At 55.3% G+C, this 57671-nt stretch carries 49 protein-coding genes (2 of these 49 cut by a window edge); 19 read left to right on the top strand and 30 right to left on the bottom strand.

Annotated elements, in window-relative coordinates:
- Positions 1-571 carry the 5' portion of an N-acetyltransferase gene (locus tag CUZ56_RS12980; RefSeq protein ID WP_126980828.1) on the bottom strand. It extends 179 nt beyond the left edge of the window, so the window shows 571 of its 750 coding nt (coding positions 1-571); its start codon is at positions 569-571; its stop codon lies beyond the left edge, outside the window.
- Between the two features lie 723 nt (positions 572-1294).
- Here CUZ56_RS12980 and CUZ56_RS12975 point away from each other — a divergent pair.
- Both CUZ56_RS12975 and CUZ56_RS12970 read left to right on the top strand, forming a co-directional pair.
- The gene (locus CUZ56_RS12975; protein WP_126980827.1) at positions 1295-2140 is read left to right on the top strand and encodes a ferritin-like domain-containing protein; all 846 of its coding nucleotides are present in this window, start codon (positions 1295-1297) and stop codon (positions 2138-2140) included.
- 237 nt (positions 2141-2377) lie between these two features.
- Entirely contained in the window at positions 2378-3004 is a 627-nt protein-coding gene (locus CUZ56_RS12970; RefSeq protein WP_126980826.1) for a DUF1287 domain-containing protein, read from the top strand.
- A 76-nt stretch (positions 3005-3080) separates the two neighbouring features.
- Here CUZ56_RS12970 and CUZ56_RS12965 read toward each other — a convergent pair whose 3' ends face one another.
- The 20 genes from CUZ56_RS12965 to CUZ56_RS12870 form a co-directional block, all read right to left on the bottom strand.
- Positions 3081-4601, bottom strand: a complete 1521-nt coding sequence (locus tag CUZ56_RS12965; RefSeq protein ID WP_126980825.1) for a DUF945 family protein — start codon at positions 4599-4601, stop codon at positions 3081-3083.
- 109 nt (positions 4602-4710) lie between these two features.
- Positions 4711-6222 (bottom strand): DUF945 family protein, encoded by a 1512-nt coding sequence (locus tag CUZ56_RS12960; protein WP_126980824.1) that lies wholly within the window; start codon positions 6220-6222, stop codon positions 4711-4713.
- Between the two features lie 176 nt (positions 6223-6398).
- The gene (gene ccmB / locus CUZ56_RS12955; protein WP_204250907.1) at positions 6399-7067 is read right to left on the bottom strand and encodes a heme exporter protein CcmB; all 669 of its coding nucleotides are present in this window, start codon (positions 7065-7067) and stop codon (positions 6399-6401) included.
- On the bottom strand, positions 7064-7741 hold the full coding sequence (ccmA, locus tag CUZ56_RS12950; RefSeq protein ID WP_204250906.1) for a cytochrome c biogenesis heme-transporting ATPase CcmA: 678 nt from the start codon (positions 7739-7741) through the stop codon (positions 7064-7066). The genes ccmB and ccmA overlap by 4 nt, the downstream gene beginning before the upstream one ends.
- Positions 7719-8849 carry a cytochrome c-type biogenesis protein CcmH gene (locus CUZ56_RS12945; RefSeq protein WP_126980823.1) on the bottom strand — a complete coding sequence of 377 codons (1131 nt, stop codon included), beginning with the start codon at positions 8847-8849 and terminating at the stop codon, positions 7719-7721. Before CUZ56_RS12945 ends, ccmA begins: the two co-directional genes overlap by 23 nt.
- A 1-nt stretch (position 8850) precedes the next feature.
- Positions 8851-9399 (bottom strand): DsbE family thiol:disulfide interchange protein, encoded by a 549-nt coding sequence (locus CUZ56_RS12940; protein WP_126980822.1) that lies wholly within the window; start codon positions 9397-9399, stop codon positions 8851-8853.
- On the bottom strand, positions 9396-11348 hold the full coding sequence (locus tag CUZ56_RS12935) for a heme lyase CcmF/NrfE family subunit (RefSeq protein WP_126980821.1): 1953 nt from the start codon (positions 11346-11348) through the stop codon (positions 9396-9398). The genes CUZ56_RS12940 and CUZ56_RS12935 overlap by 4 nt, the downstream gene beginning before the upstream one ends.
- Positions 11345-11872: a cytochrome c maturation protein CcmE gene (gene ccmE, locus CUZ56_RS12930; protein WP_126980820.1), complete on the bottom strand. Its 528-nt coding sequence runs from the start codon at positions 11870-11872 to the stop codon at positions 11345-11347. Before ccmE ends, CUZ56_RS12935 begins: the two co-directional genes overlap by 4 nt.
- Positions 11869-12069, bottom strand: coding sequence for a heme exporter protein CcmD (ccmD, locus tag CUZ56_RS12925; RefSeq protein ID WP_126980819.1), 201 nt, complete (start codon positions 12067-12069; stop codon positions 11869-11871). The genes ccmE and ccmD overlap by 4 nt, the downstream gene beginning before the upstream one ends.
- The gene (ccmC, locus tag CUZ56_RS12920; protein WP_126980818.1) at positions 12066-12806 is read right to left on the bottom strand and encodes a heme ABC transporter permease CcmC; all 741 of its coding nucleotides are present in this window, start codon (positions 12804-12806) and stop codon (positions 12066-12068) included. The genes ccmD and ccmC overlap by 4 nt, the downstream gene beginning before the upstream one ends.
- A gap of 146 nt (positions 12807-12952) precedes the next feature.
- Entirely contained in the window at positions 12953-13732 is a 780-nt protein-coding gene (locus CUZ56_RS12915) for a cytochrome c biogenesis protein (protein ID WP_126980817.1), read from the bottom strand.
- A complete protein-coding gene (locus CUZ56_RS12910; RefSeq protein ID WP_204250905.1) occupies positions 13729-15003 on the bottom strand; it encodes a cytochrome c biogenesis protein ResB in 1275 nt (424 codons plus the stop codon). The genes CUZ56_RS12915 and CUZ56_RS12910 overlap by 4 nt, the downstream gene beginning before the upstream one ends.
- A 73-nt stretch (positions 15004-15076) precedes the next feature.
- Entirely contained in the window at positions 15077-16561 is a 1485-nt protein-coding gene (gene nrfA, locus CUZ56_RS12905) for an ammonia-forming cytochrome c nitrite reductase (protein ID WP_126980816.1), read from the bottom strand.
- A gap of 28 nt (positions 16562-16589) precedes the next feature.
- The gene (nrfH, locus tag CUZ56_RS12900) at positions 16590-17165 is read right to left on the bottom strand and encodes a cytochrome c nitrite reductase small subunit (RefSeq protein ID WP_126980815.1); all 576 of its coding nucleotides are present in this window, start codon (positions 17163-17165) and stop codon (positions 16590-16592) included.
- A gap of 309 nt (positions 17166-17474) precedes the next feature.
- On the bottom strand, positions 17475-18095 hold the full coding sequence (locus tag CUZ56_RS12895; protein WP_126980814.1) for a NapC/NirT family cytochrome c: 621 nt from the start codon (positions 18093-18095) through the stop codon (positions 17475-17477).
- A 33-nt stretch (positions 18096-18128) separates the two neighbouring features.
- Positions 18129-18590, bottom strand: a complete 462-nt coding sequence (locus CUZ56_RS12890) for a nitrate reductase cytochrome c-type subunit (protein WP_126980813.1) — start codon at positions 18588-18590, stop codon at positions 18129-18131.
- Positions 18587-19504, bottom strand: coding sequence for a quinol dehydrogenase ferredoxin subunit NapH (gene napH / locus CUZ56_RS12885; protein WP_126980812.1), 918 nt, complete (start codon positions 19502-19504; stop codon positions 18587-18589). Before napH ends, CUZ56_RS12890 begins: the two co-directional genes overlap by 4 nt.
- The gene (gene napG / locus CUZ56_RS12880; protein WP_126980811.1) at positions 19505-20254 is read right to left on the bottom strand and encodes a ferredoxin-type protein NapG; all 750 of its coding nucleotides are present in this window, start codon (positions 20252-20254) and stop codon (positions 19505-19507) included. It lies immediately after the preceding gene.
- 25 nt (positions 20255-20279) lie between these two features.
- Positions 20280-22757 (bottom strand): nitrate reductase catalytic subunit NapA, encoded by a 2478-nt coding sequence (napA, locus tag CUZ56_RS12875; RefSeq protein WP_126980810.1) that lies wholly within the window; start codon positions 22755-22757, stop codon positions 20280-20282.
- Positions 22754-23023: a chaperone NapD gene (locus tag CUZ56_RS12870; protein ID WP_126980809.1), complete on the bottom strand. Its 270-nt coding sequence runs from the start codon at positions 23021-23023 to the stop codon at positions 22754-22756. The genes napA and CUZ56_RS12870 overlap by 4 nt, the downstream gene beginning before the upstream one ends.
- Positions 23024-23428: 405 nt before the next feature.
- On the opposite strand from CUZ56_RS12870, the gene CUZ56_RS12865 reads away from it, so the two are divergent.
- The 4 genes from CUZ56_RS12865 (at position 23429) to CUZ56_RS12850 (ending at position 27825) form a co-directional block, all read left to right on the top strand.
- Positions 23429-24013: a MarR family winged helix-turn-helix transcriptional regulator gene (locus CUZ56_RS12865; RefSeq protein ID WP_204250904.1), complete on the top strand. Its 585-nt coding sequence runs from the start codon at positions 23429-23431 to the stop codon at positions 24011-24013.
- 55 nt (positions 24014-24068) lie between these two features.
- Complete coding sequence (locus tag CUZ56_RS12860; RefSeq protein ID WP_126980808.1) at positions 24069-25304, top strand: HlyD family efflux transporter periplasmic adaptor subunit; 1236 nt, start codon at positions 24069-24071, stop codon at positions 25302-25304.
- The gene (locus CUZ56_RS12855; RefSeq protein ID WP_126980807.1) at positions 25301-26809 is read left to right on the top strand and encodes a DHA2 family efflux MFS transporter permease subunit; all 1509 of its coding nucleotides are present in this window, start codon (positions 25301-25303) and stop codon (positions 26807-26809) included. The genes CUZ56_RS12860 and CUZ56_RS12855 overlap by 4 nt, the downstream gene beginning before the upstream one ends.
- 98 nt (positions 26810-26907) lie before the next feature.
- The gene (locus CUZ56_RS12850) at positions 26908-27825 is read left to right on the top strand and encodes a pirin family protein (protein WP_204250903.1); all 918 of its coding nucleotides are present in this window, start codon (positions 26908-26910) and stop codon (positions 27823-27825) included.
- Between the two features lie 37 nt (positions 27826-27862).
- On the opposite strand, the gene CUZ56_RS12845 is transcribed toward CUZ56_RS12850, so the two are convergent.
- A complete protein-coding gene (locus tag CUZ56_RS12845) occupies positions 27863-28177 on the bottom strand; it encodes a hypothetical protein (protein WP_126980805.1) in 315 nt (104 codons plus the stop codon).
- A 480-nt stretch (positions 28178-28657) separates the two neighbouring features.
- Here CUZ56_RS12845 and CUZ56_RS12840 point away from each other — a divergent pair, with 480 nt between their 5' ends.
- The 4 genes from CUZ56_RS12840 to grxB are packed head-to-tail and all read left to right on the top strand — an operon-like array spanning position 28658 to position 32202.
- On the top strand, positions 28658-30226 hold the full coding sequence (locus CUZ56_RS12840; RefSeq protein ID WP_126980804.1) for a phospholipase D family protein: 1569 nt from the start codon (positions 28658-28660) through the stop codon (positions 30224-30226).
- Positions 30227-30260: 34 nt separating this feature from the next.
- On the top strand, positions 30261-31151 hold the full coding sequence (locus tag CUZ56_RS12835) for an alpha/beta hydrolase (RefSeq protein ID WP_126980803.1): 891 nt from the start codon (positions 30261-30263) through the stop codon (positions 31149-31151).
- Positions 31148-31513 (top strand): DUF488 domain-containing protein, encoded by a 366-nt coding sequence (locus tag CUZ56_RS12830; RefSeq protein WP_126980802.1) that lies wholly within the window; start codon positions 31148-31150, stop codon positions 31511-31513. Before CUZ56_RS12835 ends, CUZ56_RS12830 begins: the two co-directional genes overlap by 4 nt.
- Positions 31514-31548: 35 nt before the next feature.
- Positions 31549-32202: a glutaredoxin 2 gene (grxB, locus tag CUZ56_RS12825; protein WP_126980801.1), complete on the top strand. Its 654-nt coding sequence runs from the start codon at positions 31549-31551 to the stop codon at positions 32200-32202.
- 170 nt (positions 32203-32372) lie between these two features.
- On the opposite strand, the gene CUZ56_RS12820 is transcribed toward grxB, so the two are convergent.
- On the bottom strand, positions 32373-35387 hold the full coding sequence (locus tag CUZ56_RS12820) for an ankyrin repeat domain-containing protein (RefSeq protein WP_126980800.1): 3015 nt from the start codon (positions 35385-35387) through the stop codon (positions 32373-32375).
- Positions 35388-35703: 316 nt separating this feature from the next.
- On the opposite strand from CUZ56_RS12820, the gene CUZ56_RS12815 reads away from it, so the two are divergent.
- From CUZ56_RS12815 to CUZ56_RS12775, 9 genes are all read left to right on the top strand, one after another.
- Positions 35704-36525: a VanW family protein gene (locus CUZ56_RS12815; RefSeq protein ID WP_126980799.1), complete on the top strand. Its 822-nt coding sequence runs from the start codon at positions 35704-35706 to the stop codon at positions 36523-36525.
- A 94-nt stretch (positions 36526-36619) separates the two neighbouring features.
- Positions 36620-37054: a hypothetical protein gene (locus tag CUZ56_RS12810; RefSeq protein WP_126980798.1), complete on the top strand. Its 435-nt coding sequence runs from the start codon at positions 36620-36622 to the stop codon at positions 37052-37054.
- A 65-nt stretch (positions 37055-37119) separates the two neighbouring features.
- Positions 37120-38445, top strand: a complete 1326-nt coding sequence (gene trhP, locus CUZ56_RS12805; protein ID WP_369126764.1) for a prephenate-dependent tRNA uridine(34) hydroxylase TrhP — start codon at positions 37120-37122, stop codon at positions 38443-38445.
- A 188-nt stretch (positions 38446-38633) separates the two neighbouring features.
- Positions 38634-39077, top strand: a complete 444-nt coding sequence (locus CUZ56_RS12800) for a VOC family protein (protein ID WP_126980797.1) — start codon at positions 38634-38636, stop codon at positions 39075-39077.
- Positions 39078-39178: 101 nt separating this feature from the next.
- Positions 39179-40966 carry an ABC transporter ATP-binding protein gene (locus tag CUZ56_RS12795; protein WP_126980796.1) on the top strand — a complete coding sequence of 596 codons (1788 nt, stop codon included), beginning with the start codon at positions 39179-39181 and terminating at the stop codon, positions 40964-40966.
- A gap of 100 nt (positions 40967-41066) precedes the next feature.
- On the top strand, positions 41067-42176 hold the full coding sequence (locus CUZ56_RS12790; protein ID WP_126980795.1) for a hypothetical protein: 1110 nt from the start codon (positions 41067-41069) through the stop codon (positions 42174-42176).
- A gap of 277 nt (positions 42177-42453) precedes the next feature.
- Positions 42454-43572, top strand: a complete 1119-nt coding sequence (locus CUZ56_RS12785; RefSeq protein WP_126980794.1) for a toxic anion resistance protein — start codon at positions 42454-42456, stop codon at positions 43570-43572.
- A gap of 180 nt (positions 43573-43752) precedes the next feature.
- On the top strand, positions 43753-44784 hold the full coding sequence (locus CUZ56_RS12780; protein ID WP_126980793.1) for a 5-bromo-4-chloroindolyl phosphate hydrolysis family protein: 1032 nt from the start codon (positions 43753-43755) through the stop codon (positions 44782-44784).
- A 51-nt stretch (positions 44785-44835) separates the two neighbouring features.
- Positions 44836-45615 (top strand): aminoglycoside adenylyltransferase family protein, encoded by a 780-nt coding sequence (locus tag CUZ56_RS12775; RefSeq protein WP_126980792.1) that lies wholly within the window; start codon positions 44836-44838, stop codon positions 45613-45615.
- 32 nt (positions 45616-45647) lie between these two features.
- Here CUZ56_RS12775 and CUZ56_RS12770 read toward each other — a convergent pair whose 3' ends face one another.
- From CUZ56_RS12770 to CUZ56_RS12740, 7 genes are all read right to left on the bottom strand, one after another.
- A complete protein-coding gene (locus CUZ56_RS12770; protein WP_239442511.1) occupies positions 45648-46775 on the bottom strand; it encodes an MGDG synthase family glycosyltransferase in 1128 nt (375 codons plus the stop codon).
- Between the two features lie 185 nt (positions 46776-46960).
- Entirely contained in the window at positions 46961-49891 is a 2931-nt protein-coding gene (locus CUZ56_RS12765) for an autotransporter family protein (protein WP_162615353.1), read from the bottom strand.
- A gap of 668 nt (positions 49892-50559) precedes the next feature.
- Positions 50560-51693: an ABC transporter ATP-binding protein gene (locus tag CUZ56_RS12760; protein WP_204250902.1), complete on the bottom strand. Its 1134-nt coding sequence runs from the start codon at positions 51691-51693 to the stop codon at positions 50560-50562.
- Positions 51680-53431 carry an ABC transporter permease gene (locus tag CUZ56_RS12755; RefSeq protein ID WP_126980790.1) on the bottom strand — a complete coding sequence of 584 codons (1752 nt, stop codon included), beginning with the start codon at positions 53429-53431 and terminating at the stop codon, positions 51680-51682. The genes CUZ56_RS12760 and CUZ56_RS12755 overlap by 14 nt, the downstream gene beginning before the upstream one ends.
- A gap of 102 nt (positions 53432-53533) precedes the next feature.
- On the bottom strand, positions 53534-54532 hold the full coding sequence (locus CUZ56_RS12750) for an extracellular solute-binding protein (RefSeq protein ID WP_162615354.1): 999 nt from the start codon (positions 54530-54532) through the stop codon (positions 53534-53536).
- Positions 54533-54740: 208 nt separating this feature from the next.
- A complete protein-coding gene (gene creD, locus CUZ56_RS12745; RefSeq protein ID WP_126980788.1) occupies positions 54741-56126 on the bottom strand; it encodes a cell envelope integrity protein CreD in 1386 nt (461 codons plus the stop codon).
- 162 nt (positions 56127-56288) lie between these two features.
- A protein-coding gene (locus CUZ56_RS12740) for an autotransporter outer membrane beta-barrel domain-containing protein (protein WP_126980787.1) crosses the window boundary here: on the bottom strand, positions 56289-57671 show its 3' portion. It continues 1179 nt past the right edge of the window; 1383 of the gene's 2562 nt are visible here — the last part of the coding sequence; the start codon falls outside the window, past its right edge; its stop codon occupies positions 56289-56291.

The raw sequence follows: 57671 nt of genomic DNA, 5'->3' as shown, positions 1-57671 counted from the left end.
TCTCAACGCTTTGGCAGACATAAGGGCATTGCATACCGTAATAAATGGTCAGCGCTTTGTTTTCAATTTTGGGGGTTTTCACATTGGGTGCAAACCTTGGCGTGGTTCCATCAAAAGAAAGCGCAAGCAGCTCATAACCATGATCGGTCGTATCCACCACCTCAAAGCCAAACCTCTTGGCAAATGCCTGGTCAGAAAGCCAGGCTTTTTGTTTTTGGGCTCCAAGCATGCAAACGCCGGATTTACCCTTTTCTTTGGCATCCGCCAGACAATACGCCATCAGCGATTTGGCATACCCCTTGCCTTTGTCACTCCCCAAAACCCATAAGCAATACAGATAAACATAGTTGTCACCCATGATGGGAACCCAGGCGGTCTCCAGAGGGGCATACTCAATAAAAACGGTTGCCTTCGCATTCAGCTTTCTGAAAACATGCCCTTCACCAATGCGCTCAGAAAGCCATTGCCGTTTTGCCTCAACACCCGGATGCGGCTTTTTACTGCGGATAATGCAGCATAAATGCTCATCTGCAAGGTTTTCTGCTGTCAGGTTGATGAAGTCAGTATTCATGTGCACCTTTGCTTCAAAGGGATACCGTTACTTATGATGCTGCAAAACCATCTTTAACACATCGGATTCTGCCTACTCTACTACACGGCGTTCCCTCAAGGTTCGATACGCGTCAACTTCTTTTCAGGTAGAACAGTTGGAACCTGATTAACCAGCTCCAGCCACCCATAACATATTCAAAATTAAATACTTTTAGCGAAATTTAAGTAAAAATAAATTAATTTTGATTAAAAATAACAGAAGTTAATAGAAAATTGCATCGCTATACCGGCAACCCAAGAATAACGCAGCAATCTACTACATCTAAAATGCCTATTTCTTGAGTTAGATCATACATTCACCGATTAATCAGGGTAGGATACAGCCAGTTTGCTCTGCTTGTTGGTGCTGGTTCGCTCTCGTACCGGTTCTGCTTGCTGTCATCTGATGAGTTTTGATGGTTGTGCCGGGCCAATCTGCCACCATGATTCTACGGGCTGTATAAAACGCAGCGTTGTGGGAGCATTTTGAGATCCTGCTGCTCTGTGCCCCCAAGCCCATGGCAGCAACGGGCTTGTTAAGCTGCCAGCCAGAGTGTTCGAATGCGCCAGATTACACTGCCCTATTTGCCCTATTGTCTGCAGTCAATGGCCGTTCAAGCGTTCACTTTCTGCTTGGGGATGCAACCTGCATGGTATAGAATCTATATCACACTTTTATCAACGACTTACTGGTTAAACGCGTATGGAAACAACAAACGAAACCAAAGACGGTTTGCCCTGGCACATGAGCGAAATTGCTTATGACAAAATTGACACAGAGCAGTTACTCAAAGATGAGCCGCTGATGTTCACACTGGCTGCTGCCTCTTTTGTGGAGCGTGCTTCCGACAAATACACCAGTGAACTGATCGTTCACTTCCAGGACCACAAGGAAGTGGCCGGCTGGCTGCAAGCCAGTTGGGAACCGGAAGAAGTACAGCACGGCGACTCGCTGGCCAAGTTTGTCACCACCGTCTGGCCTGACTTTGACTGGCAATCTGCCTATGCGGCCTTCATGGCCGAATATGAACCCACCTGCTCAGGCGAATACTACGAAGAAGACCGCGGACTGGAACTGGTTTCGCGCTGCATTGTCGAAACCGGAACTTCGAGCCTGTATTACTCGATTGGGCACTATTCCAAAGAACCCGTCCTGGTAGACCTGGTCGAGCGTATCCGCAAAGATGAAATCCGGCATTACAAAGTATTTTTGCACTACTTCAAGGAATATATGGAAAAGGCTCCGGCTGGCCGCATCAACATCACGCGCGCCATTCACCGCCGCCTGGATATGATCCGTGATGAAGACAGCGCCATGGCGCTTAAATACGTGTTCAAGGCACGTTACCCGAACGAGCCACTGGATTCAGAGCGGTTTAAACACATCCTGAAAAAATCGACAGAAATCATCCAGTCCAACCTGCCGATTGACACGGCTGTGCGCATGGCGCTCACGCCGCTGGATCTGCCCAAACACCTGCATAATCTGACAGAAAGGCTGTTCACCTCTTATGCAAGAAAATTTGCGGTCAAGGCGCCAACCGCCTGATTGTAAATTCACACCATTCTGTTGAATTCAATCACAAAAGCCTGCTTGTTGCCAAGCAGGCTTTTTTTCAGGTGCGATCAGGTATTGTTAAGTGCTGTCAGGTGCTGCCAGGCGCTGCACCATCACACGCTTTGCTACAATGGCTGAGGCTCACCCTGGCACCCCCTGCTTTTGGGAAGGCCAGCCAACGGTAAAACCCGTTTTTAACATTCACACGACCTGTTTGTACCAACACCGATGAAACGCCGCATATTCATTCTGGGAGCACTCTCTGGTGCCATCACCTCACCTGCCCTGACATCTTTGGCATGGGCAACCCCCACTTCACTTGAAATTTCCGAAGCGGCCAAGGCACTGGTCGGCGCAGCACGCGAACAGGTGGGCAGCACGCTGATTTACGACGGCAGCTATGTTCGGCTGGACTATCCGGGGGGCGATGTGCCCATGATCCGGGGCGTGTGCACTGACGTGGTTGTGCGCGCCTACCGCACAGCATTTGGCTACGACCTGCAAAAAACCGTGCATGAAGACATGCAACGCGCGTTCTCGGCCTATCCGAGCATCTGGGGCATGAGCAAGCCCGACCGCAACATTGACCATCGGCGGGTGCCCAACCTGCAAACGTTCTTCAAACGGCAGCGTGCCGCGTTAGCCGTTACTGACAATGCACAGGATTATGCGCCGGGCGACCTCGTCACCTACATGCTGGGTGGCAACCGCCCGCATATCGCCATCGTGTCAGACCGCTATACCATGCTCGGCAAGCGCCCGTACATCATTCACAACATCGGGCTCGGTGCTCGCGAAGACGATATGCTGATGGACTTCAAGATGACAGGCCACTACCGCTTTTTCCCGGCCTGAGCAAAAAAATACAGCACACACGCTGGCCTGACATACACCGGCACGGCCAGCCTGACAGTCGGCGTACCGCTAGTGCTTAAAACAACCCCAGTTTTTCGCCGTTGATTTTGACGTCCCCACGGTCAAAGCTGAAGTCCATCCGGTAATGGTCACCGTCCCTGACCAGCACCCTGCTCAAAAAGCCGTCCCCCAGCTCTTCGGCAGAAAACCCGTTCCAGCCATACTCGGGAAAACCGTTGAGCAGCGTATTGGCATCCAGCGAATACGCGGTACGCAGACTGACCTTGCTTGGAATCAGGATGTAAGGCGCTATCTTCATTTCTTCATCGTTGATCGGGTAGCCCTTAAACTCCGTCAGCAAATCTGCGACCGGCTTCTGGTTCACCTGCAGCACCAGCTTGTACTGGTATGCCGGTTCGCTTTTAAGGAAAACCGGGATTTCCTGCAGCATAAAATCTGTCATCGCCCTGGAAGCGCTGACCGGGTCAGCGGAAGTGTACTCAGCCAATGACTGTTCCACAAAGCGGCTGTAAAAATTCACCATCCATGGCAGATTGAAGTTTTCCATGGAAACATCCAGGTCTGCCTTTACCTCCAGCGGTGCATCAAAATAATTGGTACTGCAGGTAATGCGGCCCAGCCCTTTTTCGTTATACAGATCGCCATTGAAATGAGAGCGCCCGTTGAACACCACATTTTCGCAACGGCCCCATTTGTCCGGCCAGGCCGTTGAGGTGACCTCCAGTCGTTTGATGGCCGACTCGCCATCACCCACCAGCCAACCCAGCCAGCCTTTTTCAGGCAAAGCGCCGGTCGACTTCATACTCAAGCCAGCCGCCTCAACACGAACCGTCTGCTCGCCTACATTGGCCTGCATTTCAAAACGCGGCATATCCAGCGCATAGTCCATGCGCTTGCGGGCATCGTGCGTCACCAGGTTCAGCTTAAAGCCATCAAAATCCAGGCGGCCCAGGCCATCAAACTCCCTGGAGAATGCAGGCGCGGCAATGCGCATATCATAATCGCGCGAATAATGCCGCACCGTATCTATCTGCAGCGACTCTATATAAGCGCGCAGATACTCAGGCAACACGTCAGAATGCACCTTCAGTTGTGTCTGCACATGGGCAATGCCCAGCCCCTGCCCTGCAAGCCACGGGCCATGCTGAATCCGGTTATCCACAATAACCTGTACCTGCACCTGCTGATCATCATCCATTTCAGACGGATAAACATTTTCGGTCTGCAGCGCCACACAGCCATCGTGAAAACGGTCGATTTCATCATCTGTACCGCCAGCACGGGCAGCTTTTCCCATGAACGTGTTTTCAAACAGATAACACAGCGAGCGCATACCCAGGGCAGACGACGGCCCGTCAAACTGTAAAGCCAGCGTACTGCTGGCCGAGAAAAAGCCCCGCTCATAGCTTTGCGCGGTAATTTTCACCTCAGGCGCATTCGCTGCCAGCCATGTGGAAAGTGCCACCACTTTTTCTTCATAGCGTTCCTGGGTTTTCACCCCGCTCCACCATACGGCCCCGCAGTAACCCGCGCCGATAATGACAAGCAGCCCCAAAAGCAGTTTGATTTTTTTCATCGTCTATCCTATTACAGCCATCCGCACAGCATCCCGGCGCAACAAGCGGCATGTTCCAAAACAAACATCCCGGGTGACCATTTTGTCCCCGGGATGTTGATACAGCAGATTAAAACAGCTTCTTCTCTTCGCCATTCATCTTGATCGTACCGCGGTCATAAATCAATTCAATTTTGTAGTTGTCTCCATCCCTGACCATTCTGTTCATCAGTGAAGACCCAGGAGCAGGCCAGCCATAATCCGGATCACCATTAAGCATCAGGTCAGCATCCACGCTATAGGCCATACTCAGGAACAGCTTGCTTGGCAGCAGAACATACACCGGCATTTTTGCTTCATCGCTGCTGATCGGGTAGGTCTTCATTTCGGACGACAGGTTCATCACCTTGCGCCCATTGAGGTGGAAATCGGCATTCAGCAGGAATCCGGGCTCACTGCTGAAAAATACCGGCAGTTGCTCCATCATATAGGCAGCCATTTCACGGTTAACGCGCGGGTCAGAGGTGTCGCCACCGGCTTGCTCCAGCAGCTCCATGGATTTGCTGAACATATTGGCAAGCGGCTGGGTATCTATATTTGTAACCGACAGATCAAGCACACCCTTCATTTCCAGCGGTTTCTCATAATGGTTGGTTGAGCAGGTGAGAACAACCTGATCTTTTTCGCCATAAATCGTCCCCTTCAAAGTCGCCAGGGATGTCAGCGAAAGGTTATCACAACGTACCCATTTACCCGGCAATGCATCCGTTGTCAGCTCCATCTGTTTCAGGCGCCAATCGCTGCTGCCGGTCAAAAACCAGTTCCATGTGCTTTCAAGTGAACGGTCACTGGACTTCAGGCTGATGCCATCCAGCAGCATACTGATCTTCTGATCACCATCGCCTGCGGCCGTCAGCACCAGCCGTGGTATATCTATGGCCGCATCCATCAGCGTGCGCCCACCATGTGTATTCAGGCGCAAATTAAAGCCCTGGAAATCGATGCTCTCCGTACCCAGCGTCTTGGTAAAAGGCTGACCGGCAATGCGCATATCATAATCGCGTGAATAGTGCCGTACCGTATCAATCTGCAGCGACTCGATATAAGACTTCAACTCTGCAGGCAGACCATCGGCATCCACCGACAGTTGCGTATGCACCTTGGCAATGCCAAAACCCGAACCCAGCCACGGACCATGCGAGGCCTGGTTGTTCAGCGTGACCTGAAGATGTACCGGTTCTTCATTTTCCGTTTCAAACGAAGAGGTATCGCCCGATTGCAGCTCAGCACAATTTTCACGCATCAGGTAGATATGGGGATTGAAACTGTTCGTAGCACCCAGGTCAAACAGCCGGCCCATCATCGTGCCATCCTTGATCATGAAGCATGTCAAACGTCCCGCGATAACAGAAGGCTCTCCATTCACTTCTATGCGCAGCATACTGCTGGCGGAAAACAAGCCACGCTCATAGCTTTGTTGCGTCACTCTGGCCTCAGGCAGGTTGGTTGCCAGCCAGGCGGACAGCGCAACTCCTTTTTCTTCATAGCGTTCCTGGGTTTTCACCCCGCTCCACCATACAGCCCCGACATACACCAGCCCCACAATCACCAGCAGGCCCAACAGAACTTTGATCTTTTTCATTGTCTACCTTGGAACATTAATTCATGAAATATTACGCGTTATGCGGGGACCATCATAAACGATTATGAAAGCAACGCAAAAAAAACCGACGATTCCGTCAGCTTTATGCAACTTGGGATGGGTACAGAAAAGGCGAAAAAGCACGCGCGCGGACACATGCCCCGTGCCCGCCGGCACTACTGCAAATTGATTTTGAGCGCTGCGGCAATGAACAGCGGCATCAGGGTAATGGAACCTACCGAAATGGCCGCAAGCAGCGCCAGATAACCTGTAATAGGCTGCGAGAGCATAGAGGCATTGATCGCCAGGGTTGAAAAAATCAGCGTGGGAATATACAGCGGCAGCGTCAGCAGGCTCAACAAAATGCTGCCTTTTCGCAGGCTCACGGTCAGCGCCGCCCCTACCGCGCCAATAAAACTCAGCGCCGGCGTGCTCAGCAGCAACACCAGCACCACGGTCAGCCAGGTTTGCACATCCAGCGACAGCAGCAATGCAATCACCGGGGAAATCAGAATCAGCGGCAACCCGGTGGTCAGCCAGTGGCAGAACACCTTGGTCAGCACCACCAGCGAAAACGGTACCGGCAACAGAACCAGTTGCTCCAGCGTGCCGTCATGCAGGTCGTCGGTAAACAGCCTTTCCAGCGACAACAGCGTTGACAGCAGCGCCGCCACGCAGATAATGCCCGGCGCAATCTTTCTGAGCAAGGCAACGTCGTGGTCAATGCTGATAGGAAACAACGTGACAATGATGACAAAAAACAGCAGCGTATTGGCAATCTCAATGCGTTTGCGAAAAGCGCAGCACAACTCTTTTTTCAGCAAGGCCAGCAGCATACCCGTCATGCGCCTGCCCCTTGTGCCTGGGTGGCAGATTCAGCCTGCTGATGCAGCGTGATTTTGCGGATACCCGAATCTGCCGCATGCTGATGGCTGGTAAACAACACAATACCACCCTGGTCGCAGTGCTGGCGAAACAGCGCGATCAGGTTCGCAACCCCCTGCTTGTCAATCGCGGTAAATGGCTCATCCAGCAGCCACACCACGGCACGGCTCAAAAACAGCCGCGCCAGCACCACCCGGCGCTGCTGCCCGGCAGACAACTGGCTGACCGGCCGGTCTTCATAGCCTTTGAGCCCGATGCGCTCGAGCGCCGCATCAATGTCACCCGGCTGTGCCTGCGCTGCTTCGGCGCGCTGATAAAAAGCCAGGTTTTCATAAGCGGTCAGCACATCTTTCAGCCCGGTCTTGTGCCCGATATACAGCATGATCCGGCGATAGGCGTCAGGCTGCTGGTAAATAGACTGCCGCTGCCACAGCACATCGCCCTCTTCGGGCACCGACAGGCCAGCCAGAATCCGCAGCAGGCTGGTTTTGCCCGAACCGTTATGCCCCTCCAGCTGCACCAGCTCACCACCCGTCAAGGTATGCGAGACATGCTGAAACAGCCGCCGGTTGCCTTTCCAGCAGCAGACGTTGTCCATGACAAACTGGTAATCACTTGCCTTGCTGTGCATCATAGTCGCGTTTGGCCTGGTCTATGCTTTGCTGGATAACGGAAATACGCGGATTATCCTTGGGCAGAATCTGCAGCAGATACTCCCACATGCGGATCGCTTCCTGATATCTGTTCTGCGAATACGCATAAAACGCCAGCGCACTGATGGCATAGGTATCGGTTCTGTTTTGCTGCAAAACCTCGCGCAGCAGCTTTTCACCAAATGCCGTGTCTGCCGGATCGTTCGAGCGTACCAGCAACTGCCCATAAATGCTTTTAATCACAAAGTCATCGGGCCGCAAAGTATAAGCGCGTGACATCGCCTGCAGCGCCTCGCCATAGCGGTTCAGCCCCAGGTAGACATCGCCCAGCAGCATCCAGTTTGACACGTCATCGGGCGTTTTCGTCAGTTCGTCGCGCAGCCCGAACGCCAGTTGCTCCATATCCTGTACAGACAACCGTTCATTGATATTGACCGCCCTGGCCTTCAAATCAGGCAATGCCTGTGCCACACTGGCCTGATAGCGCACCTGCTGCCAGCCGCCTGTTTTGTAATAAATGCCAACCGTGAGCAACAGCAAAAACACCCCGGACAGCAACCAGAAGGCAGGCGCCAGCGGGCGGCTATTTAAAACCGCTGCACTGCTGCCGCTTTCCGCCGGCTGCGGCAAATCTTCATCAGCGGCGCCATCAGCAGCGCCATCTGCGGCGCTACCTGCCGGCATGGCGGCAGGCACATGGCGGGAGCGGTAAACCAGAAACGCCACCCCAATCAGCAGCACACACAAAGGCCCCAGCCACAGCACCACCGTCACAGGTGTGACCGGCGGGGCATAGGTAATGAAATTGCCATAGCGCGCCACCATGTAATCCACCACCTGCTGCTTGCTGTAGTCCTGCTGCAGCAGCTCATACACCTTGTCGCGCATGTCGTTCGATAGCGGCGCGTTCGATTCGGCAATGTTATTGTTCTGGCACTGCGGGCAGCGCAGCTCGGCAACCAGTTCGTTATACGTCTTTTCCTGCTGCGCTGATTTGAACTCGTGCGTATCCACTGCGGCATGCGCAATGTTGCCCAGGCCGCTGCCCACACAAAACGCCGTCAACCAAAACACCAGCCAGCGCCGCATATCAGTTCACTCCCCCGTACTTTTGCCACAAGGGGGCAAGCACATTGATCCAGACCTGATCGTTCAGCTCGCCTGCGAGCCGGTAGCGAATGATCCCGTTGCCATCCACCAGGAAAGTTTCCGGCGCACCATATACACCCAGGTCCAGCCCGATGCTGCCGCTTTCATCATAAATATTCATCGTATAAGGATTTTTCAGCCGGCTCAGCCACATAACCGCTTTGGCCCGGTCGTCCTTATAGTTCACCCCGACAATCCGTATGCCCTGCTGCGCCAGCGTATTCAGATACTGGTGCTCCTGATAACAGGTGGCGCACCAGGTGGCCCAGATGTTCAGTAAAAACGGCTTGCCGTTCAAAAGGTCGTCCCGCGTATACGTCTGCCCTTCATCAAGTGCAAGCATCTGAAACTCGGGCAAAGGCTTGCCGATCAGCGCAGACTCCAGGTCCGTAGGCTTGTCGCCCTGGCTGTTTTTAAATAACTGCACTAAAAACACCGCCACAATGGCCAGGAAAACAAGCAGCGGAATATAAAGGTAATGTTTTTTCATGTTGCAGCACCTGCAGTCATACGGTAACGGCGGTCAAACACAGCCAGCAACCCGCCTATGCCCATGCACAAGCCGCCCAGCCAGATCCAGCAGGCGAATGGTTTGTAATACAGGCGCGCCGACCAGGCCGTTTCACTTAAAGGCTCTCCCAGCGCCACATACAGGTCGCGCGTGAGCGTGGTATCGACTGCGGCCTCGGTCATCGACATTCTGGTGCTTTCATAAATCCGTTTTTCGGCCAGCAGCACCGTTGACAAATGTCCGCCTTGCATCACATTGAACACACCAATCGTACCACGGTAGTTCGGGCCTTTGAGCGGCAGCAACTCTTTAAAAACAAACTGGTAACCACTGATTTCAATACTGTCGCCCACATTCATGCGCACATTGCGCTCCACCTGGTAATGGTGGCTGAAGCTGATGCCAAAAATCAGCATCGCCATGCCCAGGTGTGCAAGCAGCATGCCCCAGTAGCCGGCATTGATCGCCCGCAGCCGGCCTCCCCAGCCTCCCTGCGAAGCACGCAACCGGTGCACCAGGCCGTAGAGGGTAAACAGCGTGATCCAGCTCATCAGGAACATGCCGATGAAGTGCCCCCAGAAAAACACCTCGTGCCCGACCAGCGAAAGCGCCAACGCTGCCAGCAGCGACAGGATAAACCCCGCCAGCAGCGCACGCCCATGGTAGCCGGGCCGGTCCTGCTGCCACTTGACCACCGGCGCCAGCCCCAGCAGCAGCGCAAACGGAATCACCAGCCAGTTGAACATGCTGTTAAAGAACGGCGCACCGATGGAGATGCTGCCCAGCCCGAGCTGTTTGTGAAACAACGGCAGCAGCGTACCCAGCAGCACCACCAGCGTGGCCGCCAGCAGCAGCACGTTACCGGCAATGATGAAACTGTCTTTAGAAAAAAGCGCAATCCCCTGCTTCTGGTTCCTGATCCTGTACCCCCGCATGGCAAACAGCAGGAACGAGCCGCCAATCACCACAACAAGGTAAGCCAGAATAAACATGCCGCGGCTCGGGTCGCTTGAAAACGCATGCACCGAAACCAGAATGCCCGAACGCACCAGAAAAGTGCCAATCAGGCACAGCGAAAACGTGGTAATCGCCAGCAGCAGCGTCCAGATTTTGAAGTTGCCGCGCTTTTCCGCTACCGCCATCGAATGCACCAGCGCCGTCCCGGTAAGCCAGGGCATCAGCGAAGCGTTTTCCACCGGGTCCCAAAACCACCAGCCGCCCCAGCCCAGTTCCAGATAAGCCCAGACCGACCCCAGCAGAATGCCCAGCGTTAAAAACACCCACGCCACCAGCACCCAGGGGCGCGCCCAGCGCATCCACTGCTGGTCAAAACGCCCGCGAATCAGCGCCGCAATGGCAAATGCAAACGCCACCGAAAACCCGACGTAACCCATATACAGCAGCGGCGGGTGAAAAATCAGGCCAATATCCTGCAACAGCGGGTTCAGGTCCTGCCCTTCAATCGGATACAGCGGAAAAGTACGCGCAAACGGGTTCGACGTAAAAACAATGAACAGCAGAAACCCGGCATTGACAAACCCCATCACCGCCAGCACGCATGAGGTGGCCTGCTCGTCAATCTTGCGGCGCGACAGCGCTACCGCCAGCGTCCAGCACGCCAGCAGAAAACTCCACAGCAGCAGCGACCCTTCATGCGCGCCCCAGGCCGCCGCAATGCGGTAATACACCGGCAGCGTGCTGTTGGAATTCTGCGCAATATAGCGCACCGAAAAATCATTGGTCACCAGCCCATAAACCAGGCACAGCGCCGCCACCAGAATCACGGCAAACAGCGCATATGCCAACGGACGCGCGGTTTGCAGCAAAGCCGCACGGTGTCTCTGTATGCCAACAATGGGCAATACCATCAGCAACATGGCAAAACCACATGCCAGCGCCAATGCAAAACTGCCCAGTTCAGGAATCATAGTGCACCACCCTGTTGTGCCGTATTGGGCTGTACGTTGGACTGCGTATTGGATTGCGTGTTGGACTGATATGACGATGCCGGACCGGAATGGTTTTCCTGCATCGCCTCTGTCACTTCGGGCAGCGTGTAATTCTCGTCGTGCTTGGCCAGGATGGTATCAGCCTCAAACCTGTAGTTTTCACCCAGCACCCCTTTAGCAACCACGCTCTGCCCTTCTTCAAACAGATCGGGCAGAATGCCTTCATAGCTGACATGAATCTGTGCATCCTTATCGTAAACCACAAATTCAACCGCCAGTGAATCCGGGTTGCGCTCGACCGAGCCCGGCAACACCATGCCGCCCAGTTGCAGGCGCTGGCCCACCTCGGGTATCACACCCTGGCGTCCGAACACCACCTGGCTCGGGGTGTAAAACAAATCTATATTGCCGCGCAGCGCGTACAGCAGCAACCCGGCGGTCAGGCCAACCCCCACGAGCAGCAAAACCACCAAAACCAGTCGTTGTCCTACGCCACTTTTCATTCTTGATACTCAGCCTGTGTCTGTTGGGTTGATTTCAGTTGTCGCAGCACATTTTTTTCAGTCTGCCGGTGCTGGTAAAAAATAAAACCGCTCAAAACCAGCATGGCGACAACCACCAGCAACACGGCCGGCCACACCGAAGCGGCATAACCGTTCATCGAAAAAAATGCCTGCCAGGAAGAAAACGCCGGAGTCATTGGGTGCCTCCTTTCAACAACAACTGTTCAATCTGCCAGTTACGCCGTATGCTGTTTTGCAGCAGCATCGTTCTAAAGCGTACCAGCGTCAGTGCCATGAACAGCATCATGTAACCAAAGATGGCAATTCGCAGCGGCACGCGCATGGCGCTGTTGATGGTGTTATGGAACTGCGTTGACGCCTGGTGCAGCGACTGCCACCACTCCACCGAAAAATGAATGATCGGCAGATTGATTACCCCTACCAGTAATAGTATCGCAACGATGCGCCCGGCATGCTGATGATTGTCAAACGTGTGGTAAAGGCCAATGGCGCCCAGGTATAAAAACAGCAAAATCAGCTCGGAAGTCATGCGCGCATCCCACTCCCACCAGGTGTTCCACATGACCTTGCCCCAGATGGAGCCCGTGCCCAATGCAATGAACGTGAACGTGGCGCCAATCGGTGCCATCGACATCATCAGCAGTTCACTGGGTTTGTTTTGCCACACCAGCGCGACAAAGGCGCAAACCGCCATCAGCGCATAAATCCCCATCGACCACATGGCCGCCGGCACATGAAAATAAATGATGCGAAACCCGTCTCTTTGCTTGGCATCTGCCGGTGCAAAACCCAGCCCCCAGGCCCAGCCCAGCAACAACAAAAACACCGCAATCACCATTAACCATGGCCACAACATGGAACACGTTTTATACAGCCGGTAAGGTAGGGGAAAAGATGAAGTGGAATTTGACATACAAATTTATAAATCAGCAGGCATTTAACACACGCTTTCCTGCCACTGCAGCAGCAGATGCCATCACAAACAGGGCGGTTGTCTCATGCCATATCGCTACTACAAAACACAGGTGATCATTAGCTCTGACATTCATTATTCATTTCTTAAGAGTATACATGGATACTGCCCTGCGCAGAAGGCAAATAATTCACACCAATCCACGCCATCATCAGCAGCACCAGCGCCACCGGCAGCAACCATAACGCCTGTCGGGTATAGCCGCCATGCAAGCGCAAATGGATAAACCCCAAATACACCGTTGCCGTGATAAAAGCCCAGGTTTCTTTCGGGTCCCACGACCAGTAATGCCCCCAGGCCATTTTGGCCCACAGCGCGCCGGAAATAACACCCAGCATCAGAAAACCAAAACCAATGCAGGTAATGTTGTCAATCAGCACATCGAGCTTGGGATCGGGATTGTTCTTTTTCAGCCGCACCAGTTGCATCACACCGGCAATGGTGGCCACCCCCAGCATGGCATACGAGAAGATGTACACCGTCACGTGCGGTATGAACCACGGGCTTTGCAGCGCCGGCACCAGCGTAATCGAATGAATCTCCGGCCGCACAATATTGATCACCATGAACACGGCTGCCATCATGCCGGCAAAAAGCAACAGCCAGCGGTACTTCCAGTGCCAGTACACCAGCAGCCCCGCAATCGAGAGGAAAAACGCATACCACAGCCGTGTTTCGCCCATGGTGCGCAACGGCGGGCGTTGCAGGGTATGCCACAAGCCGGCAATAAACACCACCAGAATCAATATGCCGGCCAGTTGCAGCACCAGCGCAATACGCCGTTTGTGCAGATAGGCCAGCACGCCTGCCAGCAGCCAGCAGCAAATGGCTGCCAGCGCCAAGGGAGGAAACCACGACCAGGTCATATGCCTCCCTCCGCCTTCTTTCTGCCCGTCCAGATCAGCCCGGCGCATCCCAGCGCCAGTACCGCAAACCCGGCATACACATAATAAAGCCACGGGTCATACACCAGCTCAATGCTGCTGTAGGCAGACATGGTACCGGCACGCGTATCGTAGCTGTACTGATAAATCGTCCAGTGCCCGATCTCCAGCGGTTTATTCACCTCCAGCACCGCATCAACGGTCTGGCCGTCCTGGGTATAAACCGTGATGTCCGACGCAAAACGCTTGGGCTCAGGCTGTGCCATTGCCAGGCTGTAGTTTTCATCCAATGGCAGCCGCATATAAAACTGTGACATGTTGCCCGAACTGACCCAGCCGGTGCGCTGCTGCGTATTGTCTGAATTGCGTGCGGTTACCAGAGCAGCCGGTACGGCGCCTTCCATCGGCCATGCGCTGTACGTATTGCTGCTGTTGCGTGCGGCCTTTTCCAGATAAGTTTCCACATGCACAGTCCAGCCGGGCAGGCGGCCATCAGGGGCATCCGGATTAATCTGATAAAAAACCGGACGCAACGGCGGCTGCGGCGTGGCGGTCACACGGTCAATCACCACCAGTTTGGGCGGGAAAAAATCAATCGTAAAATCATTCAGCCGAATGGCCAAGGGCAGTTCAAACGACTCCTGCGCGTGGTTTTTACCGCTCCACTGCATTTCGCCTTTGCGCACCAGCATCACATAACGGCCAATGTCCGCATAACCCAGCCCGGCCACCAGCAGCACAAACCACAAGCCGACATGGTTGCAGTAAAAAGCCCACTGTGCAATTTGCGGATGCGCCAGCCGCCGCGCCACCAGCAGTCCCAAAGACAGCAGCAGCAAAAAGTAAATGAATACAAAAGGCCAGGAGGCCGTCATGCGCGCCCAGCCAAGGGCATGCCACACCGGCGGCGGGGCTTGCTGCGCGTCGGGCTGCACAGGCAGCAATGCATCCTGCGGGGTCAGCCCCATGATCAGGCCCAGCAGCAAAAAAGCCCCCAGCAGCGTCACCGCAAAAGGTACGCCGGAAAGCCAGACAATGAAAGGATTACTGCGAAGGAAAAACCCACCGGTCAGCAGCAACACCAAAACGGCAGCAACAATCATGTTGACCGGATAGCGCAGCAGCAGGAAATTGAACGGCCCCACGCTGAACTGGAGCGCATACCCTACCAGGATCAGGCCGGCAATGAAAATCATGCTTTCCCGATACAGCCAGGGAAACTGCCACAGTGTTTTTCGTCGTCGTTCTGTCATGCGTGATGAAATAAAAAAGTACCTGTTTGCCCGATGACAAACAGGTACAACTCAGATGTCGAACCATTCTAGCTTATAAGCGGCCATTCTGTTTGGCCGTTTCAAGCCATTGCGGTATCACAGTTTTCAGCCACTCTTCGTTTGCAGCCCGTTCTTTTTCGATATCAAAGCCGATGTAAGCAGAGGCTGCTGCCCGGGTGGACAGGTCAGGCATCGGCACATCGGTGACACCGTGGGCAAACAGTACCTGCTGCAAGGCAATCTGGGCCTGCAGCGCTCTATCAAGCCCGTGGGCCAGGATACGCTGTGTTTCCACCGGTGCATGGAACGATGCACCATGAGAAGCCACACCATAGTCCCAACGCCATCCTGCTTCACGGATCAACTGCAGCGCAGGAGCCATTTCCTCAGCGGTAGCACCCGCATCCCAGGCCGCTTTGGCCATGATGTGTGCGCGCACCAGTTCGGGTTCAAGCCGGTCGCGGATTTCCAGTACCTTGTCCTGGTTCTGTTCCACATACATGCGCAGGTTAGCTTCGCTGTCGCGGTGACAGGTGCCGCAGGTGCCACTGATGTTGTTCAGCGGGCTCATGATCTGGTGGTTGGAGTACTTGACGCCGCCTTCACTGACGTAAGGCAGGTGGCAGTCGGCACAGGCCAGCCCGCGCTGTCCATGCGGTCCAAGCAGGAACAGTTCATAGTCTGGGTGCTGTGCCTTGAGCATGGGCGCCTTGCTGATGGAGTGTGTCCAGTCAGAGTACTTCGCCGCATCATAGTAGGCTTCCATCGCTTCCACAGTCATACCACCGTCCCACGGGAAGGTCAGGTACTTGCCGTCACCCTGGAAATAATATTCCACGTGGCACTGCGCACAGACCAGAGAACGCATTTCCTGATTGGTTGCCTGCGTGATATCGCGCCCCTGACGCTGGAATGCTTCCACCAGCGCCGGACGTGTAATCGTCAGGCTCATCGTCACCGGATCGTGACAGTCACCGCAACCAATCGGGTTCACCACTTCAGCCCCAAGTGCGCCCCACTTGGCTGAATAGAAATTGGCGATGCCCATCTCTTCCATCAGGCGTGGTACGTCCGGGCTCTTACAGGCCCAGCAGGTGCCGGGCTGCGGCCCGTCTTCCGGGTTACGCGGTGTTCCGGTACGCATACTGACGTACTGGTCTTCCAGCGCATACATGTGGCCGCGCGGTGCAGAATAGTCTTTCGCAAAAGCATACCCGGCCCACAGTACCACCATGTTCGGACGCGAGGAGAGCACATCTTCAGGCATGTTGCCCATGTGCTTGCTTCTGAAGTCCATGTTGGCAGTTCGCTTCCACGTTTCAAACTCGCGTGGGAAGTTCTGTCCCCAGATTCTGTTGCGCGGCTCGATGCCGGTGATTTCAACCTTGCGGTTGTTGAAAACGGATGCAGTGGTTTCTGCGCGCCGCTCGGTGATTGACGCTGCCAGCATTCCCAGCAGGAATACCGCGAGCATGATGACGAAAAAGATGACCCAGCCTATGACCGGTCTTTCTTTGATGGATGCGGTGAGTTTCATGATAGCTCTTCCCGGTAGTTAAAGGTGGTTATTTCATCGCCTCTTTCAGCCAATCAGGCACGGGAGACGCAGGCAAGGGGGTAATGGCATTAGGCGCAGATGCCAGATTGCTGATATTGGTATGCGGTACCTGCCGGTGGCAGTCCCAGCATGCTTTACCCTGCCCATGTTCCACATCAGAGTAGCTGATGGTGCCGGTTTTAACAAACTCGGTATTGAGCTGCGTATGGCACCTTACGCAGTTGTCCATGATGACCGAATAACTCCCCGCCCGTGGCCGTATCACCTGCGGTTCTGCACCAAAGGTATAGATAGCGGCATGGTACAGACCATCTGCGGCTTTGAAGGTATATTTGGAAATGACGTTGTTGTTGGGAGAGTGGCAGTCATTGCAGTTTGTCCATACTGCGTGCGAGCTGCGGCTCCAAGACTGGTAGTAAGGCGCCATAACATGGCAGTTGACACATGCAGCAGGATCGTCAGACAGGTATGTATGCGCACGAGACATATACAGGGTATAACCCCCCAGCCCGGCCAAAATACCCAGAACGACAAACAAAGGCACGATCAACTTATCAGGTAAACGGCTTAGAAATCGCTTCATGGCTAATCCCCTGAATGTGCAGCACCCAAGAGTCGCATAAAAACAGATTGACGCCGTATCCGTATCAGTCTCTCATCGCGTCAGCAGTTCTTACGTTTATCATTCCTTAGCACTGCTTTGGAACCATTCTATCCATCTTCTTGACATGGATAATCAATGGCATCGTATAAAACTCGGATAAACCTCCATTTAAATTACCTGTTTTGAATTTGCACACGGTTTTTAACAAAGTAGTTTGATTTATATCAATCCGCCTGGGGAACCAAGTGTCGCAAATAAACCAATGGAATATTTGCAACACTTGTGCCATCAAAACCCGGTATCAATGCCTTCCATATTCGGCAACTGGTGCACGATGCCCTTGTGGCAGTCAATACACGTTTGCTGCTGGTCAATTTCATAAGTATGGAATTGTGCCGAAGCGGTTTTCTGCTGCGCCAGGTCCATATACTCAAAGCTATGGCAGTTACGGCACTCACGCGAGTCGTTACCCTTCATCCGGTCCCACACACGCTGCGCCATCGCCAGGCGATGCTGTTCATATTTTTCCGGCGTATCAATCAGCCCGGTCATTGAGCCATAAATATCACGCAGCCCTTCAAACTTGCTGATCATCATCGGAATAAAAGGCTTGGGCACATGGCAGTCAGAACATGTGGCTTTAAACCCGGATGCATTGGTATAGTGCGAGCTTTGCATGTACTCTGTATAAGCATGGTCACGCATTTCATGACAACTGATACAGAACTTCTCTGAGCTGATGTAGCTCATCGTCATGTTAAAGCCCAACACACCAACCAGCGCAATGACGATACCTGCCACCAGCAATGTTCCGAGCGCCATCCGGCTTGGCCTGCACCACCATCGGAAAAACCGACGGATCAGGCCCGGCTTCTTGTCCGTCTGGGGCTTTTCTTTTTCATTGTCCATCTTGTTCACCTTTAAGCGATGTCACACGAAATATCATTCAAAGCCCGTTGAACGCTGGAATTCATTGGGAACAATCGGCACTGCCGTTGTCTGCGGCACATGGCAAGACAAGCAGAAGTAACGGTTCGGTGCAATCTGGTCCGTGGTCATGCCACCACTGGTGACAAAGTGCGTGGCGCTCAACCGCGTGGCCCCTGCCGCACGGTAGCCTTTGAGGCCATGGCAGGTCAGACAGCGGTTGGTATTGGCTGTCACCTGATAACCGTCAACGCTGTGCGGAATCAGCGGCGGCTGGTTCACATAGTTCAGCGGAAAACGGTCCTGCTGGCGGGGTGGATCTTTGAACGGATCAATCGTCCTGCTGTATTCCGGGGACTGATCCAGATCCACATCCTGGTTATCTCCTTGCTGCTGGGCCATGACAGGCAGCACAAATAATCCGAGCAGGCACAAACCGCTGACGGCTCTTTTTATTATCTTAAAGGTGGCAATCATTTTTGATCCCCTGGCTGATAAAATTTCGTTTGGATAGAAAACACCTTTTGCGAACAAACATCAATGCATCGTCCACAACGGGTACATTCGCTGCTGAGAACCAGCGGGCTGTCCTGTTTTCCGAACACAGGTTTAGTCAGCACGTGTGCCTCCGGGCAGATGTTCACACAATCCATGCACTTATTGCATGCATCGCGTTTGTCTGCTGCGACATGAATAACGCTCTTGCTGCCCAGTGCGCTGTACAGCGCCCCGATCGGGCACAGATGCCCGCACCAGCCATGTTTGAGCACCAGCAGATCCAGCAGGAATATGGTTAACAGCACCCACAATCCGGCACCAAAGCCGAATACCAGCAGGCGCCAGACAGAGTCAAAATTGGCAGCCTGCCCGGCTGAAGAAATAATCCCCCGGCCCAGCGTGGCAACCGGGTTGAGCCACTCCCATACCAGCACACCGCTGACAGCACTGCCTGCCAGCACAGCAATCAGTATGAAGTAACGCAGTTTTCTCGAAATAGTGATATGGGTGCGGATATTGAGCTTACGCCGCAGCCAGGCCGCCAGGTCCGCAACCGGGTTGAACGGACAGACCCAACTGCAAAACACCCGGCTGGCCACCACCGAATAAAACACCAGCACAATGATGGCACCCAGCAACACCGTAAATTCAGGCCAGTACCCTGTCACCAGGCTTTGCAGCATGACCAGAGGGTCGGTAATCGGTATCGTATCCAGGAACAGGCTGCTGCTGTAGTTGCCCTTGAGAATCCACAGGCCCCAGATCGGCCCGCTCAAAAACAGCATCAGAATAAACAACTGGCTTAACCGCCGCAGCAGCAGGAAGCGGTGGCTGTAAAACCAGCCAAATTTTTCTTGCGCTTCGCGACCGGCATGTTGAGGTGCATTGGCCATTTATTGCCCTCCCCCTTCCGGCCGGCGGATATCCATCGGCACGCTGGAAGGCACCAGCGGCTGTCCGGCCCTTTCGCGCTCCTGCCAGCCAAAGCGGTAATGGTATCCCAGCTCCCCTCTGGCAACCGACAGCGGCAGTACCTTGATGGCCGCTTCGTCCAGCACACAGGCTTTCTCACACTTGCCGCAGCCGGTGCAGTGCTCGCTGTGCACCACCGGAATCCACTTGGCATGCTCACCGGTTCTTTGATCGTGCTGCGGCTCCAGCGAGATCGCGTCCCCCAGCACCGGGCAGATGTTGTAACACACTTCACAACGCAGGCCCTGCCACGCCAGGCAGTTTTCCTGGTCCAGCAGCACCGCCAGCCCCATGCGCGAGTCTCTGATATCGGTCAGCTTCGGGTCCAGCGCGCCGCTCGGGCATTCCACCACACAAGGAATGTCTTCGCACATTTCGCACGGAATATCTCTGGCAATGAAGTACGGCGCCCCCACTGCATTATTCGGCGTGGACTGGGTTGCCAATTTGAGCGTATCGTAAGGGCAGGCCTGCACGCACTGCCCACAGCGCACACAGGCCGCTACAAAGTCGTCGATAGCTCCGGGCGGCAGCAGGCGGATTTCATTATGCGCCTGCGCCTGCCTGGCCGGTATACCAAACAGAACCGCGAGCCCGACCACGCCGCCTGCGCCGCAAATCGCGTCACGCAGTAAGCGTCGTCTGGACAGTGATTCTGGTTTGGTTGCCATCAGTCATTCACTCTCAACTGCTGTATCAGGCCTTTTCGACCCGCACCGCACACTTCTTGAAATCCGTCTCTTTCGACAACGGGTCGGTTGCATCCAGCGTAATCGCATTGGCCAACTGCGATGCATCAAAGAACGGGATAAACACCACGCCTTCAGGCATCTTGTTGCGCCCACGCGTTTCCACCAGCGAGGTAATCTCACCGCGCCGCGAAATGATCTTGACCTTGTCACCGCGCCGCAACTGGCGTTTCTGCGCATCAACCGGGTTCATGAACAGCACCGCCTGCGGGAATGCACGGTGCAGCTCAGGCACACGGCGCGTCATGGTGCCGGTATGCCAGTGCTCAATCACACGGCCGGTACAGAACCACAGGTCATACTCTTTATCGGGCATTTCAGCCGGTGGTTCATAAGGCAGGGCAAAAATGACTGCCTTACCGTCTTTGTTGCCGTAGAAGTTGAACTTCTGCCCCGGTTTCACATACGGGTCATAGCCCTCGCTGTAACGCCACAGCGTTTCCTTGCTGTCCACCACCGGCCAGCGCAGACCGCGTGCCTTGTGGTAAAGCTCAAAGTCAGCCAGGTCATGCCCGTGTCCACGCCCGAAGGTGGCATATTCCTCGAACAGCCCTTTCTGGATGTAATAACCAAAGTCTTTCGACTCGTCGTTAAGCAGTCCGGCCGGAATATCGCTCAGCGGGTATTTATCGACCTGACCGTTGGCAAACAGCACCTGGTAGAGCGTCTTGCCGCGGAATTCAGGATTCTTGGCCAGCAACTCGGCCGGCCAGACCTCGTCCGTCTTGAAGTATTTGGAAAACTCCACCAACTGCCACAAGTCAGACCTGGATTCACCCGGCCCTTTGATCGCCTGGCGCCAGAACTGGCAACGCCGCTCGGCGTTACCATAGGCGCCCTCTTTTTCCACCCACATGCTGGTAGGCAGAATCAAGTCGGCAGACAGCGCGCTGACCGTCGGGTACGGGTCAGACACCACAATAAAGTTACGCGGGTCGCGCCAGCCTTTCATGCGGTCTTCGTAAATGTTGGGACCGGCCTGCATGTTGTTGGTGGTCTGCGTCCAGTACGCATTCAGCTTACCATCGCGCAGCGCCCTGTCCTGCGCCACCGCATGCAGCCCCTGTTCAGGCTGAATGGCGCCGTCAGGCAGCTTCCAGATTTTTTCAGAAAACTTCCGATGTTCGGGGTTCGCCACCACCAGGTCGGCCGGCAGGCGGTGCGCAAACGTGCCCACCTCACGCGCTGTACCACAGGCAGAGGGTTGCCCGGTCAGCGAGAACGGGCCATTGCCCGGCAGCGAAATCTTGCCGGTCATCAGGTGCAGGTTGTAGATCAGGTGGTTGGTCCACACACCGCGTACGTGCTGGTTCACACCCATACACCACAGCGACATCACCTTCACATTCGGGTCGGCATACAGTTTGGCCAGTGCCGTGATCTGCTCGGCCGGCACACCGGACTCCTTGGACACCTTTTCCAGCGTGTATTCAGAGAGGAACTGCTTGTACTCCTCAAACGTCATCGGTTCCGAGGCACCGCTGTTGGCGTTGGCCGCCTTTTGTTCCAACGGATGGTTCGGACGCAGGCCATAGCCAATATCGGTTGCACCTTTGCGGATATTCACGAAGTTATCCATGAACTCTTTATTCACCGCATTGTTCTGAATCAGGTAATTGGCGATGTAGTTCAGAATCTTCATCTCCGTTTGCGGAGTGAATACCATCTTGATATCAGCCAGATCGCAACTGCGGTTCAGGAAGGTGGAGAGCACCACCACTTTCACATTCGGGTTGGACAGGCGCCTGTCGGTCAGACGCGACCACAGGATCGGGTGCGCCTCGGCCATGTTGGAACCCCACAGCACAAACGCGTCAGCCAGCTCGAAGTCGTCATAACACCCCATGGGTTCATCCATGCCGAACGAACGCATGAAGCTGACCACCGCCGAAGCCATACAATGCCGCGCATTGGGGTCAATGTTGTTGGAACGCAAACCCGCCTTGAACAGCTTGGCTGCCGCATAGCCTTCCCACACAGTGGACTGCCCCGACATGAAAATACCCGCCGCGTTAGGCCCGTTCTTGAGCGCAGCCTTGTATTTCTCGCTCATGATGGTGAAAGCCTTATCCCACGATACCGGGGTGAACTCACCATTTTTATCGTACTGGCCATTGGTCATGCGCAACAGCGGCTGCTTGACGCGGTCCTGCCCGTACATGATCTTGGGCAGGAAATAGCCCTTGATACAGTTCAGCCCCTTGTTGACCGGCGCTTCCGGGTCGCCCTGCGAAGCGACCACACGCCCGTTTTGCACCCCCACCAGAACGCCGCAACCCACGCCGCAGTAACGGCATGGCGCCTTACTCCAGGTAATGCTTTTATCCGCATCACTTTGAGCCAGGACTTTGATGGGTATCGTAACACCAGCAACGGTAGCCGCAGCGGCAGCGGCATTTGCTTTCATAAATTCACGGCGTTTCATGGGGTAACCTCAGCTTCTTCATCTTGTTGATGGTAGACCAGAGACACAGCCAGTACTCCAGGAATATCCTCTTGTATTGACTGCATTTTTTGATACAGGAGATCGGCGTCATCAGACTCCATCAGAACCACCAGCTTGCAACCCTCTTCATTGGTCGCAAACACTTCAGCTTCAGGAATCTCTGAAATGCGTTCAGTAACGGCTGCAAGTTGTTCGGGTACATATTGAACAACCAGACTGCATACATGCCAAATGGGTTGAGTCATCGCGGGCTCCTAGCGTTTTTTATCAGGTGCACTGACATGCGAATTGGCAATATCGTTTGAATCCATTCTATTCAGAAAATGCCATCAACACCAGTGTCAAAGGGGTCATGTTTTTAGCGAATAAGAATCATTTATCACCAACCCCTGATCCTGTTTTTTAAACCGCGTCTCTTTTTTAGTTTGGATGTATTTGAACTTACATTTCGTATGTTCAATATTTCACGAAATCCATATGATGTATTCTTTTTACCTCATTTGATATAAATCAAATCCGGCATACAACAATCAAGCACAAATCAGGCGTTAAAAAGACGCCAAACTGCCAGCATTTCCTCGCTAAACCATTTTCCAGCCCCTTTTACTGCAAAGCATATTTATCAGCAGCCGCTCCAATGCCATTCCGCAATGGCTATGCTGAATGCCAGATCCAGTGCCGACCCAACACCGGTTGATGGCACTTGCAGCAGCACCGTCACAAAACCGCAAATTCAATTAGAATTCGGCTATTTATTTGACCAGTCAGATACTGTCATGTCACATTTTGACCGCAACAACTTCAGGCTTGAGCGCTCCCTCGGGCAATACATCCACCTGCTCAACCTGTACAAGGACAAACTGCTGGGCAGTCACCCTGACATGCAGGACATTACCGTCGCGCAGTTCAAGGTATTGCTGCTGCTCTCGCGGGTCAAAACCATGAAACCCAGCGACTTGTGGCAAACACTGCAGGTGGATAGCGCAGCCATCACCCGCATGCTGGACCGTTTGGAAAAAAAAGGACTGATTCTGCGTGAACGCAGCACGACAGACCGCAGGCAGATTGACATCCGCCTGTCAGCACAGGGAAAGGCGGTTGCCAGACGCATCCCGCAGATTGCCGCAGACACACTCAACCAGTTGACCGACTGCCTGAGCGAGAAAGAACTGACCCAGTTCATGCATCTGCTTGTCAAAATTCTGCGCCACGGCCACATGCTGCCGGATGCCTAACGCACGCACAACACACGCATAACACACCGCCCCCATTTTTGAGCAGGATGCACACATGAGCAACGAAACCACTGAAACTGCACCGCAACCGGCAACCCCGCCTGCCCAGCCGGCAGAAACCCCGGTGAACCGGATGAAAAAAAAGCGCCGCCTGTACCTGGCGCTGCTGGCCCTGGTGGTCGTACTGGGCGTTGCGGCCTGGCTGGCACACTATATGGTGGTCGGCCGGTTTTATGAAGAAACCGACGACGCCTACGTCAACGGCAACATCGTGCCCATCACCCCGCGTGTGGCAGGCACCATCATCAGCATCACGGCTGACGATGGCGACTACGTTGAGGCCGGCCAGATCCTGATACAGCTCGACCCCAGCGACACCAGCGTCATGCTGCAAAACGCACAGGCCATGCTAGCGCAAACCGTGCGCCAGGTGCGCGGGCTGTACAGCAATGCAGACAACGCACAGGCACAGGTCAGAACCAGCCAGGTTGCTTACGAGCGCGCCCGGGCCGACTACAACCGCCGCCAGCAACTGGCCAACAGCGGCGCCATTGCCTCTGAAGAACTCGCTCACGCGCGCGATACGCTCAACAGCGCCCAAAGCGCACTGGACGCAGCCCGGCACGCCCAGCAAACCAGTTGGGCACTGGTCAATGACACCGAACTGGCCACCCACCCCGAAATCAGCGCGGCCAGCGCCCAGGTGCTGCAAGCCTATCTGGACCACAGCCGCACCGAAGTGCGCGCGCCGGTCAGCGGCTACGTGGCCAAACGCTCGGCGCAGGTGGGCAGCCACGTCAGCAGTGGTGAAACACTGCTCACGGTGGTGCCGCTGGACCAGGTGTGGATTGACGCCAACTTCAAAGAAAACCAGATGCGCGACATGCGCATCGGCCAGCCGGTAGACATCACCACCGACCTTTACGGCAGCAAGGTGCATTACCGCGGCACCATTGAAAGCCTGGGCATCGGCACCGGCAGCGCGTTTTCACTGCTGCCCGCACAAAACGCCACCGGCAACTGGATTAAAATTGTGCAGCGCCTGCCGGTACGCATCCGGCTGCAACCCGACAACCTGGACACACATCCGCTGCGCATCGGCCTGTCCTCCACCGTCACGGTTGGCCTGCGGGTGCAGGACGGCACGCTGCTGCCACAACAGCCGGTTGCACAGCCGCGCCTGAGCACACAGGTATTTGACCATGAGATGATCGAAGCCCACGCGCTGATTGAGCGCATCATCCGAGAAAACTCGGCCAAACCGGAAGCACCAGCAACACCTGCACCATGAATGCCTCAGAGTTCCGCCCCACGCATCTGATTCTGGCGGCCATCGGCCTGTCGCTGGCCACCTTCATGCAGGTGCTCGACAGCACCATTGCCAACGTGGCGCTGCCCACCATTGCCGGCAACCTGGGTGTGAGCTCCGACCAGAGCACCTGGGTCATCACCTCGTTTGCCGTGTGCAACGCCATCGGCCTGCCGCTGACCGGCTGGCTGGCGCGCCGCGTTGGCGAAGTGCGGCTGTTTGTCATCTCCGTCATCCTGTTTGTCATCACCTCGTTTTTATGCGGCGTGGCGCAGTCCATTACCGAACTGGTCATTTTTCGCGCCCTGCAGGGGTTTGTTGCCGCCCCCATGTTCCCGATCGCGCAGACGCTGCTGCTGTCCATCTTTCCGCGTGAAAAACGCGGCATGGCACTCGCCCTGCTGGCCATGGTCACCACCGTGGCGCCGATTGCCGGGCCCATCAGCGGCGGCTGGCTCACCGACAACTACTCCTGGCCATGGATCTTCTTCATCAACATTCCCATTGGCCTGTTTGCCGCATTCGTTGTTTACCAGCAGCTTTCCAAGCGTCCCGAAATACGCGAGAAAGCGCCGGTTGACTTTGTCGGGCTGGGCTTTCTGACTTTAGGCGTAGGCCTGCTGCAAGTGGTGCTCGACAAAGGCAACGACCTGGACTGGTTTGCCTCCAGCTTCATTGTCGTCAGCAGCATTCTTTCGGCCATCATGATAGTGGCGTTTGTCATCTGGACGCTGACCAGCGAGCACCCGATTGTCGACCTGCGCCTGTTGCGCTACCGCAATTTCGCGGTAGGCACCGTCACGCTGACGCTGGGGTTTGCCGCATTTTTTGCCATCAACCTCATCATGCCGCAATGGCTGCAAACGCAAATGCACTACACGCCGATCTGGGCCGGGCTGGCGGTAGCACCCATGGGCATCATGCCGTTTTTGCTCACACCGCTGGTGGGCCGCTTTGCGCCCAGTATTGACATGCGCCTGCTGGTCACGCTGTCGTTTGCCATCATGGGTGCGGCCTCCTTCATGCGCGCGGGCTTTAACACCGACGTCAACTACGCCCACATTGCCCAGGTACAGTTTTTCATGGGCATAGGCACTGCCGTCTTCTTTATGCCACTCACCACCATACTGCTGTCAGAAATTCCGCCGCACAAAATCGCCGAGGCCTCGGGGCTTGCCACTTTTATCCGCACGCTGGGCAGCAGTTTCTCAGCCTCGCTGTCCACCTGGATCTGGGGCAGGCGCGCGGTGTTTCACCATGCGCAACTCGGAGAACACATCAACCTGCAAACGCCTGCCACCCTGGACTACCTGAACCAGTTGGGCGGACCTTCCCCGGCAGCGTATGCCCAACTTGACCGGGTGCTCACGCAGCAGGCGTACATGATGTCCACGATCGACTACTTCACCCTGCTGGGCTACCTGTTTCTGGCGCTCATTATCACCATCTGGTTTGCCAGGCCGCCCTTCATCAAAAGCCGGCATTAACGCATTTGCCGGCTGCCCTGCGGCAAATGCCACCATGGCAGCCAAGCGTTTGCTTCTGGAGTAACATGCCATCAAACAACTGCAACAAGGGCTGTGCAATGAATTCATCTGCCAATTCAGATAACCAACTCCCACACAACATTGAAGGCCGGCCGGCAGAAGTCGGCGGCATCTCGATTACCCGCTTGCTGCCCACCCGCAACAAGCGCATGGTCGGTGCCTGGTGTTTTCTGGACCATGCCGGGCCGGTAGACTTTGCCGCCGACCAGGGCTCATACGTTTTTCCGCACCCGCACATCGGGCTGCAAACCTTTACCTGGATGATCAAGGGCGAAATACTGCACCGTGACAGCCTGGGCAACTCGCAGGTGATACGCCCCGGGCAGGTCAATCTGATGACCGCCGGCAAAGGCATTGCCCACTCGGAAGATTCAGTCCATGCCGGCGGCAGCATGCACCTGGCGCAGTTGTGGATTGCACTGCCCGATGCGCAGCGCAACAGCCCGCCGGCATTTCAGAATTACCCGGAACTGCCCGTCATCACCCAAAACGGTTTTGAGCTGACCGTGCTGGTCGGCAACATGCTTGGCAAAACATCGCCCGTCAAGGTCTACAGCCCGCTGCTCGGGCTGAACCTGAAAACCCAGGCCCAGGCCGAGCTGACGCTGCCTCTGAACAGCGCTTTTGAACACGCCGTGGCCGCACTCGAAGGCGAGGTGCTTGTCAATGGTGAAACCGTCGCCCCCGGTTTTCTGTACTATCTGGAACCGGGGCAAACCGACATCCGCGTTCAGACCCACGGCGCGGCGCAGGCGCTGCTGATTGGCGGCAAGCCGTTTGAAGAAGACATCATAATGTGGTGGAATTTTGTCGCCAGAACGCAAGACGAAATTGAACAGGCGATTCAGCAATGGAACGCTGGCGATAGCAACCGCTTTGCGCCGGTGCAGGACAATACCGATCCGCCTACCCCGGCCCCGGTGCTCGATGGCGTGCACCTGAAAGCGCGGCGCTGATCATTTGCCCCCGCCCGCGCATAACCCTTATCCTGCTTTATTCTGCCGGATAAGTGCCATACCTGGATTGCATATGCTGCTCAAATTCAGGTGTGGCGCGGATTTCCCAGAACGATGAATCCACCGCGTCCAGGCGGCACTGCTGAACACCCTGCTGATATGCGATAAACCGGCCATCAATGGTCTGGTGTATGCCGCGGTATAGCGCCCAGAAATCCTCATTGCTCAGCAACCAGCCATCCTGCGAACACAGTTCAATATCAGCCGCGTTCTCCCCGCAGCATTCCTCAACCCGAATACGCCACCGGTCTACCTGGAAAAACTGGGCGATATCACCGGCAAATGTATTCATGTCAAAAAGCGCCTGCTTTGGCCCATGCTGTGGAATAGTGACCATATGCGTTCCCCGTTACTGCTCAGGATGTCAATGCTCAACACAGGCCAGATGATAAATGAATCCACGCGCCTGTCAATTGCTGTGGCAATTCTGCACTCCAGCCTCAAGCAGAACCTGTCCCCTGCTTGTTTTTCAGCGCCCGCAGCGCTATATTATCAGCCCCCGTTTGGCAGCGTATTCATCCCGGCCCCTCTGCGAACCCCTGGCGGCTAACGCAATACCATTAGCACAATACAGCTAACGCGATATAGTTGGTGCGTTAGTACAATACGGCGGCCTGCCTATCCTTGAGAGGAAATACCGTCCACATGCTCTTGGTGCACAACTGTGGCACCTCCAGCCAAAGCCTGCTAAAGTTAGGCGCTGAAGGTTGTATACATTCAAATAACCACCCCCTCAAATGTTCCAAAAGCCAAACAAGGCAACTGCATTGCAATGAGAAAAAAACTGCGTATCAAATTGCGTATTCTTCTGATCGGGATTGTCGTGTTCATCATTGCGTCCTGGATTTCAGTGTACAGCTACGGTATTTTTGCCAAGCGTGTTCAAGGCGAACCGAGTTACGCGTTGCCGGTACAGGCTGACCAGAGCTCGCTGGACCATGCCATTGAGCCGCAGTGGCAGGCACACCCGGGTCAAACCGGCATGGTGCTGCTGCAGGATAACCTGGACGCGTTCATGATCCGCGCCATCACGGCACGCGAAGCCGGGCGCAGCCTGGACCTGCAGTACTACATCTGGCACGACGACCTTACCGGCCATCTGCTGGACATGGAAGTATTACGCGCGGCCGACCGTGGCGTGCGCGTACGCATGCTGCTTGACGATATGAACGCCCACGGGCGCGACAGCATGCTGGCCGCGCTGGACATGCACCCTAATATCGAGGTGCGCCTGTTCAATCCAACGCGCGCGCGTGACAGCGGTTTTTTCCGCGGTGTGGAGATGATGCTGCGCATTTTCAGCGTCAACCGCCGTATGCACAACAAAGCCTGGATTGCCGATGGCCGGGTTGCCGTGGTGGGGGGGCGCAATATTGGCGACGAATATTTTGACGCCTCGGACAACACCAACTTTTTTGACGTCGACCTGCTGATCAGCGGTGACGCAGTCGCCGAAACATCGTCGATTTTTGACGACTTCTGGAACAGCAAAGCCACCATTCCGCTCAGCGCGCTGGTACAGCCCGACAACAAAACACTGGACCAGTTGCGGGAACGTATTGACGCCCGCTTGACCAGCCTGGGCGCAAAGCCTTATATCGAAAAACTGCACCAGTCCACCAGCATCCGTGACATATACACCGGCGAGCGCCCGGTGCACTGGTCGTCTGAAGTGCATGTGTATTCCGACCCAGCCGACAAAGCTTTTGGCAGGGGCCAGTTCAGGTGGCTGGTGCATGACCTGCTGCCGGTGTGGAAAAATGCTACCGAGCACATCGAACTGATCTCGCCCTACTTTGTGCCGGGGCAGGACGGAATGGAACTGTTTGAATACATGCGAAGCCGCCATGTGGAGATTGATGTGCTGACCAACTCGCTAGCCGCCACCGATGTGATGCTGTCGCACAGCGGTTATGCGCCTTACCGCAGCCCGCTGCTGCAAGCCGGCGTGAACCTGTATGAACTCAAACCCTTTGGCACGGCGGACAAAAGCCTGCTCGGCTCCAGCGGCGCCAGCCTGCACACCAAGGCATTTTTGGTGGACGGCAGAATCGGCTTTGTCGGCTCGTTCAATTTTGACCCGCGCTCGATACGCCTGAACACCGAAATGGGCATTATTTTTGAAGAGCCCACCGTCGTGGCCGAACTGGAAGAAGAATTCAACCGGCGCACCAGTTCCACATACAGCTACCAGGTGTTGCTTGACCATGGGCAAATGCGCTGGAAAGACCGCTCGTCTGACGATCAAATACACATCTGGACGCACGACCCGCAAACCAAATGGTGGCAGCGCGCTACCGTCAAGGTCATGAGCTGGCTGCCGATTGAATCACAGCTTTAATGCACATAGCCTGAACCAAGCCTAAACAAAAACCATGCAACGCAAACGCACCCTCACCAGCCTGGCACTCCTGTTGTTGCTGACCGCCATGCTTTACCTGTTCCTGCCCGGATGTGCGCAAAGCATGTTTTACTACCCCGACAACAAAGACTGGGGCGACTCGCCGGCCAACGAACAACTGGCATTTGAAAATGTGTACTTTCCAAGTGCCGACGGCACCTTGCTGCACGCCTGGTTTGTACCCGCCACTGGCACCTCCGCCGGTAATGCCAAAGGCACCGTGGTTCATGTGCATGGCAATGCCGGCAACATGACAACGCACTGGTCATTCGTCAACTGGCTGCCGGCCCTGGGCTACAACGTGCTCACGTTTGACTACCGGGGTTACGGTGAATCACAGGGCCGCCCAACCCCGAAAGGGCTGTTTGAAGACACCCAAAGCGCCATCCGCTACGCGCGCACCCGGGCTGATGTCAACCCCGACAGGCTGCTGATTATTGGTCAGAGCCTGGGCGGCACCAATGCCATTGCCGCCGTTGGCGCTATGCCGACCCAAGAGCACCTGGGCATTTGCGCCATGCTGATTGATTCCACCTTTTTTTCCTACTCCGGCATTGCCAATGAAAAACTGCCTGGCGCCGGCCTGCTGATGAACAATGATTACAGCGCCGAGCGCTATATCGCCTCACTGTCGCCCATTCCGGTATGGTTCACCCACGGCACGGCTGACAGCATCATCCCGCACCAGCACAGCCAGCGCCTGTACGAACTGGCCGGTCCGCCCAAAGAAATCTCCATCATACAAGGCCGGGGGCACATCGCCACACTGACCATTCCCGCCTACCGGCAACAGGCCGATGCATTCTTTCAACATGCGCTGCAAACATGTCAACCTGCCATAGCCGCAAGGAATGAAACCCCATGACAAAGATTGCACTCAAACGCGTTTATGACAACGCTGACCCGCACGACGGCTACCGCGTGCTGGTAGACCGCCTGTGGCCGCGTGGCATCAAAAAAGAAGCGCTTCAATACGACCTGTGGGATAAAGACATTACCCCGTCCAGCGAGCTGCGCCAGTGGTTTCACGCCGACCCGCAAAATCGCTGGGATGCATTTTCAAAGAAATACCAGGAAGAATTGAACCACTCTCAGGCGGTCAAAGACTTTATCACGCTGCTACACGACCACCCTGTCGTCACGCTGCTGTATGCCTCCAAAGACACAGTGCATACGCATGCCAAGGTGCTCAAGGCGTATCTGGAAAAACATCTCCCTTTAAAATAGCGTATTCTGGCAACAAAACTGCACAGGAAAAGTATATGAAACTTTATCTGTATGACCACTGCCCTTTTTGTGTCCGTGTGGAAATGGCGGCACACTACAAACAAATACCGCACGAAAAAGTCTACCTGCTCAATGACGATGAAGCCACCTGCCTGGCCCTGATCGGCAGCAAGCAGGTTCCCATTTTGCAACTGGACGACGGACAATGCATTGCAGAAAGCCTGGACATTGCCCGGCTGCTCGACCAGATGAACGACGATGTGCCTGCACTGCGCCCACTGGACATGGCCAATACCGTTACAGCACACTTTGATACGGTTGCCATGCACACGCGCTGCCTTTTGTACCCGCGCAACATCATGATCGGCCTGCCCGAGTTTGCCACCCAGTCAGCCCGTGACTACTTCCAGCACAAAAAAGAAAAAACCATTGCACGCACCTTTGCCCAGGCCATGCAGGAAACCGCTGAACACCAGGCCGCAACACAAGCCATGCTGGCCAGTCTGCCTGCCCTGCCGTCACCGGCACAGTACAACAACACCCTGGGCTGGGATGACATCATGATCTACCCGCTGCTGCGCAACCTCACCATCGTCAAGGGGCTGCAATTTCCGCCGACCGTTATCGACTACATTGAATCCGTTGCCGACCTGACCCAGACCGACACCTATTTCGACCACGCGGTATAGGTATAGCATCGCATTACACAGCGGGACCGGGCTGAATTTGTCGCATCAGGCGCATTCAACATAACACACCGCACAGGCAAAACACCCAAACTGCACACCAAGCGTATACCAGGTACATACAAAACAGGCCCTGAAAAGGGCCTGCTTTTTTTCTGCGGATTTAAAAGGGCTTACCTTGGCTTATAGCCAATGTTGTCCAGATGCGCCTGCACACTCACGCCCTGCTTGTTTTTCAGCGTCAGATCGGCCTTAACGGGGTTATCATCCTCATCCAGCAGTTGCCTGATTTTGCTGCTTTTCCCATCCTTAATCAGGTGAAATGGCGTATTGCCCTCATTGTCCTGCACATTCATATCGGCCCCGGCTTCGCACAACTCGCGAACAGAGTCGCACATGAACTCCTCTTTGGCATACAAAACCGCATAGTGCAGCGGGGTATAACCCAGCTTGTTTTTACCGTTAATGTCTGCGCCCTTTTCCATCGCCAGTTTGATGATATCTTCAAGGTCAAAGCCGTCAAAATCATAGACCAGGTGCAGCACATTGTTGCCGTCAGGGTCCACATCCACCACCGGCACACCGGCCATGATCATGGACATGGTCGCCCCTTCCACATCATGTCCGTTATCCTTCTCTTCACTCAATGTGGAAATCAGGTGCGCCAGCGCGTTCTTCCCTTCGTGGTCTTTGTGCGCAGCATCAAAGCCGAACTTCACCACCTTCATGAACATTTCATCCGACCCGCCATAAGACAGGCAGTAATAAAACAGCGGCGTGCGCCCCAGGTTATCCAGCACATCGTTTTTCAGCCCCGCCTCTCTGAGCAGCTCCAGCGCCCCTTCAATCAGGTGCGGGTAGCGCTGCTGAATGGCATGGTGAAAAGGCGTCATGCCCTGTGCATCCTTTACATTGGGGTTCGCGCCCACGTCCAGCAGCTTTTTCACATGCTGGAGCTTGAGCATTCTGCCCAGATGCACGTTTTTATCCGTTTCCCGCTCGGCACAGGCTTGCAGCAGGCGCTCGTCCAGCTCGGCCTGTTCTTGTTCATTCGCCGCACGCGCGTAAAGCGGCTTGAGGGTTTTAGCCACCTCCTGCATATAGGCGTTGACGCGCAGCATCTCTTCATATTTTTCAACCTGTTGTGCAGGAGTAAGGCCCTGGTTGTCCGTCTTGTTGGCGAGTTTGGGGTTCTGCATTTCCTCCTTGGCCCTGGCTAAAAGACGTTGTGCAAAATCCTCACAATAGTGCGCGATATACCCTGGAATGTTATAGCCCTCATCATTGAGCGCGTTGAGATCAATCTGCTGCTCTTTCAAAACCCGCTGCACCAGCTCCACAGGCATGTGCAGGAACGCGTGGTGCAACCCGCCCACGTCGTTGAGCCTGGCACCCTGGTCCAGTAGAACGCCGAGCACTTTGGGATCGTACAGAAACCTGTCTACCAGCAGGCTGTCATGCAGAAAACGGGTGGTGTTGATATCGAACCCGGTTTTTTTAATCGCATCAATCACTTTATGCAGGCCATGCTCATAAAGATAACCGACATAGAAAACAGTCTGCCCATCACCCTGATAGTCAAACTCAAGCCCGCCACCCAGTAACAACAAAATGGCCTGCTCCACTTTCTCTTTCAGCGCCGCATCGGGTTCACCTTCCTTGAGCAGCTCATGAAACACAATCAGCCATAAAGAATTATCTTTGTTGCGGCCAACGTAATACTTCTCGGCCTTTAAAGGTATGCCGCTGTCAATGACGCCCTGGATGCGCTGCAAATCGAGTGATGCCACGGCTTCGGATGCAGCCTTGAACGCCTCTCTTGAGAACTTCTTTTTGCCTGCAGACTTCTTCTTGGACGGCTCATCATCATCATCATCGTCATCATCATCATCATCATCATCATCATCATCATCGTCATCATCATCATCATCATCATCATCATCGTCATCATCGTCGTCGGCACCGTATTCCTCCACCTGCGCCTTGAATGCCTCAATCGACGGGCACGCCACGTCATCGGTAATGATGTCTTCCAGCAATGATTTGGATGTTTCAATGTCGTACAGCTCGTCAATCACCTCGGCCAGATCCCGCGCCACCCAGCCGGTGATGCTGCCGCTGCTGTAATAGTCTGAAAGGTAACGCCCCCTTGCCAGCAACGCCTGGAAAAACAGTTCCGCAAACTCTTTATCGTTTTCAATCTGCTCAGACAGGCCCATTTCCGCCAGCATGCCCACGCCCGCCATAAAATGCTGGTCATCACGCTGAACGCACTGGGAGGCGATAAACTCCAGAATCAGCGGATCTTTGCTGATGCCATGCATCGCGAGCAGTATCGGCACCTGCAACGAGTGATGGGGGTTAAAGCGGTCATAAAAGAAACGCACACTGTCTTCCAGCGAATTACAAAAATCAATGTAGTTGCGCAAATACTTTTGATCTGCCCGCGCCAGCTCAAACGCTTCATCAGCTCCGTAAGGCGTTTCCTCATTTTTAAACAGCGGTTTGTCATCCTGGTTGTAATCGATAATTTTCTGCAAATAGGCCGCTATCAGATCCCTGAGGTCTTCGTGCTCGGCTGCTGCACGGTAAAAAATGCCAACGCTGTTGTATTCAGGCTGATACGCTTCATCCCTGAAACTTTCAAAATCCCCATCCTCATCACGGCTGCCGTATTCAATACCGTTATACTCGCTTATGCTCTCGGCAATATCGTCAAAATTCTCAATCTGAAACTCAAGCATCGCCTGAATCGAAGCCTTGTCCTGCAGGTCAACCACAAACTCCATCGCGTCCATGTCATAGTCAGACACATCACCTTCGCGCTGGCGCACTATTTTTTCAGCCTCTGCGCGCGCCTTGCGGATAAAGTAGGTATCGGTAATGCCCATGAGTTTGTAGCGGGTCAAAAGCGTGGCTTCAATTTCATCGGCTGTGGGCTTGTCCGGGTCGATAATTTCATGTTTACCCGCCAGTGCATACCCTGCCTGCTCCAGTTTAGCTATCTCTTGCTGCAAATGCGCTTCCAGCGCCTGCCGGCTGTCAAACTGCGTTTTTTCAGGGTTTTCCACATCCTTCTTGTTATCGGAAATCGTCAACTCCAGCTTGTCGTCCTCATATTCTGCCACCCATACGGATACATCCTGGTCAACACGACTGCGGTTAAAGTAAACATGACGAATTAACATGATTGCCCTTTCAAAATATAAAACTAAACTTCAACGCCGGCGAAAAAGCGCTAATCTATTTATCAATTTTTCAAAAAGTATATATGCATTCAATTCAATCCCAGCGGTAATAATTCCGGATTTGGGCTGCGGATTGTAATTGTTCATACCCATGGCTCTCATCAGTTGGGACGCGTCACCCACACTGCTCAGGCTCACACGCACGTGAAGTCCTGCCGCATGCCGATGACCCGCCTTTTTACTCAAACCCCGCTGGCAAATGCTTGCATTTATACCTGATCACTTTTAATATGGATACTCTATCGATAGGGCAAAAATGAATGCAGATGCCGTCGACCAGCCACAACATAGAAGCAGGCTGCGCAGTTTGGCAGGGCGGGAGTATTTCATCCTCAAACGCAAGCTGCTGTGGCTGAGAAATGCCGGCCGCTACGCCGGCATAGACCCGCGCGCCAAACCCTGCACACATACCGTTTTCAAGCACCAGTCCATGCTGTTGCGCCCGCTGCGCCATGTGGACATGTACCTGCAACACAACAAAGTCACCAACCTGCGGCTGGCCATTCGCCATATCAACGGCGTCACCATCCGCCCCGGCCAGACCTTTTCCATCTGGCGGCTGGTGGGCCGCCCCAGCGCGGCGCGCGGCTATCTGGAAGGCCTCGTGCTGCACAACGGGCAAATCGCCAAAGGCATTGGCGGCGGCCTGTGCCAGCTGGGCAACCTGCTGTATTGGATGGCACTGCACTCCGACCTGACCATCAGCGAACGCTGGCGGCACGGGTTTGATGTATTCCCCGACGTCAACCGCACCATTCCGTTTGCCTGCGGCGCCACACTGGCCTATAACTACATTGACCTGCAACTGGCCAACCGAACCAGCAACACCTACCAGATCAGGCTGTGGCTGGATGAAACCCATCTGCACGGTGAGCTGCTGTCAGACTTCCCGCCGCACCACCGGTTTGACGTTTTTGAAACCGACCACGCCATCCACCAGCAGCCGTGGGGCGGCTACACACGCCATAACCGCATCTGGAAACAGGCCACCGACCTTGCCACCGGCACCGTCAACACCGAACTGGTGGCGGAAAACCACGCGATCATGATGTACGAACCGCTGCTGCCCGGCCAGTGAACCGCCAGTAAACCCGCTGCCCCGCTGCATGGGTAATCGCTGTTGGCATATCTGCCCACTTCACACAAAATTCACAGTTTCTTCATGATCGGCGTTGAGAATAAGTGCACAGCAATTCATCAACGCCACCATGTTCCGCTACAACATAATCGAAACCCTGCTCCTGCTGCTGATCATCGGCGGACATTTCCTGATTCTGTCCTCCCTTTTTTCCGGGCTTATCGCCGCACTGGTATTCAACCGCGCATTGAAAGAACATCAGTCATATACGCTCGCCATAATATTAACCACGGTGACCGGCGGCATTGCCTCGGCCTTGAACCAGGTGCTCGTCGCAGGCATTCACAGCCCTGTCATATTTCGGGTGGCATGTGAAAGCACCATCTACTACGGCATTCTGGCGCTGCTCAGAGTCGGCCTGATCGTGCTCATACACGGCAGGCAGCATCAAAAAAGCAATCTCATGGCAGACATCAGCTACTTTACCGTACTCCATACTGCGCTTTATCTTGCAACCGCATTCATATAATTCCGTGCTGTATGGCGGAACCCTTACGGCGCGTTGATGCATTGCTTTTGTCTTACAATCGCCCGATGCAAAACACCCCACTGAAACGCCCTGAACTGCTCTCCCCGGCCGGCTCGCTCAAAAGCCTGCGCTATGCGCTGGCCTATGGGGCTGACGCCATCTACGCCGGCCTGCCGCGCTACAGCCTGCGTGCACGCAACAACGAGTTCCGCAAGCTCGAGCCGGTGGCGCAGGGAATCAGCCATGCTCATGCGGCGGGCAAGAAGTTCCTGCTCACCGTCAACCTGATGCCGCACAACAACAAGGTCGGCACCTTTATCCGCGACCTCACACCCGCAGTGGAGCTCGGGCCCGATGCGCTGATCATGAGCGACCCGGGACTGATCATGATGGTGCGCGAGCAATGGCCCGACATGCCCATTCACCTCTCGGTGCAGGCCAACACCATGAACTACGCCAGCGTGCGCTTCTGGCAAAGCATGGGCGTGGCGCGCATCATCCTCTCGCGTGAACTCTCTATTGCCGAAATCACCGAAATTCGCCAGCAGTGCCCCGATATTGAGCTGGAAGTGTTTGTGCACGGTGCGCTGTGCATTGCCTACTCGGGCCGTTGCCTGCTTTCAGGGTACTTCAACCACCGTGACGCCAACCAGGGCACCTGCACCAACGCCTGCCGCTGGCAGTACCAGGTGGCAGACGCCACCGAAACGCCCGAAGGCACGCTGCTGCCCAAACAGGAAGACGGCGTGATTGCCCGCCACCCGGCCGCCGACAAAGCCTATGTGATTGAAGAAACCGGCCGCCGCCAGGACGAGTGGATGGAGATTGAAGAAGACGAGCACGGCACCTACATCATGAACTCGCGCGACCTGCGCGCCATACGCCATGTGCAAAAACTGGTCGAGGCCGGCATAGACTGCCTGAAAATCGAAGGCCGCACCAAGTCGCACTACTACGCCGCACGCACGGCGCAGATTTACCGCCAGGCCATTGATGACGCACTGGCCGGGCGCACCTTTGACCCTGCCCTGCTGCTGCAACTCGATGCACTCGCCAACCGCGGCTATACCGAAGGCTTTTACGACCGCCACAGCAATGACGAAACGCAGAACTACGCCAGTGGCGACTCGGGCAACTTCACCCAGCAGTTTGTCGCTGAAGTCCTCAGCTACGACACCGCCACCGGCTTATCAACGGTGGACGTGAAAAACCGTTTTGCCGTGGGCGACACCTTGCAGGTTGTTGCGCCGCAGGGCAACCGCACCCTGGTGCTGGAAAAACTGCTGAACAAAGACGGCCAGCCCATTGACGTGGCTCCTGGTAGCGGGCATGTGGTGCAGATCGATATTGGCCCGGCTGACGAAATGACCATGGTGGCACGCTGCGTGTAGTGTATAGCGTCATAGTGCGCAGCATGTCATTGGCAGCGTATGGGCGCCATTGTTGCAAGCCGTTTCACTTTGCCTGATACACGGCCAATCCCATACAATTCCTCACAGGTCCGGCATACATGCAACACATATGCGGCCCAAATGCGGCACGGTGTTGCCGCGCCTGACAAAAGAAAGGAAACCGGGATATGGCAACCGTCAACATCTGTCTTTTATTCAATGGCAATTGCGAGCAGGCATTTGATTTTTACCGCTCTGTTTTTGGCGGCGAGTTCCCGGCTATAGTCAGGTATGGCGATGTGCCGCTGCCGCCCGAAGCCCCGTCCCTGCCGGAGAACATCCGCCAAAAAATTGAAAACATCAGCCTGCCCATCAGCCAGGAAACCATGCTGATGGGCGCCGACGCCGTGGGTCACCTTGCCGCCAAAACCGTGTTTGGCAATAACTTTTCGGTCTACATTGAAGCCGCCAGCCACGATGAGGCATACCGCCTGTTCAATGGCCTGGCGCAAAACGGACACATCGCCATGCCGCTGAGCCAGGCGCACTGGGGAGACGAGTTCGGCATGCTGACCGACCAGTTTGGCATCAACTGGCTCATCAACCACTCGCCAAACAAAACAAAGGCTTAAGGCAGAGCTGTCGCTTGGGGCATGGGTATCGGCCGCAATGCCGCCCGCTCAGCCCCCAATTGCAGTAACATACCCCCAAATAATGACAATAACAAAGCTGCATGACACTGTTTCAACTGTTTCAGAACCTCAGGCCTTACATCCGCCCGTACCGGCTGCTGGTTGTCTTTACGCTGGTGCTGACCTTTATCGGCTCGCTCACCGCGCAGGTCAATGCCTGGGTACTGCGCTACACGGTCGATGAGATTACCGCGCTGCTGGAAGCGCACAAAAGCCTGAAAGACGGCCTGACCGTGCTCTCGGTCATATCGGGCATTCTGATCGGCAAAGAGGTCATCAACATCCTGCTGCAGTTCGGGCAGAAATTTTACGGCGAGCGCCTGCGCATTTATGTCTCACGTGACCTGGCACAAACCGTCATCGAAAAAATACTCACCTACCGGCTGGCGTTTTACAGCAGCAACGGCAACCAGCCCGGCAAACTGCAAACCCGCATTGACCGCGGCGTGGAAAGCCTCACACGGCTGGTGCAGAACTTTTTCATCGACATCCTGCCGCTGTTTGCCAACGCCATTGTGGCGCTGCTGATGATGTTCCTGGCCAACTTCTATGTGGGGCTGCTGGCCTTTTGCACCGTGCCCGTCTATTACTATGTAAGCCGCATGCAGGCGCAAAAACTCACCGGCGGGCGCCGTGCCATCAAAACGCTGCGCGAGAACAAAAGCCAGGGCATTCTGGGTATTTTAGAATCCATTCCGGTCATCAAATCGTTCCTGCGAGAAGACATTGAAGGCACCAAGCAGCTCAAGCTGCAAACCGACCTGACCGACAAGCAGATGCAGATCCGCAGAACCAGTTTTCTGTTTGACGGCACCAAAACCTTCATCGAACAGATCGGACTCGTGGGCATTATTCTGCTGACCACTTATTTTGTGCTGGAAGGCCAGATGACCATTGGCGCCATCATGTTCCACATCCTGCTGTTCAACAACGTCACCGCGCCAATCCGCCGCCTGCACCTGATTTACGACCAGATGAATGATGCGCTGATCTATTCCGAAGGGTTCTTTGAAATCCTCCATGCCGATGACCAGAAAGAACAGTCCGGCAGCTATGTGCCTGCACAACTGCACGGCCGCTTTGAACTGAAAAAAGTCAACTTTACCTACCCCGGCAACGAAACCCGCACGCTGCACGACATCAACATGGAAATTGCACCCGGCAAAATCACCGCGCTGGTGGGCTTGTCGGGCGCAGGCAAAAGCACGCTGATCAACCTGCTCGACAAGTTCTACACGCCCGATTCAGGGCAAATACTGCTGGACGGCGTTTCACTGGAAGACTACGACACCGCCTATGTGCGCGACCACATTGGCCTGGTGCTGCAAAAGAACCATATCTTCAACGGCACCATCGAAGAAAACATTCTGTACGGCAACCCCAATGCCACGCATGACGAAGTGGTGCAGGCGGCCAGGCAATCTTACATTCACGACCAGGTCATGGCGTTGCCGCAGCAGTACGAGACTTCTGCCCTGGCACTATCGGGCGGACAGCAGCAACGCATTGCCATTGCCCGCATGTTCCTGAAAAACCCGCCGATCATCTTTCTGGACGAGCCCACCGCCAGCCTGGACGCCATTGCCACCGAGCAGATCAAAAACAGCCTGGACGCAATCAAAAAAGGCCGTACCGTCATCATCATCTCGCACAGCATCTCGCAGATCATCGACGCCGACTGCATTTATGTGATGGAAAACGGGCGCATTGCCGAATCAGGCACGCACGATGACCTGTACCACATGGAAGGTGCCTATAAAAAGATTTTTGACGCCATGGCCCGCAGCCTGAATGTGGAAAAAATCGCCCGCACCTATGAGACGCATTGACTGTTTTGTCCCCCACATACGATACAATGCATATGCGATAATGCAAATCCACCCAAAATAAAAACCAGCACAGGTTGTGCCATATTCATGTGGGCAAAAAATGACAAGTCCAGCAATTCCAGCGCCCAATTCCTATAGCCACACCGACAAAAGCCTGCGCAATGTGCTGATACTGGCACTTACAGGTGCATTTTTTTACTATCTGGCAGGGGCACTTTATACAGGCATTTTCTATGCTTATCAAAGAGATTTTGCCATACCAACAAGCTGGGTCACCTACATCATCAACACGCTGATACCACATGACATCCTGATTATTTATGTATTTGTGCTGTTGTTGGTTTTCTTAATTTCCAGACGAATATATTCTCTTAGCTTTACCCATATCTGTTCTTGCATGCTGGCCGCTCTGGCCTGCTGGCTTGCCTTGTTTGTCTGGAGTTACCTGGGGTTACAGTACCTTGACCGCTTGGTATTGTTTTGGACTTCCCGCTCACACGCTTACAGTATCGGGACTGTTATCAGAATACTCGTACAGCCCCTGCCAATGATCCTCATGGCCTTGCTGGCATACACTGCAATCAGCCTCTGTGCCAAAACAGGCTGGTTAAAAACCAGCAGTGAAAAGCTTTCTCCCATAACCGAACGTCATTGTGTATTACTGGGTTTTACTGCATTATTTGTCTTAATAGGGTGGCTGCCCAACCGATCCAACTGGTTTTACACCCTTGCATGTTTACCCGTGTATATATATGCTGCGGCATGTTATCCGCGAACCACTGTATTGCCGCGCCACCCTCATATTGTGCGCAATGTCATACTGGCACTGGCGCTTTGCTTCGCGGGCATACTTGTATGCATGTTATTTATCATTCTGGCTGTCAGCCTGAAAGGCTTTATACCTGCGCTGATAGCCGCATGTGTGTTCCTGGTATGTACATTATGCTTTTGGATAGATACATGCAAGCTCGTTAACGGCCGCTGGCAGCGGTGGGGCATTATCATTATCGAGATCATGTCAACCAATGCCATCTTATTTTTAACGCCTGCTGGACGGGCATTGGTCAGATCTGGCCCCTTTGCAGAAAAACTATATAACGTTTCCCTGCTATGTTTTTGCGTGGCCTTTCTCTTTTGGCATTTTGGCCGTTCTATTCAGTTTTGTATGCGCAGACTCATAGAGCGCACCATGGGTAAACTATCTGTTTAACTTCTGAACACGCTTTATTGAAGCGCATGCCTGATACTACCTGCTACTGCCTGTATCACCACACAGTTAAAGTACATAATAGTCCTCGGCCTTCTTGCATGGCCGCCAGTCATCTCTACCCCCCCTTTCGGCACCATCAGCCAGCCTGAAATACCTCTATTTTCCGGCACACAACAGGGAACCGGTAAATGAAATTTTTATCTGATAGATACTCAGGTAAGACATACAATATAATTTCCAGTATTTTCCGGTAACCCGTCTGTTAAAGGATGACTTTATGAGTACAGATCAACAAGCCCCCCGCGTGCCCAATTATGAAGTGATTGAAAAGCCGCAGGAAGGTCAGTTGCCAGCGCAAAAACCTGACCAGGCTCAGGTCACAGCGCTTGCCGCGCAGATTGATATTGCCGAACCGGCGGCGATTCTGGCCTATGGTGCCAAACCGATGGGTGAAATTGCCAAGTTTGCCGATACCATGCTGGAAAAGGTACGGGCCAAGGACGCTGGCGATGTCGGCCAGCAGCTTTCTGAACTGGTGATGCGTATCCGTGAAAACGACCCGCTGAGCGCTGAAGAAAAACGCAGCGGTTTTCTGGCCAACCTGCCGCTGGTGGGCGGACTGTTCAAACAGGCGGAAAAAGCCAAAATCGACCGGCAGGCACTGACCAAGCAGGTGGATATGATTGCCACCCATCTGGACAGCTCCATGGTCAACCTGATGCGTGACATTGAAACGCTGGAACAGTTGTACCTGCGCAATTTTGACTATTACCGCGAGGTGACGCTCTACATTGAAGCCGGCCGCGAAAAGCTCAAGGAAGTCAGGGAAAAAGACCTGCCCGCCCTGCAAAGACAGGCCGAAGTATCGCAGGACATGATGGATGCGCAGAAAACCAAAGACCTGATGGAACAGATCAACCGGTTTGAACGCCGCCTGCACGATCTGGACCTCTCCAAGGTGATTGCTGTGCAGACTGCGCCGCAAATCCGCATGATCCAGAGCAACAACCAGCAACTGGCGGAAAAAATCCAGACCAGCATCCTCTCCACCCTGCCGATCTGGAAAAGCCAGATGGTGCTGGCAACCACCATTGATGCACAGGCCAAAGCGGCCCAGTTGCAAAAAGAGGTGTCTGACACCACCAACACCATGCTGCGCAAAAATGCCGAATTGCTGCAACAAAGCAGCATTGCCACCGCCACCGAAGTGGAGCGCTCGATAGTGGATGCCGACACGCTGCGCGAGGTGCAGGACAAACTGGTCAATACCATTGAAGAAACCATGCGGATTGCCTCGGAAGCCCGCGTGCGCCGTGCCGAAGTGGAAAAGGAACTGGTCACGATGGAAGACAATCTGCGCCAGCGCCTGATTGCCGCCACCGGCAAATACCAGTAACCTGCAAAGGCGCTTTGATGCCAGCGCACCATATTGCATTCTGCACATGATGGTACATGCACACCAGCAGTGCATGCCTGCCGGGTACCCGGCAGGCGTATCAGGCCAAAGTATGCCGTTTTTGCTTATTGTTCATAGTCCGCAGTTGATGGTGGCCATTTAACCCTTATATTACAGCATATGTCAGCAAACCAAGCCCCTAAGGAAAGCCGGATTACCGAGGCCATTCAAAATGCCAAAGAGCAGGGGCTGCGCGTGCTCAAGCGCATCGGTTTTCACCTCACCTCCATCAGCGTGGGGCTGCTCGCGGGCCTGGTAGCGCCCCATGTGCTGGTACAGACCGGGTCATCACTTTTCACCGTGCTGGGAACCACCTCGATTGCGGCCATCACTTATCTGAGCCTGCTGCAACTGTTCCCGATGCGACCCAACCCTGCGGCCTCTGCCATGGGCATTGTGGCCGCCATTGCCGGTATTTTCACCGGCTACTGGCCGCTGGGGCTGGCGTTTGGCGGCATTGTGTCGTTTGTGCTCAACGCCATTGCCCGCCGCCGGCTCGGGCTGGGCAGCCTGGTTGCGCTGATTTTGCTGGTGGTGGCCATGGGCACCGGTGGCGCCGGCATCTTTGCCGTCATGCCTATGTGGTATAACGCGCTGCTGGCCGGGGTCACGGCATTTGGCGTTATCCGCCCGCATTTTGGCGAGCGCCTGTATCTGCGCGTCAGCGACTGGCTGCAACGCCGCCGCGAGCAAAAAGCCACGACAAAGCTTGAGCACGCCTCCACCCCCGAAGGCGGCATTGATACGCAGCCGTACCAGCAACTTATTGACGAGATTGACCGCCTTAAATTTGAGCTCACGCCCAAGATGGTGTACTCGGTGACGCTGATTGTCGACAAAGCGCAGGACATTTTGAAAACCATGAAGGAAGACCCGCGCGACGTGGTATCTGCCTCTGTCTTTTTGAACCGCTACCTGCCGATGATACGCACCACGGTGGAACGCTTTAACCGCCTCAAAAGCGTTGGCACAACGCCTTCCGAGCTGCTTCAAATCAGCAACCAGACCGAAAAATCGCTCTCCGATATGAGCCATGTGTTCAATGAAATGTACCAGGGGCTGCTGCGCAACGACGTGGACGACCTGATGATTGACCTGAAAGTGATGGACAAGCTGGCGCGTTCTGAAGGCTATTCCATTCCGCGCAAATAGCGATTAAAGATACTGCCGCCCGCCAACCGCAAACAGGAGGAATGCTCAACAATGGCTCACATGCTGCTTTCTCCTGAAGCACAGCAAGCGTTGCATATCATCCAACAGCAGTTGGCCGAATCATTGCTGGCGGTCTGCCTGCATGGCTCGGCAGCAGCAGGCGGCCTGCGCCCCCACAGTGATGTGGACATACTCGCCATCGTCAGCCAGCCAATGAGCGCGGCAGCACGCCAGTCTCTTGCGGCAGAGCTGATGCAGGTTTCAGGACGCTCCCCCTCTGACCTTAACAACCCGAACGGGCGACGCCCGCTTGAAGTGATTGTTTTTTTATCCACCGACCTGGCGGCACTGCCCTACCCGGCACGCTGTGAATTCATGTACGGCGAATGGCTGCGCGCCCAATATGAAGCAGGCGATATGCCCCAGCCGGTGAGCGACCCGGAACTGACCCTGATACTGGCCCAGGCGCGACAGCAGGCCAAAGGATTATTAGGCCCCGACATGGACGAACTGCTGCCGGTGGTTCACCCTTCTGACATACGGCGCGCCATCAAGGATGCCGTGCCAGCACTCATGCAAGGCCTTCAAGGAGATGAGCGCAATGTTTTGCTGACGCTGGCGCGGATGTGGCAAACGCTCGCAACAGGCGGGTTTGTCTCCAAGGACGAAGCCGCCAACTGGGCCGTCCCCCGCCTTCCCGCGCCGCAGGCCCGTGTGCTGTTGCAGGCACGGGACGCTTATCTGAACGGCGATCACACTGACTGGATAAGCGATCACACCGCCATACAGCAAACAGCAGATGCCCTGTATAACGGCGTCATGTCAAACTGAGCGGCCATTGACCAGATTCCACGGCACCACGTTCAAGCAATATCCTGCAGCACCACATCCAGCACATCGCGCCCGGCATCGGGGCGGGCAATGGCCTGCGCCCGTTGGCGCATGCATGCCAGGTGTTCGGGTGAACTCATCAACTGCTTCACACGCCAGATCAGCCCCAGTTCATCAACCGCCTTGACTGCCGCGCCCTGCTCCAGCAGGTAGTCGGCATTGCGTTCCTCCTGCCCCGGAATCGGCGCATACATGATCATCGGCAGCCCTATGGCCAGGCACTCTGAAGTGGTCAGCCCACCGGGTTTGGTGACAACCAGGTCGGCGCAGACCATCAGTTCTTCCACCTTGTGGGTAAACCCCTGTGGAAACAGCCGTCCGGGATAGCGCCCGGCTGTTTCCTGCAGCGCCTGCAAGGCCTGTTCATTTTTACCGGCCAGCACAATCAGTTGAAAATCCTTGTCCTGTTCCAGCAGGTGCTGCGCCGTTTTATCAAGGTCGCCAATACCAGCCCCGCCGCCCATCAGCAGCAATACCGGATGCCGGTTTGAAAGGCCATATGCTTTCAGGCAGGCTTCACGCGCAGGCGGGTTGGCAAATGCCGGCATCACCGGTATGCCGGTGGCGTACACGCGCTGCGGCGCCACATCGCTGCTGCGCAGGCGGAACGCCACCTCTTCCGTGGCGGCAAAGTAACCGCGCATCTGCGGAATCATCCACATGCGGTGAACGTCAAAATCGGTTGCCTGCACCCAGACCGGTTTATCAAACTCGCCCTTGATGATCTGGTGCATCAGAATTTCGGCCGGCAGAAAGTGGGTGCACACCACGGCGTCGGGCTGAAAATCAGCCACCGCCTTAAGCAGCTTGCGCGTATTGAGCCGCTCCACCACCCGGCGCAGCTTTTGCACCAGCCGCTCCGGCTCCACCCGGTCAATGCCTTTATACAGCAGCCCCCACAGCGAAGGCACCTTCTGCACCATGGCAATGTAGGTATCCACATAAATTTTGCGGAACGTTTTGGGCACATAGTCCATCACGTCCAGGTGCAGCGCCTCCACCCCCTGTATCTGCTGCGCATAGGCACTCAATGCCTGCGCGGCACGCACATGGCCGGCACCGGCTGAAACGCTTAAAAAAAGTATTCTGGATGTTCGCACAGTGCAGCCTCAGCCTTTCTTTTGCTTTGAATTGCCCGTTGATGTCACGCCCATTCTATGGGCAAACACGCACCGGCTCAATATAGAACCCTGCTTATCCATCAGTTTTAAACCCCATAAAAAAACCGCCGGCCCACACCATGAGCCAGCGGTTTGATTCCATGCCTTTCGGGAGGGTACGGTACTTAAAATCTCACGCGCAGCCCCACGTTGCCGGTAACGCCATAGCTGTCACCAAAGCTCTGCACACTGGTTTTCACACCAGCTTGGCCATACAGTGCGTATTTGCCATGCCCCCAACTGTAGCTTGCCCCCAGCCCCAGACCGGCCCAGGTGCGTTCGTTGCGCTGCTCAAATTCCACCCCGGCTACGTTGACTTTGGAGCTGCCCGATAAGTTCTGGTACAGATTCACAATACCGTAGGCATCCAGCGTATCACCATTTTCCATGCGCTGGCGGTAGTCGGCCGACAGGCCCAAGCGGCCGGTTGCCCGGTCATGGTTTTGCAGACTGACCAGCGTCATATAGGCGTCATAAAAGTCATCGTAATCCACATGCGAGTATATGATTTGCGCCTGCGGTGTCAGTGACCAGTTGTCGTTCAATGCAAAGCTGCGGCCCACCTCCAGCCCGAACGCATACCCTTTGCCGTCATTGCCGCTGACTTCTGTTACGCCCAGCGTGCTGGATTTGATGTTGCTGTCAAACCAGTTCAGTTGAGCCTGTGCGTCGGCATAAAAACCATTGTTGCCATACCAGGTCAGTGCGCCGCCGATGCCGTAACCTTTGGCGTCAATCTTGCCGCTGCCAAACAGCGACTCCACATCGGAGCTGGCATAACCGTAATGGGCGCTGACGCCTGCAACCAGGCTGCCCTGCGCATTTTCGTGCGCCAGCATGTCGGCACCGATCTGCATGCGCCAGACATTCACATCCTGCTCGGCGCCAGTGGTACTGCGGCGGGGTTCAAAGTGGTTGTGCGAACCCTGCACACGCGCCCACACGCCATAAGGCTGCGCGGCCATGCCTTCGCCTGTCATCACGGCACCCAACTGGCGCTCCCCCACCCGCTCCCTGAGCGTTGGCAATGCATTAAGCTCATGCAGCACGTTGGCATAGCTTTCGTACAAAGGCGTACCCGGCTGGTATACAGGCACGGTGATGGTGCCGCCACCGCCACCGCCACCAGGGTTGATAATCTCAACCACATCAGAGCGCAGGTACCAGTGCCCGTCAGCAGGGTCGGTCACACCGCCCTGATACAGGGAATAGCTATAAGCCCCTGCAACCACCGCCGGTTTGCCGTTAATGGCCACATAATCGCTTTGCAGCGTAAAGGCATCGGCCGGCGACTGGCCGCCAACTTCGACAATGCGCACACCTTCCTGCGTGGATGCTCCCAGGCCGCCACGGTTGATCACCTTGATACGGGTCTGGCCGGAAACATCGCCATCCACCACCAGCCTGTCACTCAGCGAATTGCTGTCATCATGCAGTGCGGCATTGAGAATGATGGTACCGCCATCACCCACGTAATCGCCGCTGACATGCAGAGTGCTGAAACCGCTGCCTGAGCGTGCCAGGCCACTGCCAGATGCGAAGCTGATGGTGGAATCGCGGTTTACCAGCGAGGTGACATTGGAGTCGCCGTCCAGCTCCCAGGTGGAGCCGCCCTGCAGGGTGATGTTGGAAACTGCGGTATCGGCAGTGATGACATTACCGGACACGACAGATCCGCCATCCACCAGCAGGTTAACCGTTGTCACCCCCTGGTTCCACGACGGTGTGCCGCTACCGGTGTAATCCTGCACATTCATCAGGCCCGCGCCGCCTTTGAGCGTGCTGCCGTTCAGCACATTGACGGTTAAATGCCCGCCTTCAGTCGCAATGCCGTAGCCCTGGTCAGACACCATGCTGGAATTTTGCAGTTCCACTTTGGAGCCATAGCGTATGCCCGCATTTTCAGCCACTCCTACCAGCATGTAAATACCATGTGCATCGGCCCCTTGAGCATGCACCGAGCTGTTATCAAGCATGATGTTGCCAGCGTATTGCAGCATGGTGCCGTGTGCGCCCGCGCCTTCGGTCACCACTGTGGAGCCGTTTTGCAGATAGCTGTTGCCAAGGTGGTAGCTGTAAACACCGACAGCACCCTGCCCCCGGGTGGCAACATGGCTGCTGTCCAGCGTCACATCGGCGGCACCGCGCGACCACACCGCATAAGCATTGTCGCCTGCAGTTGTCACCGTTGAACCATTTGTCAGCGTGACAGTATTCCAACTGTAGTTGGCAACAATCCCATAACTGCCAGTGCCTTCGGTGATGATGTGGGATGCATCCCAGTACGACACCGCGCCCCGGTTAGGCTGGCCGTTGATACCGCCCATTTGCACGCTGTAAAGGCCATATGCATCGTCACCTTTGGTATGCACGGTGACACCACTCATATAAGCGGCTGTCTGCACAGGCTCTGTGCCAAGTCTATTGGCACCCCCCAGATACACGCCAACCCCGCCATCACCGGTGGTTGTAATGGTGCCATTGGTCAGATGAAGCTCAGCACCAAACATGGCATACACGCCATACTGGCCCGCAGTGATCTCAAAATCACTGATGCGGGTTGTATTGATCACGCCATCCTTGCTCAGGCTGCCGTTCAGGTCCAGGCCATTAGCAGCGGCGTTGACCTGCACATCGCCCAAGTCGACGCTGGCAGACCCGCTACTCACAATCCCCGATCTTCCGCTGTCAATCACCAGGCCGCTGCCCGTCACAGTCGTCTTGACCCCCGCCTGGCTGCTGGAAAGCCCCTGCACCCACAGGCCATAACAATTGGAACTGGCAGCACAGTTGATCGAGCTGTTGACAACGTGCATGGTACTGGCAAAACTGGCGAATATTTCACCGTTGGCAGTCACGCCGCTGATTTCAGCGCCGGTGCCATTCCCGGTAACTGAAACCCGGTCAACCGTCTGATTTTCCAGCACATGGCCTGCATTGCCGTCCTGAAACGTAATCTGCTGAGCCTGTACCATTGCGCAAGCGCCCAGCGAAGCAAGTGCGAGCACAATGCAGCGGCTTAAAAGAGACTGGCGGAAAGAAGGCGTGTTTTTCATTTTTCGAATCTTTTCCATGAATAAAATGCAAATAAAAAAACAGCAAAAAAAATTCTGTGGCAGCGCACAGAAGTTTTTAAACATTTAAAAAACGGGGGGTAGGCGGGAATGAATATATCAAAGACAAAACAGGGAAAAACAGACCTTCAGCAATTCTTCAGCAAAAAACTTATAAATAAGAGTGCCATCACGCAGACACAGCCAGTACACAGCGTTTGGCGTGTTTGGCGTATATGGCAAACATGCCCTGTGTAATGAAAAGATCATCTGAAACAACAGCTATGCTCACAGATGTTGCCCCATCCAATAGGAAACCAATGGCATTTTCAACAGCTATACGTCAAAGACGTTGGCCCATCAAATAGGAAACATTGGAACTTTTTAATGATCCAAGGCGTGTTAACACTCCATGAAGTTTAGGCTTTGCAGGCCCGATTTAAAGAGACCGCCCATGACTTTTAAGGTTATAAAAGTGACATATTTAACACCTATGTTTAAAAAAATTAAACAGTGTGTTTAACGCATCAAAACCCTGCCGATTATTCTGGGCACATCACCCCGGCATTCAGCCCCAGATGTTGTGGTGGCGCATTCTTAAATACGGCATACCGGCACTTCAGAACTGAGTACGAAGTACCGCACTGCCGCCCGGCGTGCCATCCATCGGCTTACGCTGACCTGGCAAACACAAAAACGCCCTGATCCGGCAGCAGCCTTGCATACAGGCGCTTCTGCAACTGCAACGGCAGTCCGTCGGGCACATACGCCTGCAAGGCGGTGGAGGGCACGGCCTCCCCGTCGCCCGCCATATCAAGCTCGACCAGCGTATAAGCCCCCAACATATGCGCGGCCCGCACACAAACCGGGGCACCGGCTGTGGCAAAGTCATGCAACTCAATGGCCTGTGGGCGCACCAATACATCAACCGCCGTACCCTCAGCCAAACCGGGCGCAGCCACTGCCCCCAACGGCGTTTGCACCTGCCCTTGCCGCACGCTGCCTGCAAGGCGGTTGGTTTCGCCAAAAAATTCAGCCGCAAATGCGTTGACCGGCTGGCGGTACAGCGTTTCAGGGCTGCCCATCTGTACAATGCGGCCCTGGTTCATCAGCGCAATATGGTCGGCCATGAACATGGCTTCCTGTGCATCATGCGTGACCATGATCGCGGCAATCCGCCCGCGTTTGAGCAGATGCATGGTATCGGTACGCAAACGGTAGCGCAGCCGGACATCCAGATTGGAAAACGGCTCATCCAGCAACAGCACCTGCGGGTGCGGCGCCAGTGCACGCGCCAATGCCACACGCTGCTGCTGCCCGCCCGAAAGCTGGTGCGGCGCATCCTGCGCGCGCTGTTCCAGCCCCACATTGCGCAGCATGTCCTGCGCCTGAGCGATGCGCTGTGCATGGGGCAGATGGTTCAGCCCAAATGCCACATTCTGCAACAGGTTCATGTGCGGAAACAGCGCAAAGTCCTGAAACACCATGCCCACGCCACGCTTTTCCGGCGGCGTGTGAACACCGCTGCCGGCCACCAGCTCGCCAGCCAGCCGGATACTCCCGTGCTGAACCTGCTCCAGCCCGGCAATCAGCCGCAGCAGCGTGCTTTTGCCACAGCCCGATGGCCCCACCAGGCACAGGATTTCGCCGGGCTGTACTGCCAGCGTCATATCGTGCAGCACCTGTGTGCGTGCCCCTGCATATCGGTGCGACAGGGAGGTCACAGCCAGTGCCGCTGCCCCTGCCCCCTCAGCAGATTCCTCAGCAAATGTGTCTTCCGGTGCCTGCATGTCAGTTGTTTTCATGTCCATACCCTGCCTGCCTTTCGATGACCTGTGCCTGTGTATCCTGCTGCCCGGCTGTGGCATCATGCTGCCGCACCGCCTGCTGGCCTGAGCGCGACAGCAAAATGATCGGCAACAGCCCGATCAGCACAATCAGCAATGCGGCCACCGCCGCGCTTTCGTAAGTGCCGCGCACCGCTTCGCCATACAGGTGCGTGGCCAGCGTTTCAAAATTCATTGGTCGCAACAACAGGGTTGCAGGCAGCTCTTTCATGCAGTCGACAAACGTCAGCAGCATGCCCGCTGCTATGGCCTGCCAGCTCAACGGCAGGTGGATGCGCCATGCCACACGCCCGGCCCCAGCCCCCAGCGAATGCGCCGCGTCATCAATTGAACGCGGTATCTTGCTGAAACCCGCCTCCATGCTGCCGCTGCCAATCACCAGAAAGCGCACCACATACGCATACACCAGCATCGCCACACTGCCCGAAAGCAAAAGCCCCACCGGCACGCCCAGCACGTGCTGCACCAGGTCGCCCAGCCGCTGGTCCAGCCAACCCACCGGCGTGAGCAGGCTGAGCGCCAGCACCGTACCCGGAATGGCGTAGCCGACACCGGCAATGCGCACCAGCAGCCGCACCGATTTTTTTTGCGTCTGGCGCCACGTCTGCACCAATGCAAATGCCAGCAATGTCGCCAGCAGTGTGGCCCACAGCGACACCCTGAGGGTATTACCGGCTTCCACCCAGATGGCCGCTTCAATGCCGGTAAAGCGGATGCGTTTAACCGCCTCCACCACCAGATACCCGGCAGGCAAAATAAACCCCAGCAGCACCGGCACCACACAGGCTATACAGGCCAGCCAGCCGCTCACGCCACGCAACTGCCGCGGTGCCAGACGCTGGCTCTGGCGTGCCCCGGCCGCATAGCGCTGGTGCCGCCGCGCCCAGCGCTCCATGAACAGCAGCGCCAGCACAATCAGCAGCATGAACAATGCAATCTGCGACGCCCCGGCCAGGCTGGAGCGATTCGCCCAGGTGGAATAAATGGAAACGGTGAGCGTGCGCACCCCCAGAAATTCAGATGCGCCAATGTCGTTGAGCGCTTCCATCAGCGCCAGGCTCGCGCCAATGGCAATGGCCGGACGCGCCAGCGGCAACGCCACCCGAAAAAACGTGCGCCACGGCCCGGCGCCCAGGCTGCGCGAAGCCTCAATCAGCCCGGCGGCCTGCATGCGAAATGCCGCTCGCACCGGCAGATAAACATACGGGTATAGCACCAGCCCAAGCAACAGGACACAGCCCGACATGGAGCGGATATCCGGCAGCCGCAACTCCCGCGGGCTGCTGTAGCCCAGCAGGCCGCGCAGCCCGGTTTGCAACACACCCACCGGGTGCCACAAATCCAGGTAGGCATAGGCAATGATGTAGGTCGGCATGGCCAGCGGCAACAGCAAGGCCCAGTTCAGAATACCCCGCCCCGGAAATTCATACGCTGAAACCAGCCAGGCTGTGCCACTACCAATCAATACCACCAGCACCCCGACGCCCAGCAACAGTATCAGGCTGTCGCCAAGTGCCTGCGGCAGCACGTACGCTGCCAGATGCGACCACAGGTCGCCGGTGTCCTGCAGGGCATGGCGTACCAGCGAAACAATGGGCAGCAATACCAGCAGTGCCGCCAGCAGACAGACCGCCCATTGCCACACGCCAACGCCGCCCGGCCATGGCGCACGGCGGCGCGGCTCAGCCAGGGCCATCACCGCTGCTGCTAATGCAGGCGCAGGTACAAGTGCAGGTGCAGGCGCAGGTGTTTATGTTGACACCGGCATGCAACAGGTTACGCCTGCGTTGCATACCGCTCAATTGTCAAACCCGACCTTGTCCACCAACTCGCTGGCCTGCTTGCGGTGCTGTGCAATTTCGGTCAGCGGCATGGGGTCCACTTTCAGAACACCCAGTTCATTGATGATCGGATCGGTTGCCACACCGGCTTTGACCGGGTATTCATAATTGACCCTGGCATAAATGTTCTGCGCCTCGTCAGAAACCAGAAACTCCAGGAACTTGACCGCCGCCGCTTTGTTGGGTGCATGGCGGGCAATGGCCGCACCGGAAATATTGACGTGCGTGCCGCCTTGCTCAAAAGTCGGCAGTACCACATTGATCGCCTCGCCCCACTTCACCTGGTCCGGGCCGCCGCTGCCGCTGCGCATCAGGCCGACATAGTAGGAGTTGGCCAGCCCAATATCGCACACGCCACCCATGATGTCGCGCGCCACTTCACGGTCGCCCCCGCCGGCCTTGCGGGCCAGGTTGGCCTTTACGCCCTGCAGCCACTGCTGCGTCCAGGCTTCGCCGTGCTTGGCAATCAGGTGCGCAATCAGCGCGTTGTTGTAGGGGTGCTGGCCCGAACGCAGGCACACACGGCCCTTCCACCGTGGGTCGGCCAGCTCTTCATAGGTGAATGTGGTCGGCATGCCGGTTTTAGCGGTATACAGCACACGCGCCCGCAGCGACAGCGCAAACCAGTGCTGCTCGGCATCGCGCAGGTTGGCCGGTACGGCTGTGCGCAGCGTTTCAGAATCAATCGCCTGTGTAATGCCCTGGTCTTTCAGGTCGATCAGGCGGGCAAAGTCCACCGTCATCATCACGTCGGCAGGTGATTTTTCACCCTCGCTGATCACACGCTCAGCCAGGCCGTCTTTCATAAACACGGTATTGACCTTGATGCCCGTGCGGGCGGTGAATGTATCGATCAGTTCCTTGAGTAACCCCGGTTCACGGGTGGTGTACAGGTTGATTTCTTCAGCCCGTGCCGCAGTGGACATCAGAACCAAAGCGCAGGAAGCCGTCAGCATGATCTTGTGTAGCAGGCTACGCATATGAACCCTTTCTGGTCTTGAAACATGTCGTGAAACTTATGATGTAGAAAAGGATTCTATCAACTATCTCATTAAATAACAATGATTCTTATTTGCAATCCATAAACATGCCCCGCCTCTGCCTGCGAACTGCAAATAAAAAAAACCGGCAGCAAGACGCTGCCGGCCAATTCAGGAGAGCCAATCATTCATCCGGATACGGCTGCCCCGCAGCGCTGCGGGGCCCGTGGCGCGCCACCCGGCTCATATCAAAAGACGCTGTCAACTGGTACCAGTCCACCCTGCGTGTGCCCAGCATGACCGCCGCCAGAACCACAAACAGCAGAACCGAGCCCAGCAGCAGTGCCTGGTCTTCGGACTGCAGAATCACAAACAGCAGCCCGTACAAGGCCAGCAGGCCGCCCGTAAAGCCCATACCGCGGGCCAGCCCTTTTAACACCGAGCACAGGTAAACACCAATCAGCCCGCTGCAACTGACCGCCGCAACCAGGTACGACCAGGCAAAACCGATACGCTCCGAAAATGCCAGCAGCAACAGGTAAAACATCACCAGCGCAGCCCCCACCAGCAGATACTGCACCGGATGGATTCTCAGGTGCGACACCAGTTCAAACGCAACGAAGCTGATGAACGTAAGCCCAATGAACAAAATGGCATATTTGACCGTGCGCTCATTGAGCAGGTACTGGCTCACCGTCTGAACCATGCCCACTGAGAACGCAGGCAGGTTCTCGCTTTTCAGGTAAGGCGCAAGGTCGTCGCCAAACTGGTCGTTCATGTTATTGGCAAACCAGGAGCTTTGCCACTGGGCGCTGAACCCCTGCTCATTGATGGCACGGCTGTGCGGCAGCATACTGCCAACAAAATTGGGGTGCTGCCAGTTGCTCTGCAGGCTCAGCTCACTCTCGCGGCCCAGCGGCACCACGGACAGTTTTTCGGTACCCTGCACATTCAACGTAAAAGCGAAACGGTTCTCGGCACTGGCTGCCATCAGTTCGTCCATATTCACCGGCACATGCACACCTTTGTCAAAATGGCTATCAATAACCCCCTCTTTAAAATCGAACTGCCGGCCATTGAGTGAAAACTGCGAAATGCCCATGATGCCGCGTGCATCAGAAAGCGCCACCACAAAATAGGGTTTGCCCAGGCGCAAAAAGCCTTCCCTTTGCGTCAGTGCATCCAGTTGAATCTGGCCGAAACGCCCCTGAAACACCATTTCCGCCGCGTAAACCTGGGCCTGGTAAATGCCCAGCTTGCGCGCCTGCACATCCGCCTTGCCACTCACATGCAAAGCCTGCGGCAATACGTAATAGTTGAACGACTGGGTGTGAACCTCCTCCCAGCCCGTTTTGGGATTGCTTGATGTATCAGCCACCTCATAGGGGATCACCAGAATCGGCCCGGTCAGCGTCTGTTCATTGCTGGTGCTTTGCGCCACTTGCCGCACCACCTGGTCCTGATAACGCTCACGCTCATGGATCGTCTGCCCAACCATACCCAGCGCCGCCAGCAATACCAGCAGGATGGCAAAAACAACGCCCGCTTTTTTCATTAAATAGTTAGACACGGCTAACACCTTTTATCAGTTATCAAACTGATTTCAGTGTAGATGGCGACTGTGAAAATTGCGTGAAGTTCATATGAAAAAAGAGTGAACTCCAGCACCGCGGGCAAAAAAAATCCTCCCGCAAACAGCGGGAGGAAGGTGGTTGATATGTTCTCGTTTTAATTAAAAGTTATAACGCACCCCGATATTGAACTGAATGGGCGCATCCACCTTGTTGCCCGCACCATAGTTCAGCTCCCCAAACACGGCGGCCCTGCCCTGGAACAGGTTGGCGTTCACACCCACGCCCAGCTTGCCCATGTTGCCCGAGAGATCCGTATCAAACGAATACAGGCCATTGATGCGCGTGCTGTTGCCGCTGATGTATTCATGCACCCAGGCGGCTTTCACATAAGGGCTGATAACATGCTGCCCGCCCACGGCAAAGTCTTTGCCAACGCTCACACCCAGTTCTGTCACCAGCGAATCCTGGTTACCAATATGGGCGTACATGCCATTGCTCAGCGCAATATCTTTGCCGCCCACCTGCACGTAAGACACTCTGGCATACGGTTCGGCCCAGATGTCGTTAAACACCATGGTGTTGTAACCCAGCTCCAGCGAAGCGCCCAGCGCATTCTGCTTGTAGTCACCCTGGATACCAAACCCATTGGTAGACACCGCCCTGAGCTCGTTGTTATAACGGTTGTATTTCAGCACCCCGTCCACATAAATGCCGCTGTTGTCAAAATAGGTGGCGTACACCCCGGCACCGTAGCTGTCCACCTTGCTGGTGCCGCCGCGGTTGTGCTTGACATCGGCATTGCTGTAGGTGCCAAAAACCCCTACAAACACCTTGCCGCGTTCGGTGGCGAAGATTTTATCCACGCCCATTTCAAAGCCGGCCTGTTCCAGCTTGAAGTTCACGTGGTTTGAGTCCACATCGTTTTTATCGGCAATCACGCGGCCCCACACACCAGCCTGGCCCTCGTTGTCTTTGAGCGAGCCCCTTCTGAAACGCAGATTGTTCAGCTCGTTGTTGAACATCATCGCCGGCACATTGGCCATGGCCAGTACAGCATCGGTACTTGGCGTGGTCTGCACAATACCAGGGATGCTCACAGGAGGCACCACGCTCTCTCCGGGCGGCACCACACGGTTGACATCGTCAATACCGGTATGCAGATACCATACCTTGCCGACACTTGCGTCACGGATCAGCGACGCATCCTCACGCTGCCCCAGCGCATACATATAGGTACCGCCGTCCACCGCATTGATGTTGACACCATCCAGCGTAGCCAGATTGAACTGCGCGCCGCCGCTTTGGTCAACCACCAGGTCCAGCGTTGTTTCGCCCGGCAGGGTAATTTCCCTGCCCGAATCAGACACCGTCACCTGGTGCACGCCGCTGGCATTGCGCACAATCAGCATGTCGCTGCGGCCATCCTGAATCGATGTGTTGAAAAACAGGTGCATGTTGCCCGACATGTTCTCCACATTCAGGCGCGAGTAAATCGTCTCGCCGGTGTTGCTGTCGGTGCCGGTAATGAACCGCACCATGCC

Source organism: Saezia sanguinis, from assembly GCF_003991585.1.
GTDB lineage: Bacteria > Pseudomonadota > Gammaproteobacteria > Burkholderiales > Burkholderiaceae_C > Saezia > Saezia sanguinis.
This window is presented reverse-complemented; position numbering and strand designations above follow the sequence as displayed.

Coding starts and splice junctions, on each gene's coding strand:
- CUZ56_RS12975 (WP_126980827.1), top strand. CDS start 1,295: ATGGAAACAACAAACGAAACCAAAGACGGTTTGCCCTGGCACATGAGC.
- CUZ56_RS12970 (WP_126980826.1), top strand. CDS start 2,378: ATGAAACGCCGCATATTCATTCTGGGAGCACTCTCTGGTGCCATCACC.
- CUZ56_RS12965 (WP_126980825.1), bottom strand. CDS start 4,601: ATGAAAAAAATCAAACTGCTTTTGGGGCTGCTTGTCATTATCGGCGCG.
- CUZ56_RS12960 (WP_126980824.1), bottom strand. CDS start 6,222: ATGAAAAAGATCAAAGTTCTGTTGGGCCTGCTGGTGATTGTGGGGCTG.
- ccmB (WP_204250907.1), bottom strand. CDS start 7,067: ATGACGGGTATGCTGCTGGCCTTGCTGAAAAAAGAGTTGTGCTGCGCT.
- ccmA (WP_204250906.1), bottom strand. CDS start 7,741: ATGATGCACAGCAAGGCAAGTGATTACCAGTTTGTCATGGACAACGTC.
- CUZ56_RS12945 (WP_126980823.1), bottom strand. CDS start 8,849: ATGCGGCGCTGGCTGGTGTTTTGGTTGACGGCGTTTTGTGTGGGCAGC.
- CUZ56_RS12940 (WP_126980822.1), bottom strand. CDS start 9,399: ATGAAAAAACATTACCTTTATATTCCGCTGCTTGTTTTCCTGGCCATT.
- CUZ56_RS12935 (WP_126980821.1), bottom strand. CDS start 11,348: ATGATTCCTGAACTGGGCAGTTTTGCATTGGCGCTGGCATGTGGTTTT.
- ccmE (WP_126980820.1), bottom strand. CDS start 11,872: ATGAAAAGTGGCGTAGGACAACGACTGGTTTTGGTGGTTTTGCTGCTC.
- ccmD (WP_126980819.1), bottom strand. CDS start 12,069: ATGACTCCGGCGTTTTCTTCCTGGCAGGCATTTTTTTCGATGAACGGT.
- ccmC (WP_126980818.1), bottom strand. CDS start 12,806: ATGTCAAATTCCACTTCATCTTTTCCCCTACCTTACCGGCTGTATAAA.
- CUZ56_RS12915 (WP_126980817.1), bottom strand. CDS start 13,732: ATGACCTGGTCGTGGTTTCCTCCCTTGGCGCTGGCAGCCATTTGCTGC.
- CUZ56_RS12910 (WP_204250905.1), bottom strand. CDS start 15,003: ATGACAGAACGACGACGAAAAACACTGTGGCAGTTTCCCTGGCTGTAT.
- nrfA (WP_126980816.1), bottom strand. CDS start 16,561: ATGAAACTCACCGCATCCATCAAAGAAAGACCGGTCATAGGCTGGGTC.
- nrfH (WP_126980815.1), bottom strand. CDS start 17,165: ATGAAGCGATTTCTAAGCCGTTTACCTGATAAGTTGATCGTGCCTTTG.
- CUZ56_RS12895 (WP_126980814.1), bottom strand. CDS start 18,095: ATGGACAATGAAAAAGAAAAGCCCCAGACGGACAAGAAGCCGGGCCTG.
- CUZ56_RS12890 (WP_126980813.1), bottom strand. CDS start 18,590: ATGATTGCCACCTTTAAGATAATAAAAAGAGCCGTCAGCGGTTTGTGC.
- napH (WP_126980812.1), bottom strand. CDS start 19,504: ATGGCCAATGCACCTCAACATGCCGGTCGCGAAGCGCAAGAAAAATTT.
- napG (WP_126980811.1), bottom strand. CDS start 20,254: ATGGCAACCAAACCAGAATCACTGTCCAGACGACGCTTACTGCGTGAC.
- napA (WP_126980810.1), bottom strand. CDS start 22,757: ATGAAACGCCGTGAATTTATGAAAGCAAATGCCGCTGCCGCTGCGGCT.
- CUZ56_RS12870 (WP_126980809.1), bottom strand. CDS start 23,023: ATGACTCAACCCATTTGGCATGTATGCAGTCTGGTTGTTCAATATGTA.
- CUZ56_RS12865 (WP_204250904.1), top strand. CDS start 23,429: ATGGCTATGCTGAATGCCAGATCCAGTGCCGACCCAACACCGGTTGAT.
- CUZ56_RS12860 (WP_126980808.1), top strand. CDS start 24,069: ATGAGCAACGAAACCACTGAAACTGCACCGCAACCGGCAACCCCGCCT.
- CUZ56_RS12855 (WP_126980807.1), top strand. CDS start 25,301: ATGAATGCCTCAGAGTTCCGCCCCACGCATCTGATTCTGGCGGCCATC.
- CUZ56_RS12850 (WP_204250903.1), top strand. CDS start 26,908: ATGAATTCATCTGCCAATTCAGATAACCAACTCCCACACAACATTGAA.
- CUZ56_RS12845 (WP_126980805.1), bottom strand. CDS start 28,177: ATGAATACATTTGCCGGTGATATCGCCCAGTTTTTCCAGGTAGACCGG.
- CUZ56_RS12840 (WP_126980804.1), top strand. CDS start 28,658: ATGAGAAAAAAACTGCGTATCAAATTGCGTATTCTTCTGATCGGGATT.
- CUZ56_RS12835 (WP_126980803.1), top strand. CDS start 30,261: ATGCAACGCAAACGCACCCTCACCAGCCTGGCACTCCTGTTGTTGCTG.
- CUZ56_RS12830 (WP_126980802.1), top strand. CDS start 31,148: ATGACAAAGATTGCACTCAAACGCGTTTATGACAACGCTGACCCGCAC.
- grxB (WP_126980801.1), top strand. CDS start 31,549: ATGAAACTTTATCTGTATGACCACTGCCCTTTTTGTGTCCGTGTGGAA.
- CUZ56_RS12820 (WP_126980800.1), bottom strand. CDS start 35,387: ATGTTAATTCGTCATGTTTACTTTAACCGCAGTCGTGTTGACCAGGAT.
- CUZ56_RS12815 (WP_126980799.1), top strand. CDS start 35,704: ATGAATGCAGATGCCGTCGACCAGCCACAACATAGAAGCAGGCTGCGC.
- trhP (WP_369126764.1), top strand. CDS start 37,120: ATGCAAAACACCCCACTGAAACGCCCTGAACTGCTCTCCCCGGCCGGC.
- CUZ56_RS12800 (WP_126980797.1), top strand. CDS start 38,634: ATGGCAACCGTCAACATCTGTCTTTTATTCAATGGCAATTGCGAGCAG.
- CUZ56_RS12795 (WP_126980796.1), top strand. CDS start 39,179: ATGACACTGTTTCAACTGTTTCAGAACCTCAGGCCTTACATCCGCCCG.
- CUZ56_RS12790 (WP_126980795.1), top strand. CDS start 41,067: ATGACAAGTCCAGCAATTCCAGCGCCCAATTCCTATAGCCACACCGAC.
- CUZ56_RS12785 (WP_126980794.1), top strand. CDS start 42,454: ATGAGTACAGATCAACAAGCCCCCCGCGTGCCCAATTATGAAGTGATT.
- CUZ56_RS12780 (WP_126980793.1), top strand. CDS start 43,753: ATGTCAGCAAACCAAGCCCCTAAGGAAAGCCGGATTACCGAGGCCATT.
- CUZ56_RS12775 (WP_126980792.1), top strand. CDS start 44,836: ATGGCTCACATGCTGCTTTCTCCTGAAGCACAGCAAGCGTTGCATATC.
- CUZ56_RS12765 (WP_162615353.1), bottom strand. CDS start 49,891: ATGAAAAACACGCCTTCTTTCCGCCAGTCTCTTTTAAGCCGCTGCATT.
- CUZ56_RS12760 (WP_204250902.1), bottom strand. CDS start 51,693: ATGAAAACAACTGACATGCAGGCACCGGAAGACACATTTGCTGAGGAA.
- CUZ56_RS12755 (WP_126980790.1), bottom strand. CDS start 53,431: ATGGCCCTGGCTGAGCCGCGCCGCCGTGCGCCATGGCCGGGCGGCGTT.
- CUZ56_RS12750 (WP_162615354.1), bottom strand. CDS start 54,532: ATGCTGACGGCTTCCTGCGCTTTGGTTCTGATGTCCACTGCGGCACGG.